Source organism: Salinivirga sp. (assembly GCF_055145285.1).
The window spans coordinates 1-57,671 of record NZ_JBSRDC010000046.1; the positions used below are offsets into that span (position 1 = coordinate 1).

47 protein-coding genes (1 of these 47 running past the window's edge) are annotated in these 57,671 nt (G+C 38.4%); 14 read left to right on the forward strand and 33 right to left on the reverse strand.

Annotated elements, in window-relative coordinates; genetic code table 11:
• Window positions 1-351: 351 nt before the first annotated feature.
• From ACTB0Y_RS08860 to ACTB0Y_RS08885, 6 genes are all read right to left on the reverse strand, one after another.
• The gene (locus ACTB0Y_RS08860) at window positions 352-4,281 is read right to left on the reverse strand and encodes a PAS domain-containing protein (RefSeq protein WP_463206456.1); all 3,930 of its coding nucleotides are present in this window, start codon (window positions 4,279-4,281) and stop codon (window positions 352-354) included.
• Window positions 4,281-4,976 (reverse strand): LytR/AlgR family response regulator transcription factor, encoded by a 696-nt coding sequence (locus ACTB0Y_RS08865; protein ID WP_463206457.1) that lies wholly within the window; start codon window positions 4,974-4,976, stop codon window positions 4,281-4,283. The genes ACTB0Y_RS08860 and ACTB0Y_RS08865 overlap by 1 nt, the downstream gene beginning before the upstream one ends.
• Before the next feature lie 267 nt (window positions 4,977-5,243).
• Window positions 5,244-6,260, reverse strand: coding sequence for a branched-chain amino acid aminotransferase (locus tag ACTB0Y_RS08870; protein WP_463206458.1), 1,017 nt, complete (start codon window positions 6,258-6,260; stop codon window positions 5,244-5,246).
• A 97-nt stretch (window positions 6,261-6,357) separates the two neighbouring features.
• Entirely contained in the window at window positions 6,358-7,200 is an 843-nt protein-coding gene (locus tag ACTB0Y_RS08875; protein WP_463206459.1) for a universal stress protein, read from the reverse strand.
• Between the two features lie 48 nt (window positions 7,201-7,248).
• Window positions 7,249-8,994 (reverse strand): adenylate/guanylate cyclase domain-containing protein, encoded by a 1,746-nt coding sequence (locus tag ACTB0Y_RS08880; protein ID WP_463206460.1) that lies wholly within the window; start codon window positions 8,992-8,994, stop codon window positions 7,249-7,251.
• Window positions 8,995-9,142: 148 nt separating this feature from the next.
• Window positions 9,143-10,327: a phosphoglycerate kinase gene (locus ACTB0Y_RS08885; protein ID WP_463206461.1), complete on the reverse strand. Its 1,185-nt coding sequence runs from the start codon at window positions 10,325-10,327 to the stop codon at window positions 9,143-9,145.
• 174 nt (window positions 10,328-10,501) lie between these two features.
• On the opposite strand from ACTB0Y_RS08885, the gene ACTB0Y_RS08890 reads away from it, so the two are divergent.
• The 10 genes from ACTB0Y_RS08890 (at window position 10,502) to ACTB0Y_RS08935 (ending at window position 20,644) form a co-directional block, all read left to right on the forward strand.
• Complete coding sequence (locus ACTB0Y_RS08890; RefSeq protein WP_463206462.1) at window positions 10,502-11,635, forward strand: DNA polymerase III subunit; 1,134 nt, start codon at window positions 10,502-10,504, stop codon at window positions 11,633-11,635.
• Between the two features lie 167 nt (window positions 11,636-11,802).
• Complete coding sequence (locus ACTB0Y_RS08895) at window positions 11,803-12,957, forward strand: PSP1 domain-containing protein (protein ID WP_463206463.1); 1,155 nt, start codon at window positions 11,803-11,805, stop codon at window positions 12,955-12,957.
• Window positions 12,944-13,408, forward strand: coding sequence for a gliding motility lipoprotein GldH (locus ACTB0Y_RS08900; RefSeq protein WP_463206464.1), 465 nt, complete (start codon window positions 12,944-12,946; stop codon window positions 13,406-13,408). Before ACTB0Y_RS08895 ends, ACTB0Y_RS08900 begins: the two co-directional genes overlap by 14 nt.
• 2 nt (window positions 13,409-13,410) lie before the next feature.
• A complete protein-coding gene (gene trmB, locus ACTB0Y_RS08905; RefSeq protein ID WP_463206465.1) occupies window positions 13,411-14,127 on the forward strand; it encodes a tRNA (guanosine(46)-N7)-methyltransferase TrmB in 717 nt (238 codons plus the stop codon).
• Complete coding sequence (locus ACTB0Y_RS08910) at window positions 14,111-14,428, forward strand: MGMT family protein (RefSeq protein WP_463206466.1); 318 nt, start codon at window positions 14,111-14,113, stop codon at window positions 14,426-14,428. Before trmB ends, ACTB0Y_RS08910 begins: the two co-directional genes overlap by 17 nt.
• A 12-nt stretch (window positions 14,429-14,440) precedes the next feature.
• On the forward strand, window positions 14,441-15,541 hold the full coding sequence (locus ACTB0Y_RS08915; RefSeq protein ID WP_463206467.1) for an Mrp/NBP35 family ATP-binding protein: 1,101 nt from the start codon (window positions 14,441-14,443) through the stop codon (window positions 15,539-15,541).
• A 42-nt stretch (window positions 15,542-15,583) separates the two neighbouring features.
• Window positions 15,584-18,244 (forward strand): type IX secretion system periplasmic lipoprotein PorW/SprE, encoded by a 2,661-nt coding sequence (gene porW, locus ACTB0Y_RS08920; RefSeq protein ID WP_463206468.1) that lies wholly within the window; start codon window positions 15,584-15,586, stop codon window positions 18,242-18,244.
• Between the two features lie 39 nt (window positions 18,245-18,283).
• Entirely contained in the window at window positions 18,284-19,834 is a 1,551-nt protein-coding gene (gene porX, locus ACTB0Y_RS08925; RefSeq protein WP_463206469.1) for a T9SS response regulator signal transducer PorX, read from the forward strand.
• Entirely contained in the window at window positions 19,831-20,259 is a 429-nt protein-coding gene (tsaE, locus tag ACTB0Y_RS08930) for a tRNA (adenosine(37)-N6)-threonylcarbamoyltransferase complex ATPase subunit type 1 TsaE (RefSeq protein ID WP_463206470.1), read from the forward strand. Before porX ends, tsaE begins: the two co-directional genes overlap by 4 nt.
• Complete coding sequence (locus ACTB0Y_RS08935) at window positions 20,252-20,644, forward strand: hypothetical protein (RefSeq protein WP_463206471.1); 393 nt, start codon at window positions 20,252-20,254, stop codon at window positions 20,642-20,644. The genes tsaE and ACTB0Y_RS08935 overlap by 8 nt, the downstream gene beginning before the upstream one ends.
• Before the next feature lie 7 nt (window positions 20,645-20,651).
• On the opposite strand, the gene ACTB0Y_RS08940 is transcribed toward ACTB0Y_RS08935, so the two are convergent.
• From ACTB0Y_RS08940 to ACTB0Y_RS08980, 9 genes are all read right to left on the reverse strand, one after another.
• Window positions 20,652-21,134: a YpsA SLOG family protein gene (locus ACTB0Y_RS08940; RefSeq protein WP_463206472.1), complete on the reverse strand. Its 483-nt coding sequence runs from the start codon at window positions 21,132-21,134 to the stop codon at window positions 20,652-20,654.
• Window positions 21,135-21,146: 12 nt separating this feature from the next.
• Window positions 21,147-23,288: a ribonuclease R gene (rnr, locus tag ACTB0Y_RS08945; RefSeq protein WP_463206473.1), complete on the reverse strand. Its 2,142-nt coding sequence runs from the start codon at window positions 23,286-23,288 to the stop codon at window positions 21,147-21,149.
• Between the two features lie 171 nt (window positions 23,289-23,459).
• Window positions 23,460-24,074, reverse strand: a complete 615-nt coding sequence (locus tag ACTB0Y_RS08950) for a hypothetical protein (protein ID WP_463206474.1) — start codon at window positions 24,072-24,074, stop codon at window positions 23,460-23,462.
• Window positions 24,075-25,526, reverse strand: coding sequence for an RNA polymerase factor sigma-54 (rpoN, locus tag ACTB0Y_RS08955; protein ID WP_463206475.1), 1,452 nt, complete (start codon window positions 25,524-25,526; stop codon window positions 24,075-24,077).
• 59 nt (window positions 25,527-25,585) lie between these two features.
• A complete protein-coding gene (asnS, locus tag ACTB0Y_RS08960; RefSeq protein ID WP_463206476.1) occupies window positions 25,586-27,025 on the reverse strand; it encodes an asparagine--tRNA ligase in 1,440 nt (479 codons plus the stop codon).
• A gap of 29 nt (window positions 27,026-27,054) precedes the next feature.
• Complete coding sequence (gene cysS, locus ACTB0Y_RS08965) at window positions 27,055-28,533, reverse strand: cysteine--tRNA ligase (protein WP_463206477.1); 1,479 nt, start codon at window positions 28,531-28,533, stop codon at window positions 27,055-27,057.
• A gap of 138 nt (window positions 28,534-28,671) precedes the next feature.
• Window positions 28,672-29,532, reverse strand: a complete 861-nt coding sequence (locus tag ACTB0Y_RS08970; RefSeq protein ID WP_463206478.1) for a toxin-antitoxin system YwqK family antitoxin — start codon at window positions 29,530-29,532, stop codon at window positions 28,672-28,674.
• Between the two features lie 328 nt (window positions 29,533-29,860).
• Window positions 29,861-30,886: a UDP-3-O-(3-hydroxymyristoyl)glucosamine N-acyltransferase gene (lpxD, locus tag ACTB0Y_RS08975; RefSeq protein WP_463206503.1), complete on the reverse strand. Its 1,026-nt coding sequence runs from the start codon at window positions 30,884-30,886 to the stop codon at window positions 29,861-29,863.
• Between the two features lie 74 nt (window positions 30,887-30,960).
• A complete protein-coding gene (locus ACTB0Y_RS08980; protein ID WP_463206504.1) occupies window positions 30,961-32,175 on the reverse strand; it encodes an HD domain-containing protein in 1,215 nt (404 codons plus the stop codon).
• A gap of 159 nt (window positions 32,176-32,334) precedes the next feature.
• On the opposite strand from ACTB0Y_RS08980, the gene rimP reads away from it, so the two are divergent.
• The 3 genes from rimP to infB are packed head-to-tail and all read left to right on the forward strand — an operon-like array spanning window position 32,335 to window position 36,997.
• Window positions 32,335-32,799, forward strand: a complete 465-nt coding sequence (gene rimP / locus ACTB0Y_RS08985; protein ID WP_463206479.1) for a ribosome assembly cofactor RimP — start codon at window positions 32,335-32,337, stop codon at window positions 32,797-32,799.
• Window positions 32,800-32,811: 12 nt separating this feature from the next.
• Entirely contained in the window at window positions 32,812-34,047 is a 1,236-nt protein-coding gene (gene nusA / locus ACTB0Y_RS08990) for a transcription termination factor NusA (RefSeq protein ID WP_463206480.1), read from the forward strand.
• 58 nt (window positions 34,048-34,105) lie between these two features.
• Complete coding sequence (gene infB, locus ACTB0Y_RS08995; protein ID WP_463206481.1) at window positions 34,106-36,997, forward strand: translation initiation factor IF-2; 2,892 nt, start codon at window positions 34,106-34,108, stop codon at window positions 36,995-36,997.
• 92 nt (window positions 36,998-37,089) lie between these two features.
• Here the strand turns inward: infB and queA are convergent, their stop codons facing one another.
• Genes queA through ACTB0Y_RS09020 form a run of 5 tightly spaced genes read right to left on the reverse strand, consistent with a single transcriptional unit; the run spans window position 37,090 to window position 40,808 of the window.
• Window positions 37,090-38,139: a tRNA preQ1(34) S-adenosylmethionine ribosyltransferase-isomerase QueA gene (queA, locus tag ACTB0Y_RS09000; protein ID WP_463206482.1), complete on the reverse strand. Its 1,050-nt coding sequence runs from the start codon at window positions 38,137-38,139 to the stop codon at window positions 37,090-37,092.
• Window positions 38,136-38,864: a tRNA pseudouridine(55) synthase TruB gene (gene truB / locus ACTB0Y_RS09005; RefSeq protein WP_463206483.1), complete on the reverse strand. Its 729-nt coding sequence runs from the start codon at window positions 38,862-38,864 to the stop codon at window positions 38,136-38,138. Before truB ends, queA begins: the two co-directional genes overlap by 4 nt.
• Before the next feature lie 2 nt (window positions 38,865-38,866).
• Window positions 38,867-39,652 (reverse strand): undecaprenyl-diphosphate phosphatase, encoded by a 786-nt coding sequence (locus ACTB0Y_RS09010; RefSeq protein ID WP_463206484.1) that lies wholly within the window; start codon window positions 39,650-39,652, stop codon window positions 38,867-38,869.
• A gap of 11 nt (window positions 39,653-39,663) precedes the next feature.
• A complete protein-coding gene (locus ACTB0Y_RS09015) occupies window positions 39,664-39,918 on the reverse strand; it encodes a DUF3098 domain-containing protein (protein WP_463206485.1) in 255 nt (84 codons plus the stop codon).
• Between the two features lie 11 nt (window positions 39,919-39,929).
• Window positions 39,930-40,808 (reverse strand): cell division protein FtsX, encoded by an 879-nt coding sequence (locus ACTB0Y_RS09020; RefSeq protein WP_463206486.1) that lies wholly within the window; start codon window positions 40,806-40,808, stop codon window positions 39,930-39,932.
• 317 nt (window positions 40,809-41,125) lie between these two features.
• Here ACTB0Y_RS09020 and ACTB0Y_RS09025 point away from each other — a divergent pair, with 317 nt between their 5' ends.
• Complete coding sequence (locus ACTB0Y_RS09025; RefSeq protein ID WP_463206487.1) at window positions 41,126-42,583, forward strand: sensor histidine kinase; 1,458 nt, start codon at window positions 41,126-41,128, stop codon at window positions 42,581-42,583.
• A gap of 175 nt (window positions 42,584-42,758) precedes the next feature.
• Here the strand turns inward: ACTB0Y_RS09025 and ACTB0Y_RS09030 are convergent, their stop codons facing one another.
• The 13 genes from ACTB0Y_RS09030 to ACTB0Y_RS09090 form a co-directional block, all read right to left on the reverse strand.
• Window positions 42,759-43,331: an HDIG domain-containing metalloprotein gene (locus ACTB0Y_RS09030; RefSeq protein ID WP_463206488.1), complete on the reverse strand. Its 573-nt coding sequence runs from the start codon at window positions 43,329-43,331 to the stop codon at window positions 42,759-42,761.
• Between the two features lie 2,665 nt (window positions 43,332-45,996).
• The gene (locus ACTB0Y_RS09035; RefSeq protein ID WP_463206489.1) at window positions 45,997-46,890 is read right to left on the reverse strand and encodes a sulfotransferase domain-containing protein; all 894 of its coding nucleotides are present in this window, start codon (window positions 46,888-46,890) and stop codon (window positions 45,997-45,999) included.
• Between the two features lie 8 nt (window positions 46,891-46,898).
• Window positions 46,899-47,903, reverse strand: a complete 1,005-nt coding sequence (locus tag ACTB0Y_RS09040; RefSeq protein WP_463206490.1) for a glycosyltransferase family 2 protein — start codon at window positions 47,901-47,903, stop codon at window positions 46,899-46,901.
• The gene (locus ACTB0Y_RS09045; RefSeq protein ID WP_463206491.1) at window positions 47,893-48,870 is read right to left on the reverse strand and encodes a hypothetical protein; all 978 of its coding nucleotides are present in this window, start codon (window positions 48,868-48,870) and stop codon (window positions 47,893-47,895) included. Before ACTB0Y_RS09045 ends, ACTB0Y_RS09040 begins: the two co-directional genes overlap by 11 nt.
• Window positions 48,867-49,778: a beta-1,6-N-acetylglucosaminyltransferase gene (locus ACTB0Y_RS09050; protein WP_463206492.1), complete on the reverse strand. Its 912-nt coding sequence runs from the start codon at window positions 49,776-49,778 to the stop codon at window positions 48,867-48,869. Before ACTB0Y_RS09050 ends, ACTB0Y_RS09045 begins: the two co-directional genes overlap by 4 nt.
• Window positions 49,775-50,680, reverse strand: a complete 906-nt coding sequence (locus ACTB0Y_RS09055; protein ID WP_463206505.1) for a sulfotransferase family protein — start codon at window positions 50,678-50,680, stop codon at window positions 49,775-49,777. The genes ACTB0Y_RS09050 and ACTB0Y_RS09055 overlap by 4 nt, the downstream gene beginning before the upstream one ends.
• A gap of 148 nt (window positions 50,681-50,828) precedes the next feature.
• Window positions 50,829-51,734 carry a glycosyltransferase family 2 protein gene (locus tag ACTB0Y_RS09060; RefSeq protein WP_463206493.1) on the reverse strand — a complete coding sequence of 302 codons (906 nt, stop codon included), beginning with the start codon at window positions 51,732-51,734 and terminating at the stop codon, window positions 50,829-50,831.
• Window positions 51,724-52,653, reverse strand: a complete 930-nt coding sequence (locus ACTB0Y_RS09065; protein ID WP_463206494.1) for a glycosyltransferase — start codon at window positions 52,651-52,653, stop codon at window positions 51,724-51,726. The genes ACTB0Y_RS09060 and ACTB0Y_RS09065 overlap by 11 nt, the downstream gene beginning before the upstream one ends.
• 289 nt (window positions 52,654-52,942) lie before the next feature.
• Window positions 52,943-53,668, reverse strand: a complete 726-nt coding sequence (locus ACTB0Y_RS09070) for a class I SAM-dependent methyltransferase (RefSeq protein WP_463206495.1) — start codon at window positions 53,666-53,668, stop codon at window positions 52,943-52,945.
• An 11-nt stretch (window positions 53,669-53,679) separates the two neighbouring features.
• Window positions 53,680-54,489 (reverse strand): glycosyltransferase domain-containing protein, encoded by an 810-nt coding sequence (locus ACTB0Y_RS09075; RefSeq protein WP_463206496.1) that lies wholly within the window; start codon window positions 54,487-54,489, stop codon window positions 53,680-53,682.
• Window positions 54,489-55,982 carry a lipopolysaccharide biosynthesis protein gene (locus ACTB0Y_RS09080; RefSeq protein WP_463206497.1) on the reverse strand — a complete coding sequence of 498 codons (1,494 nt, stop codon included), beginning with the start codon at window positions 55,980-55,982 and terminating at the stop codon, window positions 54,489-54,491. Before ACTB0Y_RS09080 ends, ACTB0Y_RS09075 begins: the two co-directional genes overlap by 1 nt.
• A gap of 3 nt (window positions 55,983-55,985) precedes the next feature.
• Entirely contained in the window at window positions 55,986-57,098 is a 1,113-nt protein-coding gene (locus ACTB0Y_RS09085) for a glycosyltransferase (protein ID WP_463206498.1), read from the reverse strand.
• Window positions 57,086-57,671, reverse strand: partial view of a class I SAM-dependent methyltransferase gene (locus tag ACTB0Y_RS09090; RefSeq protein ID WP_463206499.1) — the 3' portion only. It continues 212 nt past the right edge of the window; 586 of the gene's 798 nt are visible here — the last part of the coding sequence; its start codon lies beyond the right edge, outside the window — the gene reads right to left on this strand; the stop codon is at window positions 57,086-57,088. The genes ACTB0Y_RS09085 and ACTB0Y_RS09090 overlap by 13 nt, the downstream gene beginning before the upstream one ends.

A 57,671-nucleotide genomic window follows, 5' to 3' on the forward strand; every position in this document is an offset into this window, starting at 1 on the left:
GTTTATAATTTTGATTTCAATGGTCATATAGAGCTCGCCACAAAAAATACAATAAGTAACATGCTATTTTATAGTTGTTTAATAATAAAATACGTTCGAAACTAAGTTTTAGTCGTGGCTCGGTTCGAAAAGTTCAAGTTCAGTGCCTGTCCCGAGAATCAGGAGCTAGACCTTTCCAAAAAAAAGCCTGTTTTCAGAAAGGGCGTAACCATCGGCCGCCTAAGGCTTGCCGACAGCGCAGCGCAGAAACTTTAGCTCATAGCCTGTCCCGATTATTCCATCGGGAAGCACATTTTAGATTATTATGAATGCGAATAAATTGGACTTTTCGGGCAAGCACTATTTAGTTTATTACTCACGATTTGGAAGGGTAACGATAAATGTGCTCCCTTTTCCGGGCTCACTCTGCACCTTAATGGTGCCACCATTCATTTCTACAAAATCTTTGGAAAGAATTAGTCCTAAACCTGTTCCTCGCTCTTTATCAGTTCCCAGAGTAGAAAAATGCGTTTCTGTGCGGAAAAGTTTTTCCTGTACTTCTGGCTTTATGCCAATACCGGAATCTTTCACAAAAAGCTTTACGCCATCTTTCGATTCCTCAAAATACAAGTCTATTTTTCCTCCTGAGGGAGTAAACTTCAAAGCATTGAACATGAGATTTCTGACTACCGTTTTTATCATGTGCTCGTCAAAATAGGCATAAATGGGTTCTTCATAGTTTACATTTACTTCTATTTTTTTTCGTTCGGCAAGCGGCAAAAGCAACTCAGCCATTTCTTCGACTACAGCGGTAATATCGTCGAAATCGGGATAATACTTTATTCGACCTTGCTGATGACGGGCCCAATCCAACAGGTTCTCCAGTAGATTATAGGAATTTTGGGCACTCCGTTGCAGTTTACTCACATAATTCAGTAGCGTGGTTTTATCAGAAGTAGCAATATTTTGCATAATTATATTGGTCATATTGACAAAATTCCCAAACGGGCTTCGCAAGTCGTGTCCTATGATACTAAAAAACTTATCTTTTGTAGCATTTAATGTTTTAAGCTGGTCGCGTTGTTTTTCAATTTGGACTTCTGCATTTTTCAGGGCAGTAATATCACTATCAATGGCTATAATCTGAACAATGTTGCCATCATTGTCGCGGATTGGAGTTAAGGTAGTTTGTGCCCATATTTTTTTGCCATCACGGGTAGTGTTTTGGGATTCATAGGTTATAGAACTTTTATTTTCTGGCCAACTTCTGATATCCTGTCTTATTTTTTCATTGGAACTCATATTAAAAACATTCCCGCGCTTTTCCCGCAAATCTTTAAGTGTAAATCCATACAGCCTGGTAAAACCTTCGTTAACCCACAATAAGGAGCCCTTTTTATCTGTTAAAATCACTGCATTATCTGTTTCCCTTGCAATGATGGAAAGCCGTTGAAGCTCCTGATTTTTCTCGGCGAGTTCCTTGCTTTTTCGCTCCAACTCTTCTTTCTGAAAACGCACTTCTTCCTCCGCGTTTTTTAGCTGAGTAATGTTTGTATCAATGGCAATAAACTGCTCGGGTTCCCCCGAATCATTAAACACAGGTGTAAATGTGGTATGAATCCACAACCCTTCATGCCCTTTTGATAAAGTAAAATATTCATATTGAACAGATTTCTTCTCCTTTAAGGCTTCTTCATATGCCTTTTGAATATGTGGATATTCACTGTTTTCGAACAAAAAATTACCTCTTTCAGCCATAAAGTCTTCGCAGGTATATCCATAAAGTTTTTCGAAGGCCTCGTTACAATAATCAAGCTTGCCGTCTTTATTGAAAATGGCCACAGCATTTCCTGCTTTTTCAGCCACAATGGAGAGTTCCTTTAATTTTTTATTATTTTCTTTCAATATATCGGCCACCTGCATTACTTCCTCATTTCTATCTAAAAGTTGCTGCGTGCGCTCTTGTATTATACGCTCCAGCTTTTCTTTCGATTTTCGCAATTGCTTTGTTCTGTAACGTATGGCCAGCAGCATCACAAAACCCCAAACCAACACATAAAATATATATGCATAAGTAGTGCGATAAATTGGTGGGCTAATTGTAACAATTAGTAACTTCCGCTTAACTGATTCACCAAAAGTATTGCGGGCACGTGCAAAAAGTGTGTACCTACCTGGTGGTAAATTAGTATAGCTTTTTGTAAACTGCTGACTCCATGGCTCATACTGTTCTTCAAACCCTTTCAGAAAGAAGCTGATTTCGTTACCGGTGTGGTTGTAATAATAAGGTATGCTTGCTGTAACTGAAATACTATTTTGTCCATAATCAAGCTCAGTCTGCAATGGTTCACTTTGCTGATAAACCTGCCTCCATTCGCCATTTCCATATTTGATGGCGCTGAAATAAATGGAAAATTTACGTGATATAGGTCGTTGCTCGTGAAACAGATAATGGTACAAACCGTTCTCCGTACCAATCCACACTTCACTGCTGTCAATCAATGCAGCATGCGTTACACTATATGGCAATCGCATTAATGTGGTACTATCAATATCGAATCCTTTTTTAGTAGCAAAATAGATGGTTTTTTCTCTAATACTTGTAAATCCTTCAATGCTTTTGTAAATGGTATCTGTTTTTTCATGCTCCTTTAAAAGAGGGATAAACTGGTCAAGAGTAAAGTCATAAGTATATAGCTGCGGGTAGGCAGAATAAAGCAATTGTTCTTTGGTTTTTTGAAACTGAAGGGCTCGTAGAGATTTTATACCATTTGTAGTATCTTTTAAATCAAGAACCGGAGCCACCTGGTATTCCAATAATTCTTTTAACTGAGTTTTACCCAGCCTGTAAAATCCCTTATAACTGGCAGCAATCCAGAGGTTTCCCTTTTCATCTTGCGCTATATCACGGACTTGTTGTTTTATGCTTCCAAATTCATGTACTAAGTTCCAACTGCTGCCATTTTTCTTTAACAATAGCAAACCGGTTCTGGTCCCAACAAACATATAATCAGGATAGTCCGGATAAACATACATCGAATATATATCAGGATATTCAAAGACCCGGGTAGCTTTTGAATGCTCAACCTTGAATACCCCCTCAGCTGTAGATACCAGTAATTTGGCCTTGTTTCGATCCTTAATTTCAAGCATATTCCAGGCCTGCATATTGATATTTTCTACCTTCTGGAAACTTCTTTCATGCATTGGCGCTTGTGGATCGAGCCAAAATAATCCAAAACCAGTGGCTACGTATATCTTTTTATTAAATTTCTCAATGGCAGAAACAGTACCTTTTATACCTGATTTATAATCATAATGGGTAATGGGTAAACCCAATTCTATTAGGCTTAAGCCCATATCCTGCGCAAGCCATACAGCACCATTTTCAGTGCATGTGAAATCATAAACTGCATCGGTTAGCAACTGATTATCTGTACTAAAATGATATTTTAAATTACCTTGTAAATCAATTATAAAAAATCCGGCATGGGTGGTTGCAATACCTATTAAATTAGGGCAAACCAATTTGGCCTGATATACTGTACTCACTTTCAACAAATCATCCACAGCAGTAGTGAATGGTTTAATCTGTTCAATACGATTAGCTTCCTGATTGAAAATCACCTTAAAAAGTCCGTGGTGTTTTGTTGCCACAATATGCGAAGAATCTTGCTTGAAAATGGCATGCACTTGCCGTTGTTCAAAGAATTCGCTATTTTCAACCTTCATAAGGCTATCTTTTTTATATCGGAACAACCCTCCTCCGATTTGTTGCACTATACAATGATTTTGAACCTTAAAAGCCAGATAAAAATATTGATGATTACCAGGAATAACCTGTATGCGATTATCATAATACGAAAACACGTAATTATCTGTTAAAAACAAAGTCGTATCTGCAAGGGAAACTGTGCTCCAGACATCAGTAAATTCGATATCCTGACCTAAAATGGAATCTAAAGAATGATATTCACGATGCCTTGTGGTGTCTGGTGATATATAACCAAAATCCCCTATTGACCCAACATATAGGGTGCCGTCATCTGCAAAACTAAATGAGCGAATTGTGCTTTGTTGTGGTGTTTGTATTAAGTCCCATTGATTACCATTATAAGTCATTATTCCATCCTGATTGGCAACCCAAACTACATTGTTTGAATCGGTTACGATGGCCCAATTTTGTGTTTGACCCGGATAGTCGGCTGGCAAAAAATTGTGTACAAACAGGCGCCCCTGTCCCAAAACACTGAAGGTACTGATGATAAAAAAGAATATGAGGGAAGTTTTAATATTAACCATCAAATAAGCCGGTTCAATTTATTTTGTACTTCTTCTTTATAATTTCTGCCCACAGGAAGTTCTTTTTCTCCCACATCAATTAAAGATGAAGTGAAAGACTGTATCTTGTCCAGAGCAACAATTATGGAGCGGTGAATGCGCATAAAACGGTCGGAGGGTAGTTTTGCTTCAAAATCTGATAAATGCTGATGGGTAATTACTTTTTTCTCCGTGGTAACGATGCGTACATAATCCCTAAGGCTTTCGATATAAATTATATTGCTCATTTCTACTCTCACCATCCGCTTATTTTCATTCACATAGAAATAGTCTTCATCAAATTCAATGGATTTTTCGTCTGAACGAATTTTACCAACGGCTTTTAAAAACCGCTCGAAGGTTACGGGTTTTAATATAAAATCATCAACATCTAGGTCAAACCCCTCTACAGCATAATCTTTATTGGCAGAACAGATAATAACATGTGGTTTACGCTCAACGGTCTTCAAAAAATCGATACCACTCAGCCCGGGCATTTCAATGTCGAGAAAAAGGAGGTCTATTTTTTCCTGTATTAGAACCTCATGGGCTTCAATTGCATTCTCGCAGTTAGCCGTTAACTCCAAATATGGCACTTGACTTATATAACTTGCCATGACTTCTCTGGCGACTTCTTCATCATCTACGATTAAGCATTTAAACTTAGTATCTGTCATTACTTTATGCTTCTTTATGGTAAAAATAATAATTATCCTAAAAGAGCGGAAGAAAACATCACACAAAGATACCGGATTAAAAAAACAACCATAAGAAAATAAGTAAATGAGAACTATTTTTTGGTATTTCGAAAATAGTTTGTACTTTTAATGTTGAGTAACAAACGGGTAGTAGCTTTTTCATAAGCGGAAGAAGGGCTGTTCCAATTCTGGAGCAGCCTTATTTTTTTGCATAAAAAAGGCCGGTTACCCGGCCCCTTATATTTTTTAAACAATAGTTACCCAGTTATGTGGATCTGGCTTATCGCCATACTGAATAGCCCGAAGCTCATCGTATAATTTTTGGCTGACGGGTCCTACATTTCCATCTTTGGAATACACGTACGCTTTACCCGTTTCCCGGTCTACAATTTTGCCAATTGGCGAAATAACAGCTGCTGTACCACAAGCACCGCACTCTTCAAATGTTTCAAGTTCTTCTACAGGTATTGGCCTGCGTTCAGCTTTAAGTCCCATGTCCTCGGCCAGCTGAATCAAACTTTTATTGGTAATGGAAGGTAAAATAGAAGACGATTTTGGTGTAATGTAAGTGTTTTCTTTTATTCCGAAGAAATTTGCCGGACCACACTCATCTATATATGCTTTCTCTTTAGCATCGAGATAAAGTGCTGCTGCATAACCTTCATCGTGTGCACGTTCACCAGACTTTAATGATGCTGCGTAGTTGCCGCCTACTTTTAATGTTCCTGTACCTAATGGTGCAGCACGGTCGGCATCGCGTACAATTTGTACACTTACCGGCTTGAACCCCTCTTTAAAATAGGGACCTACCGGCATTACAAAAATGGCAAATATATACTCATTCGAAGGTTTTACGCCAACCTGAGCGCCAGAACCGAATAATACAGGACGTATATACAAAGATGCTTCTGTTTCGCGTGGTGGCACATAATCTTTATTCAACTCAATTACTTTAAAAAGCATTTCCTTGAACAACTTTTCAGGCACTTTAGCCATCATAATTCCTTCGGAGGAATTAGTGAGACGCTTAAAATTTTCATCCCAGCGGAATACTCTTATTTTGCCATCTTTACCCCGAAAAGCCTTCATGCCCTCGAAAGCCTGCTGGCCATAATGCAACCCTGAAGCTGCCATGCTCACTTCTAATGTGTCTTTCTCGCTTACTTCAATATCGCTCCACTGGCCATTTTTGAAGTAGGCTCGCACATTGTAATCAGTTTTATAATATCCGAATCCTAATTTACTCCAATCTATATTTTTCATAATAACAATAGTTAAGTTGTTTACACTTGTCACAAATGTAAACAATTCAACCGGATTTTACAATGAAAGAATTGTGTTACGCAATATAAAAAGAGGTCTAAATAAAACTGGAATACTTCGACAAATCTGCCCTTGGTGGAATACACATCACAGGGATATCAAAGGATTCCTGGTTCTTACCGCTAAGCCATTTTAAGTAATATTTAGCGGTCATCATAATCATGTCAGCTTCAATTACACTGGCAAAGTTAAATATTGCGTTTTTGAAAGACTCTTTTTTCTTAGCTGTTTTTACACCATAAATAATATTTTGCTTATCAAGCATTTTCTTGGTGAAATAAACATTATTGGCAAGATCTTTCTTTCTGAAATCATCTGTTAGAAATGGCTTCATCAGGTTTATATTACACTGATAATAATTCGACATGTAAATAATCCAGGCTAATGATTCCCGATACCTGCGATCATCGTCAATTGGAACAACAATTTCTTTATAGTAATCATGAGCAGGTGGTGTTTCAACAATAATGAAAGGAATAAATGCGCCTTTTAAAATCCGTAAAAAATCTCTTACACTCAAAGTGTTTTTATTACCCTCCACGGCCCTGAACATCACCATCAGGTTTGCGTTCACTGTGTAGATAATTTCCTTCGCAATTTGTTTGGCTTTTCCCTGTCTGACAAAAGCTCTACATTCAAGATCAAAGTCTTTACTGATTTCTTCGGCCCGGGATATCAATTTGGTTTCGATGTTCTTCAGCTCATCTTCTTTGAGCTTTTTACTATAGTTGCCAAAAATTCCGCCTCTGACGTTGTTTAGATATAAAAGGGCAATACCGTTGTTAACAACTTTGGCTAACTGCACTGCGTGTTTGAGTGCAATTTCTGAACCTTCAGAAAAATCCCAGGGTACAACAATGTATTTCTTTTTTGGACTCATAGAATTGGGCATTTCAATGGGTAAATCTACGAAATTTTTTCAATATAACTATTTTTTTAATTGTTTCCGAATGTTTTCCAACTGCTTTTTTTTATTAACATCACGTAAGCGCTTAGCAGTGTCCGTAAAGTATTGATGTGACTCAATAAATTTTATTTGTATTTGGTTCCATTTATCGTAATTATCATCTATGAATTTAAACTCCACAAGCTCCTTAAACAGCGTCTCTGAAACGGGTATAAAGTCTGCGCGACCAAGATAGTCCAGATCTGCATCACAAATGATCATTTCAAGTTTATTTTTAGGCTCTGGTGGCAATTTTGTAGCATAGATCAGATCGGCTACAGCTTCTATTTGCTCCTGACTGTAATGAAAACGTGGCAGCATTTCCCTGGCTAATTGTATGCCAAGCAATTCATGGTCTTTGTACCCTCGTGTAAAGCCTGCATCATGAAACAAAGCTGCTGTTTTCACCAAAAGCATGTCGTGCTCCGACACACCCTCCTGCCTGCCAACAAGTTCGACCTGAGTAACAACATCAATGGTGTGTTTTATATTATGATACGTTAAATTATCGGGTAGCTGGTGTTCAAGCAAGTCCATAACCTCTTCTTCCATATCATCGAAACGGATAAATGCCAGCTTGGTGTAAAAGTCCTCACTCGGAATAGAGCCTTGCTTTTTGACAGATAAATGCGGACGAAAGCCTTCAATAAAATACATATCCACATCACCGCGGTATTTAACCGGCATTTTACCATGATAATTACAAATAAAGTAATCGCGTATGAGCTCATAGGTATTCCCGCTAATATTTGTTCTACCTATTTCCCCCGAAGATTCCATGCGGCTTGCAATATTAACGGTTTCTCCCCATATGTCGTAGGCTTGCTTTTTAAAACCATCTTTACCTGCAAACACAGGACCTGTATGTATTCCAATACGCAAACCCCATATTCTGTTTTCTGAATCCGGATATTTTGTTTTCAGTTCCTCTATATACGTTTGCATCTCGAGTGCAGCCAAAACCACCTCTATTGGATTTGTCCGGTTCTTTTTTGGTATTCCGCCAGCACACATATAAGTGTCGCCAACAGTTTTTATTTTTTGAATATTGTATTTCTTGACTGTCTGATCAAATCTATAGAAAAACTTATCCAGGTCATCTACGAGTTTATCCGGATTGTCTTTTGAGGTCAACTTACTAAATCCGGAAACATCGGAAAATAAGACGGTAACCATTTTGTACCGTTTTGATTTCCCATGCACTTTTAGTTCCTCTGCTTCTTCTTTTGGCAAACGTTCTGCTAATTTGGCTTCATAAGATTGCCTTTGCTCTATCATTCTCTCGGTTGTTTTTTGGAGGCGCAATTCCAAATCTAATCGCTCAACCGAAAACCGATATTTAAAATACCTTACAATAAACCAGATAAGACTTAGCAAAAACAACGAAGCGCTAATCCAGAACCAAACAGATATTACCGGTTGTGTTTTTACCACTAACCTAGCTTCTTCAATGGTGCCGTCAGGGTGCTTAATGTATAAAATATGATCTTCATTGATAGAAGCATAAAAAGTAGCTACATTGGATTCATTACGCTGCCATTGGCTATTATCGCTGAAACGATATTGTGATTTTTCAGGTATCTGTACCTTTAGCAATAAGCTGTCGGTTTTAATAATTTTTACCTGATTGGAATGATGCTTTTCGATCACAACCTTATATTTATCAGCAGCTTGCAACGAAAACACAGAAAAAATAAGAATAAATATGGGGGTAAGTCGTGTTTTCACTTTTTTGTGATCAATTTAAAGTTAAGATTATTAAATCCCAAATTTATTTAATATTCATAATAAATTAGTCCTGCATTTTTGTATAAAAACAAAAAAAGGATCGTGATAAATAGCTCACGACCCTTAAACCAACAAAAATTTTTAAAAATTAATCTATTGCTGCAATTCCCGGCAACTTTTTACCTTCAATATATTCAAGCATGGCGCCGCCACCGGTTGAAACATAACTAACCTCATTGGCCAGCCCTGATTTATTAAGTGCAGAAACCGAGTCTCCTCCGCCCACAAGTGAATACGAGCCTTTATCAGTAGCATCGGCAATCATTTGTGCAATACCAAATGTACCTTTAGCAAATTTCTCCATTTCGAAAACTCCTACAGGTCCGTTCCACAATATGGTTTTTGATTTTGAAATAATATCACCAAGTTTTGTAAGTGTTTCAGGACCAATATCCATACCCATCCAACCATCGTCAACAGCATCGGCTGGTGTTACTTTGGTTTTTGCATCAGCTTTAAAGGCGTCGCCATTAACAGAATCAACAGGTAATATTATTTCGGTGTCATTCTTTGCTGCAGCTTCCATCACTTTTTTGGCTGTATCAAGATATTCCTCTTCTACCATCGAACTACCAACTTTTCCGCCCTGTGCTTTAATAAAAGTATATGCCATGGCTCCTCCAATAACAAGTTTATCAACATTGCTAAGCAGCTGCTCAATGACAATAATTTTACTCGAAACTTTTGCGCCGCCAATAATGGCTGTATATCCTTTTTTTGGAGCATTCAATGCTTTGTCGAGGTGCTGAATCTCGTTAGTCATTACTTTACCAAACATTTTATTGGAACCAAAAAGTGCAGCAATAATTGAAGTGGATGCATGAGCACGGTGAGCAGTAGCAAAGGCATCATTTATATATACATCGGCTCCTTCGGCAAGTTTTTTGGCAAACTCGGCATCACCTTTTGTCTCTTCCGGATAGAACCGCAAGTTCTCAAGTAAAAGAATTTCTCCGGGAGCAAGTTCTTTTTTAGCATTAACAGCCTTCTCACCAATACAATCAGAAACAAAAATTACATCCTTTCCGGTTAATTTTTCCAGCGCAGGCACTACGTGTTTCAAAGAATATTTCTCCTCCTGACCTTTTGGACGGCCAAGGTGAGACATCAATACTACACTGCCTCCACCTTTAAGCACTTCCTTAATAGTAGGCATAGTAGCTTTTATGCGCGAATCATCTGTCACTTCAAACTGATCGTTTAGTGGAACATTGAAATCTACCCTGATAAGGGCTTTTTTGTTTTTAAAATTATAAGCGGTAATGTCCTGCATAATTAATTAGGTTTATTATTGGGTTATGATAATCAAATTTACAAAATTTCTAACTTTACCAGCGCGAAATAAAATCAATTTGCAATTAAAATTAATACATAATTCGTGCAGAAAAGGCATGAAAGAACGGTTTTTTTTTACGCACACGTTTACGGAAAGCAAAAAAATGTTGATATGAAATTTAGTGAAGTACTGGGACAAGAGCAGGTAAAAAAGCAATTAACAGGTATGGCCGCATCAGGCCGTATAAGCCACAACCTATTATTTGCCGGACCCAAAGGAAGTGGCAAATTACCCCTGGCCATTGCATTTGCACAATTTTTATTATGCGAAAACCCCTCTGAAACCGATTCCTGTGGCGTATGCAGTTCCTGTAAACGTATTGCTAATTTGGAACACCCAGACCTCCACCTTGTATACCCGGTAATCAAGAAAAAATCCACAGACAAGCCTAAAAGCGAAGACTTTATAGGATTATTCCGGGAACTCTACAAATCGCAACCTTACTTTTCCTATATCGACTGGGTCGTAAAACTTAATGCAGAAAATAAGCAAGCTGGAATTTTTGTCAGCGAAAATGATGCTCTGATGCACCAACTCAGCTTAAAAAGCTATGGTGGAAAATACAAGGTGTTCATTTTTTGGATGATGGAGAAGGTCAACATGGAAACAGCCAACAAATTACTTAAGGCGCTTGAGGAACCACCGGAGAACACCATATTTCTACTCATCAGCGATCGCACGGAACTCATTCTGCCCACCATTATCAGTCGCGCACAACTTATTCGCTCACAAATTTTACAACCTGACGAAATTGCAGATGGCCTCAAGAAACAACACCAACTATCGGACAAAGAGGCACAAAAACTGGCCGTATTTGCCGATGGCAGTTTCAACAAAGCCATTTCGCTCGTAGCAAACACTGAAGAGCTGGGTAAAAACCTCGAACGTTTTGCCGATTACTTTCGGATGAGTTACGCATTTAATATTGAAGAAATCAATAAGATTGTCAACAATTTTAAAACCATATCGCGCGACAATATTGTAGAATTTCTGCAGTATTGCCTGTTTTTAGTTCGAAATAATATGGCGCTGAACATGCAACTCGAAGATATGGTGCATATGACTGAAGAAGAACGCAAATTTTCAATCAACTTTTCAAAGATGATTAGTCCGGATAAAGCAGTCCTGCTTTCACGCGACATTGAACAAGCCATTTTTCATATCACGCGAAATGTGAATACAAAGCTTGTAATGTTCGATTTGGCCATAAAAATTCATGAAAACCTCAAAAGCAGTAAAAAATAACAACCTGGCTTAATACAAACCTTTTTGAACAAGGATAAACAAGCTGGCCTGCGACTATTTATACAAGAAAATTGGCAATGAACTCTACTAAAGCCATTAAAATTAGTATTTTTGTAAGTTGAGAAACGCATACGGTAAAGAAAGCCGTATTACAAAAATAGTTTGACATGAGTAGCAGAGTTGAAAACATATGCGGGTGTTACGAGAACAGAGCTCATGCCAACAGGGAGTGCTTATCAGGGTGTGGATCAAAACTAAACGTACACAATTGGATGTACAGAATGGTTCAGCCCAGCGCCATTAACGATGTAGTAGAAGTTCGTTTTAAAAATACAAGAAAAGGATTTCATAAAAACGTGAACCAACTCAACCTCAGGGTTGGCGATATCGTGGCAGTTGAAGCATCACCGGGGCATGACATTGGAATAATTACCCTTACAGGAGAGCTCGTACGCGAGCAAATGAAAAAATATAAAGTTCCGGCCGGAGCTGAACTCAAAAAAGTTTACCGAAAAGCCAAACAAGCCGACATCGATAAATGGAAAGAAGCGAAAGACCTTGAGCACGAAACCATGATTGAATCGCGAAAAATTACACGCGATTTAAGATTAAACATGAAAATTGGCGATGTTGAGTATCAGGGCGACCGCACAAAGGCAATATTCTATTACATAGCCGAAGAGCGGGTAGATTTTCGCCAACTCATTAAAGTGCTGGCTGAAAGATTCCGTATAAGAGTAGAGATGAAACAAATTGGCGCACGCCAGGAAGCGGGCCTTATCGGAGGAATCGGGTCTTGTGGACGTGAGCTCTGTTGTTCTACATGGATTAGCGATTTTGTATCTGTTACAACCAACGCTGCCAGAGTACAACAATTAAGCCTGAACCCGCAAAAACTGGCAGGCCAGTGCGGAAAACTTAAATGCTGCCTTAATTTCGAGCTTGACAGCTATATTGATGCCCAAAAAGATTTTCCACCAAGCGACAAAGAAATTAAATCCAAGCTGGGCACGGCTTATCATCAAAAAACCGATGTTTTCCGTCGCATTATGTATTATTTGGCAGTAGCAGAAACAAGCACAACATTCATAGCTTTGACACCAGAACGAGTCAAAGAAATTATACAGGCAAACAAAAAAGGTGTTGAAGTTGAAACATGGAAAGAACAAACCATAGATATCAACACCACGGGTAACAAAGCAGAACTGGACTACACCAATTCCGTAGGTACAGAAAGTCTAACCCGTTTCGATAGCAACCAAAAGAAAAACCCAAAGCGACGCAAAAAACGCCGTAATCCTCGTAGAAATGAAAAACGTTAGCATTTTTTTATTATTGGTTCTGTTTTCATTATCAGGATGTGACAGAAACAGTATTTATGATCAATACCGAAGCATGCCTGAAGAAGAATGGCATATGGATTCGCTGAAAAAATACGAATTTACCATAAAAGACTCTATGGCCATTTACAGCATGTACCTCAACATACGCAATACAGGCCAATACAGTTTTTCTAACCTGATTGTTTTTGTCGATACAGACATGCCCGGACAACAACACATAAGAGATACCGTTAACTGTATTCTGGCTGACGCAAAAGGCAAATGGCTTGGCTCCGGATTCGGAAGCATCTGGACGAGTAAAATTCCATACAAAACAAGGGTCCGTTTTCCAAGATCAGGAGAATATGAGCTTATTTTACAACATGGCATGCGTAAAGAAAAACTTGAAGGAATTACAGACATAGGCGTAAGAATTGAAAAACTGAACTAACGGTGGGAAAAAGCAAGCTGGCGAAATTCGAAGAAAACAAATCCTTTACACATGTAATTGAGCCATCACTGGATGCATACCTGAACAAAGACCACGAGCTCAAAGGCAATTGGCACAAAGAAATATTCAAAAACAAGAACCCCATAGTTTTGGAATTGGGATGCGGAAAAGGTGAGTACGCGGTGAATATGGCAGAAAAACATCCTGAAAAAAACTTTCTCGGTATTGATATTAAAGGAGCACGAATATGGAAAGGCGCTAAAAACAGCAATCAAAGGGGCATAACAAATGTTTTTTTCTTAAGAACCAGAATTGAATTTTTACCGCATTTCTTTGCAGATAATGAGGTCTCTGAAATATGGATTACATTTCCTGATCCACAACGAAAAAAACGAAGAAGAAAAAAACGTTTAACGCACACTTCGTTTTTAAAAATGTATCAGAAAATATTAAACAAAGAGGGAGAAATACATCTGAAAACAGACAGTATTTTTTTATATCGCTACACAAAAGAAATATTGGAAAGCAATAATCAACAAATACTGGCAAGTACCAAAAACTTATACCATGGTAAACATTATAAAGATGAGTTAACCATAAAAACGCATTACGAAGCATTGTATTTAGAAGGAAACCCAACCATAACCTATTTAAAGTTTCAATTGGACAAGCATACACAATTGACAGAACCAGAAACAGAAGATGAAGCATTTCTATGAAAAAGTATATGAAATTGCGCGGCAAGTGCCCGCGGGAAAAGTCACCACCTATGGATTGATTGCACGCCACCTGGGCAGCCCTCAGTCGGCCAGAATGGTGGGCTGGGCCCTTAATGCCAGAAAGACATGGTTAGATGGTATACCAGCACATCGCGTGGTAAACAGAAAAGGGTTACTCACAGGCAACAAATACTTCCCTGGCAACAGCATGGCCGAATTATTACAAAACGAAGGCATAGAAATTGCTAACAACCAAATTATAAATTTAGATAATTACCTTTGGGACCCTTCCCAATTTTAAAACCAACAAATTATGGCATTAACAACCAAACAAATTTTTACTGTATTACGCACAGTAAAACATCCAAAAGAAAATAAAGACATCATATCTCTGGGCATGGTCCAGGAACTGGAAGTTGAAGGAAAGAAAGTAAACTTCACCCTCGTATTCCCTATTGACACTGACCCCAACATTGAAACCATTCGCAAAGCATGTGTTCAGGCACTGGAAAAAGAATTGGGTGATGAAATTGAAATAAGGGGAAATATTAACATCAAAGCCCTGCAAAAAGAAGAAGACAATTCAGCAATGGGTAAAGTTAAAAATATTGTTGCTGTCGCTTCGGGTAAAGGCGGTGTTGGTAAATCAACAGTTGCCGTAAACCTGGCTGTGGCCCTTGCCAACACCGGAGCCAAAGTAGCCTTGTTAGATGCAGACATCTATGGTCCATCGATCCCCAAAATGCTTGATATCGAAAATGAAAGGCCTCAAGTGATTAAAGAAAACGGCCAGGAAATGATTATTCCCGTTGAGAAATACGGAATTAAAACACTCTCCATTGGATTTTTTGTAAACCCCGACGACGCATTAATCTGGAGAGGAGCTATGGCCACAAGCGCTATCAAACAATTGTTACTTCAAGCCAAGTGGGGCGAAATTGATTACATGGTAGTTGACCTCCCACCCGGCACTGGTGATATTCACCTGACAATAGTACAAACAGTGCCGCTAAATGGAGGAATTATGGTTTCTACACCACAAGAAGTAGCCATAGCCGATGTAAAAAAAGCCATGAGTATGTTCCATCAAAAAACCATTAATGTGCCGGTGCTCGGTGTGGTAGAAAACATGGCCTGGTTTACACCAGAAGAATTACCCGACAACAAATACTACCTGTTTGGTAAAGACGGAGCGAAACGTTTTGCCAACGAAAACGGGCTAACACTGTTAGGCCAGATTCCTATTGTACAAGGGGTAATGGAAAGTGGCGAAAAAGGCATACCTGCCGCAGCTGATGCCGACAGCATTTTGGGAAAACAATTCTCAGAACTGGCTAATAATGTGGTGGAAGCAGTAAAAATTCGCAATGATGAGTTGCCACCAACTGAACCCGTACAAATTACCAGAAAATAATTGTACTAATTTTACGTTCAAAACCACAAAACATACAAACTTTTGAAACGCAGAATTCGCAATATAACCATTATAGCAGTCCTCATTGGAGGGCTGCTATATTCTTGCTCTACTGAAAAAAACACGGCCATAAGAAGGGTTTATCATAACATTACAGCCTATTTTAATGCTTTGTACAATGCCCAGGATGCATATAAGTCAGGTCAGAAAAGGTTAATGAATGAGCCCAACGACAATTATGCCCGTATGCTGAATATTTTTTACTATTCAAATGAGGGTGCTGCTACAGCTATAAATAGCGATATGGGCAGGGTGCAGGAAAAAGCATCGAAAGTGATAAAAAAACACTCCATTACAGCAAGACCGGAAAAAAGAAAAAGAAAAAACCGCGAATTCAACGACTTACCAGAATATTGCAAACATGTAGATGATGCCTACCTTTTAAAAGGCAAAGCTGAACTTTACAAGCACGAATATTTCCAGGCCATTGAAACATTCCGTTTCATCATACGCGAATACTCCATGATGCCCATCAAATACGATGGTCAACTATGGCTTGCAAGAACCTACCTGGAAATGGACAAATACGACCGTGCAAAAGAACTTATTGAACTGATGCAGGGGGATAATCAATTCCCTAAAAAACTGAAAAAACAACTTTTCCTCACAGTAGCAGAATATCACAAAAAACAATATCAGCTGCAGGAAGCTGCTAAACAGCTTGAAAAAGCCATCCCACTAACAAAAAACAAAACAAAAAAATACCGCTACCATTACATTCTTGCTCAAATTTATCAGGAACTCGAAAAAAACGATAAAGCCAATGAAAATTATGCCATCGTGATGCGCAAAAACCCCATTTATGAAATGGTTTTTAATGCGCGCATCAATATGGCACAATTATACCGCACCACACAGGGATCAGCTGAAGATTTGCAAAAAGAGCTGAAAAAAATGCTCACGGATGAAAAAAACAAAGAATTTCAGGACCAAATATACTTTGCGCTGGGTTCGATAGAAGAAAATAAAGGCAACATATCCGAAGCCTTAAAATATTACCGCAAATCTGCCGCGGTTTCTGTGCAAAACAACTATCAAAAAACCGAATCTTACCTGGCGGTTGCCGAAATTTATTTTGAACAACCCGACTATAAAAACGCGCAACTATATTACGACAGTGCAATGGGATTTATTGACAAAACCCGTCGTAATTACAATGAAATCTACAATAAATCAAGAAACCTTAATGAGCTTGTAACGCACATTACAACAATCGAACATCAGGATAGCCTGCAGCGCGTAGCTGCCATGAGTGAATCAAAACGCATGGCGCTGATTGATCAGATTATTCAGAACCTGATTGAAGAAGAAAAACGCCAAATGGAAGAAGAACGCATGAACAGGCTGGCCATGCAAAACCAACAACAAAACAAACGTACTACACAAGGTGGAGGTTGGTATTTTTATAATCCCACCGCTGTAAGTATGGGAGAAAGCGCATTTATACAAAAGTGGGGAAAAAGAAAACTTGAAGACCATTGGCGCCGAAGCAACAAAAGCCAGATGACAAGCGAACCACTGGCTGAAGATGCTCAAGGCGAAGACTCAACTAAAGTTACCGACAATAAAAAACGCGAATATTATCTGCAAGACCTGCCCTTAACCGATAGCGCACTGGCAGTATCTGATTCTTTAATACAACATGCTTTTTACGAACTCGGAAATGTATACCGAATAAAACTCGAAAATTTACCCAAAGCAACCGACACATACGAGGAGCTACTGAGCCGCTTCCCCGGTTTTGATAAAATAACTACAGTATACTATCGCATGTACAAAATGTATGAAGAAATGCGCGAAAGCGAAAAAGCCGAGCGATACCGTAACATCATCATACAGCAGTACCCAAAATCGCTTTATGCCCGATTAATGACGAACCCGGATTATATTAAAAAAATACAGGAAAAAGAGCAACAGGTAAAATTCTTTTATCGTACTACCTGGCGATTATTTAAAAACGGAGACTACCAACAGGTAATTAATAATTTTAGAAGAGCAGATACGGCTTTTACTGATCATCAATTATACAGCAAATTTGCACTTTTAAATACCATAGCCAAAGGCCAAATGGCCGATTCTACGACGTTTGTTGCTTATCTGAAAGATTATGTAAAACAATTCCCCAAAGGCAATGAAACGCCTTATGCCAAAGACCTTGTGCGTTATATGACCACAGACCAGACCAAACCACAAGGGGTAGAGCAAAAAGAACAAAAAACCATTGCTGAAGAAACCAAAAAAGAAATTCAGGTTGACTTTAAAATGCAGGAACGCGTTCCACACTATTATGTAAGTATCATAGACACAAGAAATGCAAGTGCAAACCTGGTAAAATTCAATATTTCCAATTTCAATATCGATTATTACAGTATACTCGACTTTAAAGTTAAAGACTTTGTTTTCTCTGCCGACTTCAAAGCCATAACCGTTGAGCCATTTACGACCTGGTACAACGCAATGAACTACTTCGAATCTATAGATTACGTTAAAGAAGTATACGAAGACATCTCTAAAAATAATTACATTCATTTTGTCATCTCCGAAGAAAACTACAAAAAGCTCTTTGAAACAAAAGCCATCAACCAGTATTTGGAATTCTTCAAAGAAAATTATGTGAAAAGACGCGAGCAGGCCAATGAATAAACAATATTTCGTAGAAATTACGTTATCAAAAGAAAAACCATGCGCACAATTAAAATTCTTTGGGTCGATGATGAAATAGAATTGCTCAAACCACACATCCTTTTTCTTGAAAAGAAAGGCTATCACGTCACAACTGCCAATAATGGCGAAGATGGCATTAAAACATTACAAGAAAGCCCATTCGACATTGTATTTCTGGATGAAAACATGCCGGGGGTGTCTGGCTTAGAGGCCCTTCAGCGCATGAAAGAGTTACGAAACGAAGTGCCAATAGTTATGATCACCAAAAGCGAAGAAGAACAAATTATGGAGGAAGCTATTGGCAGCAAAATACAAGATTATCTCATAAAACCAGTTAATCCCAATCAAATATTACTATCGCTCAAAAAAAACATTGACCATACAAGACTGGTAAGCGAAAAAACCACTTCTTCATACCAAACGGCTTTTAGCCAAATCGGGATGCAAATAAATGACTGCAGAACCTTTCAGGATTGGGCCAAAGTGTATGAAAAAATTGTGTATTGGGAAACAGAACTCCAGCAAAACGGCGTAGAAGGCATGGAAGAAGTGGTGCAAATGCAAAAATCTTCGGCCAATACTGAGTTTTATAAATTCATCAAAAAAAACTATCAAAACTGGTTTCATGGCGACGAGGACAGACCGCTTATGGTGCACCAAATAATGAAACAGCGCGTGCTGCCTATGGCCGATAAAGAAAAAATACTACTCATTGTAATAGATAACCTACGATTAGATCAGTACCGCATGCTGAAGCCATTATTCTCGCAAATTTACGACATTGAGCACGAAGAAATAATTTCAAGTATACTGCCCACGGCAACGCAATACGCCAGAAATGCATTGTTTGCCGGCCTGATGCCCTCCGAAATTGAAAAAATCTATCCTGATATGTGGCTCAACGATGAAGAGGAAGGAGGGAAAAACCAACACGAAGAGGAGCTACTTGCAAACACCTTAAGGCGCTTCGGCAAGAATTATAAATGGTTTTACGAAAAAATAACTAATCAGTCGCATGGACGAAAGGTTCTTGAAAAAGCAAAACGCATAGAAGAGCATCAGCTCTCGGTATTGATATATAATTTTGTGGATATGCTTTCGCATGCCCGCACCGAAATGGATTTTATAAAAGAACTGGCTAACGACGAAGCTGCCTACAGGTCATTAACCATCTCCTGGTTTGAACACTCAAATCTCTACGAAGTACTTAAACACGCCAGTGAAAAAGGAATAAAGGTAGTAATTACCACGGACCATGGATCAGTACGTATCAACAACCCTGTAAAAGTTATAGGCGACCGGAAAACCACAACAAACTTGCGTTATAAGCATGGACGCAACCTAAATTACAATCATAAAGAAGTATTTGAAATTACTAAACCAAAAGATGTTTATTTACCCACACCGCATATAAGTTCAAGATATATTTTTGCCAAAGAACAGGACTTTTTTGCATATCCAAACAACTACAATCACTACGTGAAATATTATAAAGACACCTTTCAGCATGGAGGTGTATCTTTGGAAGAACTTTTGATACCATTTGCCGTATTAAAGCCAAAATCATGAATAAAGAATTTCGCATAAAAAATATTGGAGACCTAAAGGCAGTGGCCGATGAGTTGCTTCAGAACAATGAAACTCCGGATGTTTGGGCATTTTATGGCGAAATGGGTGCAGGCAAAACCACTTTTATTAAGCAAATATGCCAGGAGTTAAATGTGGTACAACAGGTCACCAGCCCAACCTTTAACCTAATAAACGAATACGAAACCACAAGTGGTAAGCGGGTTTATCATTTCGATTTTTACAGGCTAAATGAGTTCGAAGAAGCCATGAATATAGGCACTATGGAATATTTCGATTCAGGCGAACTTTGTCTGCTTGAATGGCCGGAAAAAGTGGAACCAATTTTGCCGGATAAAATTAGAAATATTTATATTCGAATAATTGATAAAGATCAAAGAATTATTAAAATAAGTGACAATGAGTGAATCGTCGCGCAGACCATTCAGCGAACTAATAACCGAATTAATCGCACTTTACCACGAACTTCGGAAGGAAGGTGAGTTTAACCACCCCGATATAGAAATTGACGGGAACGTGGATTTTCTGTTAAATCATTTTGATTCTATTCGGGACAACATGGACGAAAAAGCTTTCGAAAATATGGGAGAACCTGTAAGAGATTTGCTTGAAAACCTTTTGACAGAGCTACGCCGGGAAGTAAAAAACACACCAGCATCACCACAGGAAGAGCCACAACCGCAAAAAACATCAGAAAGCGAACTCAATTCAATTGACAAAAAACTTCAGCAAGAAGACCTTAGTGTAGAAGAAATAAATAAACTTTTGGACCAGCGCGCTAAGTTATCCTGAGCATCTTTTATCCCTCACTTGTAAAAAATTCCACCAACCACTCATAACATAACTTTTCAAGGCTTGGTGCAACTGATCTTGGTGGCCCGGCAATGTTAAGTACTTCCACATCGTGTTTCATCAACCATTCCTTTAGTTTGAGGTCTTTTTCAGGATCTTCTATAGCCAGCGGTAATAATGGTTTGTTATAGTGATTGGCCGCCTTAATGGTTAGCTGAGTCCCTACATCAGTAATGAGCTCTTTCGAACTAATGACAAGTGTGGCATCTGCATCGCGTACATTCCACGCCGTTCGCTGCGACCGGGCCACATCAGGTCCTAAAGAGCCGCATGATTCTGGGGTGGGTGCTAAATCAAAGTCCATAACAGCACCTGTTTCATCACGACCATCCGGCGGACACCATCCACCATAGGGCATTTGAGCATCTACAGCTGCACGCAATGCGCCCTGATCCACTCCGGTTTGTCCTCCTGAAACTATTTTTTGCAAATTCTTCATTTTCTACTCCTCCCGAATAAGTTCAAAATCAAGTTGTTTCTTTAACAAATTAGCTCCGGCAACTTGTATGCGTATTTCATCTCCCAATTGATATTTTCGTTTATGCTGATTACCAGTAATGGCCATCTCTTCTTCATCAAAAATATAATAATCATCGTCGAGCGACTGCAAAGAAACCAGTCCCTCACAACCATTCTCGCTTATCTCCACATACATACCCCAATGGGTAACACCCGAAATTACGCCGTCAAACTCCTCTCCCATATGATCGCGCATAAATTCTACCTGCTTGTATTTGATGGAAGCACGCTCAGCAGCCACAGCCTTTTGTTCCATATCTGAAGAATGGTCGCAGCGATCTTCCAACTTCTGAGCCGGGTATGATTTGGCACCATCCATATAATCGGCCAACAGGCGGTGCACCATCATGTCGGGATAGCGCCGAATGGGCGACGTAAAATGTGTATAATATTCGAATGCCAGTCCATAGTGTCCAATATTAAACGTAGAATAAACGGCTTTGGCCATAGAGCGCACAGACAACACCTCTATAAGATGCCTGTACGGTTTATCTTTGGCGTCCTCAATCATATTATTTAATGATTTGGCCATTTTGGTTTTGCCGTCGGTTTCTATATGATAGCCAAACCGTTTTACAAAACGCGATAAATGCTGAAGTTTTTCAGGGTTGGGTTTATCATGAATACGATATACAAATGCTTTTTTACGACCAGTTGATAAAACATTAATATGGTTGGCTACAGTGCGATTTGCCAGCAACATAAACTCCTCAATAAGTTGATTGGCTTCTTTGCTCGATTTGAAATATACACCCGTCGGGGTTCCATCTTCTTTAAGATGAAATTTAACCTCTTTTCGTTCAAAATTAATTGAACCTTCTTTATAGCGTCGTTTGCGGAGTATCTGTCCCAAATCATTTAGCTTCACCATTTCATTGGCCAATTTTCCTTCTCCGGTATCAATCATTTCCTGTGCATCTTCATATGCCAACCTGTGATCAGAATTGATGATAGTACGATCAATGTAATATTTCAGTACATTAGCATCATCATCCATTTCAAAAACCACAGCAAAGCATAATTTATCTTCATTTGGACGCAGGGAACATACTCCATTACTCAGCCGCTCTGGCAACATGGGTACTACCCGGTCTACCAAATAAACCGAAGTGGCACGATCATACGCCTCCTTGTCCAGCACACTGGCAGGGGTAATGTAGTGAGTAACATCGGCAATATGCACACCTATTTCCCAATTATTGTTCTTCAGCCGTTTTATGGAAATGGCATCATCAAAATCTTTGGCATCTGCCGGGTCAATTGTAAAGGTTAGTACATCCCGAAAATCGGTGCGTTTTTTTATTTCTGCAGCGTCAATGGTTTCAGAAATTTTTTCAGCATGTTCAAGTACCTTCTCAGGAAACCTTAAGGGCAAATCGAATTCGGCAAGAATAGCATGCATTTCTGCATTATTTTCACCTGCCTGCCCAAGCACTTCTACAATCTTACCTACCGGATTTTTTGCTTCAGCGGGCCATTCTCTAATTGTGGCCACCACCTTATCGTTATCACGTGCATCTCCAATGGATGATGGCGGGATAAAAATATCGTAGGGCATTTGGGGGCTGTCAGGAATCAAAAAAGCATAATGTTTAGACACTTTTAAAATGCCCACAAACTGCTCTTTGCCTCTTTCCACAATTTCTATCACTTCTCCTTCACTCATCTTCTGCTTTCGTGCGTAGATAAACACCTTTACAATATCGTTATGCAGGGCATGATTTAAATTGCCCTGCGATATCATAATTTCCTCTCCCACATCTTCGCTAATAAGCGTTGCCGGCCGCTTTCGATTTAGATGAATACGGCCTGTAATATAGGCTCCTGCTTTATTAAGTTTATAACTTCCCCTGCTCGACATTTTAACCATACCCTCATTGGTTAATTCCTCAAGGGCTTTATTAACCAGCATGCGTTTGTCCTGTCCGGAAATTCTAAGAGCTTTGCTCACCTGCTTGTAATTAAAACTTTTCCCAGGGTTATCCTCTAAGAACTGGACAATTTTATTTTTTAGCTGTCGCTTATTTAGCGATTTACCTTTTTTCTTTTTCTTACTTTTTGCCATGTATCAGCGTTTATTTGCCACAAATTACTAAAAAAATCAGTGAATTATACCCGTTCACCATATTAAATCGTGTTTCAGAAAAAAATTAGAATTAAAAAAACACACGATATCTGTTTATCATGTTCGGTTTTAATTCGCACTGAAAAGCGTTATATATGTTGTGAAGAACAATTAAATTGGATAAAGATAAATTGTAGAAAGCATCACTATAAAACCAAGCAAAAACCCTCCGGCGACCTGTTTAATGGTATGGGCTCCCAAATAAAGCCTGGCTGTACCAACAAGTCCCATTGCTACAACGGCCTGTATAAAAAACTGGGGATTATTGGCATGATATAAATCGGAAAGGGCCAATATCATACCAATCATTCCGCCTAAACCCGCTATATGAGCAGATATTTTCCATTTTACTGTAATGATGGATATTAAAAATACAATCAGGAAAGCTCCAAAAATATAGGATGCAATAAAGCCCGGTGCATTCAGCCGATGCAAAGTAAACCACGAAAAGAAATAAAAAATTGCTGTTACAAGAAATGGCACAAAACGCTCTTGTGTTTCCGTCATTTCAAGAGATTTAATCACTTTACGAAGTAAAAACAATGACAGCATAATTACAGGTAACAGGAATGTACTGACAAAAACTATCAGGTAGGTTACGTCCCGTCCTTGTTCGGGCATCATACTCATGTAATACGATGAGGTGAAAATAACGAATACACCCATTGTAGGCATCAGTACCGGATGAAATATGATAGATATGGCTTTGGCTAGTAACTTATACATTTATACTTCCTTTCTCAAACGAGCTACGGGAATATCGAGTTGTTCCCGGTATTTGGCCACTGTACGCCGTGCAATTCTATACCCTTTGTCTTTCAAAATATTTGTCAGTTTCTCGTCAGTCAGTGGCTTACTTTTACTCTCTTTGGTAATACAATCCTTCAAAATATTTTTTATTTCCCGGGTCGACACCTCTTCTCCATCCTCTGTTTGCATGCCTTCAGAGAAGAATGATTTAAGTGGAAATATACCAAAGTCGGTTTGGATATACTTACTGTTGGCCACGCGGGAAATGGTAGAGATATCGAGCCCGGTTTCTTCTGCTATATCTTTCAGAATCATTGGTTTGAGCTTGCGCTCATCTCCATCCTGGAAATATTCATACTGATATTCCAGAATTGCATTCATTGTGAGCAAAAGTGTAGCCTGCCTTTGCTGAATGGCGTCGATGAACCAACGGGCTGAATCCAGTTTTTGTTTCACAAAAGTTATAGCTTCTTTATCTTGCTTGGTGCGACTTTTTTTATCCTTGGCAAAGGCCTTGAGCATATCGGCATAAGTTTGGCTTACATGCAATTCAGGAACATTACGGGAGTTAAGAGTTAACTCAAGCTTTCCGTTATTATTATCAAGTAAAAAATCAGGGATAATAGCATGCACATTGGCTGAAGAAGGGTCGCTAAATGCTCCGCCGGGTTTGGGGTTCAAATGTAAAACTTCGTCCAAAGCCTCTTTGAGCTGGTCTCTGGTAATATTGAGCCGCTTAATTATTTTCTCGTAATGTTTTTTGGTAAACTCTATGAAGTGATGGCGCAAAATTTTCTCGGCATGTACTATCGACTCTTTATCAAAGTCTTTGCGCTCAATTTGCAGAAGCAGGCATTCCTGCAAATCTCTTGCCCCAACACCAGGTGGGTCGAGTTCCTGTATTCTTTTTAGTAGTTTATACAAATCGTCTTCCCTGGTGCGAATTCCCTGCGAGAACGCCAAATCATCAACTATGCTTTTCAGATTGCGTCTCAAGTATCCATCATCGTCTATATTGCCAATGATATATTCTGCCAGTAGGCGTTTATCTTCATCAAGGCTTACTTTCAAACTAAGCTGATTGCGCAAAAACTCATGAAACGATGCCCCTTCGGAATAGGGTATCTCTTTGTGCTCATCGTCTTTTGAATAATTGGAAGCCTGAAGCCTGTAATTTGGTATTTCATCGTCTTCTATGTAATCGTCCATAGAAAATTCATCCCCACTATCATCATCCTGGTAATCATCATCCTGCTGGTAGTCATCCTCATAATTTTCATCGCCTTCTTCGAGTGCAGGATTTTCTTCTATTTCTTTTTTAACCCGTTGCTCAAGCTGCAACGTAGGAACCTCCAACAGTTTAATAAGCTGAATCTGTTGCGGAGATAACTTTTGCAATAATTTTTGCTGTAGACTTTGCTTAAGCATGGGTTTTCTTTTATTCTATTTAACGCTTATCTTTTGATTTGGTTTGTAGCTAAAAATAATTAAAATTCTGCATTTTTCGGGAAACGGGGGAAAGGAATTACATCCCTGATATTGGTCATTCCGGTGACAAACAGCATAAGTCGCTCAAAACCAAGACCGAAGCCAGCATGTGGCACGGTACCATATTTTCGTGTATCGATAAACCACCACATGGTTTCTTCAGGAATATTCATTTCCTTGATCCGCTTCATTAATTTATCGTAGTTTTCTTCGCGCTGCGAACCGCCAATTATTTCACCAATTTGTGGGAAAAGCACATCCATGGCGGCAACCGTTTCGCCATCATCATTCTGCTTCATATAAAAAGCTTTAATACCCTTTGGATAATCGGTAATAATCACTGGTTTCTGAAAATGTTTTTCTACCAGATAGCGCTCATGTTCTGACTGAATGTCAGCGCCCCAATCTTCGATGACATAACTGAATTTTTTCTTTTTGTTGGGTTTGGAGTTTTTCAGAATATTAATGGCATCTGTATAAGTAATGCGTTCAAAATTATCCTCCAGCACAAACTTAAGTTTGTCAATAAGTGGCATTGACCGTTCATTTTGCGGCTTTTGCTTTTCTTCATTTGTCAAACGTTGCTGCAGAAACTCCAAATCTTCCTTACAATTATCCAGAGCATAACGTACAAGGTATTTCAGCATTTCCTCTGCCAAATCCATGTTGTCGTGTATATCTGCAAAGGCTACTTCAGGCTCAATCATCCAAAATTCAGCGAGGTGACGGCTGGTATTACTGTTTTCGGCTCTGAAAGTGGGTCCGAAAGTATAAACCTGCGAGAGGGCCAGGGCAGCCAGCTCTGCTTCAAGCTGACCAGAAACGGTTAAGTTTGTTGCCTTACCGAAAAAATCTTTGGAAAAATCAATCTCTCCCTTATCTGTTCTGGGTGGATTCTTCAAATCTAGTGTAGTAATTTGAAACATCTCTCCGGCACCTTCGGCGTCACTTCCGGTAACAATTGGTGAATGTATATTGTAGAATCCGCGATCGTTGAAAAATTTGTGTATGGCAAAAATCATATGGTGACGCACCCTCGTAATTGCGCCGAACAGGTTTGTACGAAAACGCAAATGTGCGTTTTCTCTTAAAAACTCCAGTGTATGCCGTTTGGCTTGAATAGGAAAATGGTCCGGATCGGCTTCTCCAAACACCTCAACGGCGTGGGCCTGTATCTCATTAATTTGCCCTTTACCCTGCGATTCCACAAGCTCTCCAGTTACTTTGAGTGATGCTCCACTATGAATTCTTTCAGTAGTTTCAGCCGGAATTTTTTCTGCATCGGCCACGATCTGCATATTTTTCAAACACGAACCATCGTTTAATGCAATAAAAGATACATTTTTACTTCCTCTGATGGTTTTTACCCATCCCATTACGGTTACTTCTTTCCCAAACTCATTTGACTCTATGAGTTCACTTATGCGGATTCGCTTCATATTCTATTATTTTTCGTTATTTCTTTTCTTTATTCTATTATTTCCCACTCAAAGCCGTCTTTTTTGTCTTTTACAACCACTCCAATTTCTTTAAGCTGATCGCGTATTTTATCGGCTGTAGCATAATCTTTATTGGCCTTGGCTTCGCTACGCAAATTAAGTAGTAAATTTAGAACTTCTTCAAACTTTTCATCAACAGTTCCCTGTGCATTATCTGTTTCATTGGTAAGGCCCAGTACATTAAACACAAATTCGTTGATAAATTTTTGCAATTTATCAAGATCGACTTTTGTGGCGGTTTGATGTCCATCGTGTATTGCATTAATCCATTTAACGCCTTCGAACAAATGAGCCAATGCAACCGGAGTATTCAAATCATCCTGCATGGCACCCCAGGTATCGTTTATAAGCTTACCTGCATCAATTGTGGATTCGTTGGCGGGTTTGAGTCTGGGCAATAAGTCTATTGCTTTCATCAAACGCTCAAAGCCTTTTTGAGCAGCCAGTAATGCTTCATTGCTAAAGTCAAGCGTGCTGCGATAATGAGCCTGAAGCATAAAAAACCGCACGGTCATAGGTGAATAGGCTTGGTACAGAAGTTCATGTTTTCCGGTAAAAAGCTCATTCAGGGTAATAAAATTACCAAGCGATTTGCCCATTTTTTGGCCATTAATGGTAATCAGGTTGTTGTGCATCCAGTAATTCACTGATTCTTTTCCGTACGCTCCCACACTTTGGGCTATCTCGGCTTCGTGATGGGGAAATTTCAAATCGGACCCGCCGCCGTGTATGTCAAACCTTTCACCGAGGTACTTGGTGCTCATCGCTGTACATTCCATGTGCCAGCCGGGAACACCATCGCTCCAGGGTGCTGCCCATTGCATCAAATGCGTCTGGTCTGCTTTCTTCCACAAGGCAAAATCGGCACTGCTTCGTTTCTCTGACTGGCCTTCAAGCTCCCGGGTATTTTCAAGCATATCTTCAAGTTTGCGCCCTGAGAGTTTACCATAATCATGGTCTTTTGCATATTTCTCTACATCGAAATAAACCGAGCCTTCTGCCTCATAACCATATCCTTGTTCAACAATTTTTTTTACAGCATCTATTTGTTCCATAATATGACCAGTGGCACGGGGCTCTATGCTTGGTGGTAGTGTATTGAGTTGTTCCATATTTTTATGGTAACCCACAGTATACTGTTGCACAATTTCCATGGGTTCTAACTTTTCAAGACGTGCCTTTTTCTCAATCTTATCTTCACCCTCATCAGCGTCATCTACAAGGTGTCCAACATCTGTAATATTACGCACATAACGAACTTTATAACCTAAATACCGGAGATAACGAAACAGTAAATCGAAAGTAATGGCCGGACGGGCATGTCCCAGGTGAGCCTCTCCATAAACTGTGGGGCCACAAACATACATACCCACATAACCGGGAATTACGGGTTTAAAAACTTCTTTTTTTCTGCTCAGTGTATTGTAAATTGTAAAATCCTGCGACATAGTTGCCTATTTGATTATTTTGGATTAAACCACAAAATTATAAAGCTTCCGCAATATTTGCATGAATATTACGGGATAATTTCAATTAGGTTGAATTAGAATGGGTTTGTGGATTAATATTTTGCCAATTTATTCGTTTTAATTGGCAGATGAATTTTCAGTTGAAGTTGTATCTTGCTTTGTGTAATCAATAATCCTCACCACTTTTTTATCTTCAAGTATTTTGGTCATATACCTTTGACCATTGACATCGTAAAAATGCCATTTGCCGTTATACAATTCACCATCTTTAAAATATCCGCGCTGCAGAAGCAACCCTGTAGGACCAATTTTTCGATATTGTCCGGTAAAAAGTAATTTTTTCGATTTTTTCTTCACAATTTCACCACCCGGTTTCTCACCTTTCTCAAAACTTTTGCTTTCTGTTTTTTGGTAATTTCCCTCTACAAAAATTTTCTCCGACTTTACAGTGCCATCTTTAAAATATTCACGAAGTGTTCCAGTTTTCTTGCCATCTTTCCAGGTTCCATTAATCATCAGATCACCTGTTTCGTAATAATAATTTTGCTCACCAATGCGCTCTCCTTCATTGTTATAGGTAAACTCATAAGAAAGATTCCCATTTTCATGATAATACCGATATGCTCCAACCCAGTGTTTTAGCACCCAATTTCCGTCTTCCCGGATATTACCACTCTCATAATAAAAACGAGCCGGGCCAATAGTTTTCCCGTGTTGATAGGTAACTTCATGTTTACGAGTTCCGCTTTCGTAATATTTAATCCACAATCCTTCACGTTTGTTATTCACAAATTCACCCTTCATTTTTATTTTTGTGCGGGCATCATCGTAAAAGTAAATCCACTTACCTTGCTTACGCATTTGCGGATCAACACGGTTTACGGTATCTTCATTATACAACTCATATACCTGTGCATTGCTTTGGAAACAAGCTACAATAAAAAGTAGCAGAAAAGAGATATGAATAAACCTGTACATAGGCGGTTGGTTGTTCAATTATTTAGTCTTTGCAAGAAAACAACAAATACTGCATCGGTCTGGTTTTTGAAACAATATTCCCGGGAATTGAGACTTATTGGTTTCAATAACCTGCACCACCCTTCGGTCGCCGGAGGCTTGCCGCAGATGTTACGCTAAAGGATCAGGCGGCACGCGGTCAAAGGCTTCCGATTTCATCGGAACAGGCCTTGCTCCGCTGTCCGCGTTCGCTGAAGCTATAGCGGAAGCGAAAGCGATGCGAAGGCGATGCTTTGTATTTATCCTTTTTTTATCAAAAACTGAAAATTCCATAGTTTTCTTGCTGGCACTATTTAGTATCGAGTTTTTTCTCTATGTCGTTCAATCTACGCCAAAGATCTGGCAAATTTTTATATACAGCCATTGACTTCCTTTCGCGCAAATAACTTATTGCAGGGGAGCCAAGTACTGTTTCATTTTCTTTAATATTGCCACTAATACCGGCCTGTGCGCCTGCTTTTACGTTATCGCCAATAGTAATATGTCCGGCTAATCCGACCTGGCCGCCAAACATACAATCCTTACCTATTTTCGTAGAACCGCTAATACCCACCTGCGAAGCCATAACAGTGTGGTGACCTATTTCCACATTATGAGCAACCTGAATGAGGTTGTCGAGCTTCACGCCCTCCCGGATAATGGTTGAACCCATTGTAGCTCTATCAATACAGGTATTTGCGCCAATTTCCACATGATCTTCAAGAATTACGTTTCCAATTTGTGGTACCTTTTGGTAGTTTTCGCCTTTTTTGGGGGCAAACCCAAAGCCATCAGCTCCTATAACAGCACCAGCATGAATTGTAACCTGCTTACCAATAACACAATCGTGGTATATTTTAACTCCAGGATAAATTATTGTGCCCTCGCCAATGGTTACATTATCTCCGATATATGCTTGTGCATGGATTTGCACGCGATCTCCAACCTTTGAGTTTTTTCCAATTACGGCAAAAGCATCAATAAAAACCTTGTCGCCTACCTTTGCAGTATCATCAATTTTACTCATTGAATCAACACCCTCCGGCACGGGCTTAGCCTGTTCATACATACTCAGCAATGTCGCAAATGCATGATAAGCATCCGGTACTTTTATGAGTGTGGCTTTGATGGGCTTTTCCGGCTTAAAATTCTCATTAACAATTACTATACTGGCATCAGTATCATAAATATGAGTTGTATATTTAGGGTTAGATAAAAAACTTAACGTGCCGGGTTTGCCCTGTTCAATTGGTGCTACATTGCTGACTTTCACATTGCTGTCTCCTTCAACGTTACCCTGAAGCGCTTCTGCAATTTGAGCTGCTGTAAATTCCATCATTGGATTAATCTTTTATTTAGCTATGGTTTCAATTACCTCTCTCTGTTGTCTTCACAACAAAAGTAATAAAATTAGGCCAATTCCCGCGGGAAGCACAGGAAGTATTTTTTCACGGTTTGAGACAAAATTTCATGGTCGAACATGTCTGACACATCAGCCAAATCTGACGTTGAGCCATCTTTGTTTAAAACTTTAATTATTCCACTATCGGGTTTATATGCATTGTTGGTTAATATGTCAGAAACCACAAAATACGAGGCTTCTTCGGGTGCAAGTTGAAATATTTTTGAAACCTGTTCTTTTAACATATCAACTTCCGCATCACTAAAAGGTTTGCTTTGAAGTCTGATTTTAAACAAATTGCGCTGCATATACATCGAACACAAACGACTGAGCACCGGATCATCGTCATGCTGCCATATTTTTAATGATACCGTCATATCATCGTCATCGAGCATGGCAAAATTTTCAAGCATTTCTTCACTTAGGTCAAAGTGTTGCTTTGCCAAAAAATAACTAAAAGCCGGCGGGCCCCACAATTTTTTACCTTTCATGGTAAGTTCACGGGCCCGTTTAATAATATTACGAAGCAACATTTCAGACGAAACCACTGTTTTATGCAAATAAACCTGCCAGTACATCAACCGGCGGGCTACCAAAAATTTCTCCACCGAATAAATACCCTTTATATCAACTACTAACTCATCATCAATTACATTGAGCATTTTTATAATACGATCGGTACTGATGACTCCCTCAGAAACTCCGGTAAAAAAACTATCACGCTTCAAATAATCGAGCCGGTCAGCATCGAGTTGTGAACTCACCAACGCATGTAAAAATTTATGTTTATAGGAACCGGTAAATATTTCTATAGCTTTATCCAGGCCGCCATTATATTTACGATTAAAAAAACGCATATATGCCAAAGAAAGCTCTTCGTGCCGTAAATTGGGCACAATGAGGTCCTCCAGTGCATGTGAAAAAGGGCCATGGCCGATGTCGTGCAACAATATAGCAGTTAAAACAGCTTCTGACTCCTCGTCAGTAATATTCACGCCTTTATCTCTGAGCACAGACAAAGCGGTATTGGTAAGATGAAAACTTCCCAGTGTATGCAAAAATCGTGTATGTGTAGCACCCGGATAAACAAGGTAACTCATTCCAAGCTGCCTGATACGCCTGAGTCTCTGGAAATAAGAATGGTGTATTATTTCGTAGAGTCGGCCGTCTGGTATATTAATAAAACCATATACAGGGTCATTTAATATTTTTCGGTTTCGAATAATTCCCATAAGATTGGACTTTTAAAATTGAAGATATAAAGTTAAAATCATTAATTTTCAGACAAATATTTTTTTTGTTTTTATTTATTTGTATTTTTGCATCGTAAAAACGGAAGAAAAAAGTTTTGGGGGGCAATTGTCCCCTAATTTTTTACCATTATGTTAGACAAGAACAACATCACGAAGATTGTAAATGAAGCCATTGAGGGCAGCGATAGTTTTTTGGTGGATATAAAAGCAACCAATGACAACAAAATCTTCGTATACATAGACAGGTTCGACGGAATGCCTGTTGATGAATGCGCCAGGGTCTCAAGGTTTATAGAATCTAAACTCGACCGCGACGTAGAGGATTTCGAATTACAGGTATCTTCACCCGGGCTCGACCAGCCGTTTAAGGTTATTGAGCAATATGAAAAATATAAGGGGCAGGAAGTCAGGGTAATTTTAAAAGACGGTACCACATTTGAGGGTAAAACTACTCAGGTTCAAGAAAATGAAATTACCATAGAGCATGAAGAGACCTATAAAGAACCCGGCAAAAAGAAAAAAACAAAAAAAATAAATAAAGAGGTTTTATCATTGGATAATATAGCCTCAGCGAAAACAATCATTCGTTTTTAAAATATTAAAATCATGCAAAACGTAAATTTGATTGATACTTTTCTGGAATTTAAAGAGCTCAAGAATATTGACAGGGCTACCATGATGCGTGTTTTGGAGGATGTTTTTCGTAATGTTTTACGTAAACATTATGGTGGCGATGAACACTTCGACATCATTATCAACATTGATAAAGGTGACTTCGAAATCTGGCGCAACCGCGACGTTGTTGCAGACGATGAATTCGAAGATGAATACACCCAAATTAAACTATCTGATGCCAAAACAATTGATGAAGATTACGAAATAGGAGAAGAAGTGACCGACGAGGTTACTATAGAAGATTTTGGACGCAGAGCTATACTTTCTATACGCCAAAATTTAACCTCCCGTATTCTGGAACTGGAAAAAGAACATATTTTTGGAAAGTACAAAGACCGCATAGGAGAAATCATTACCGGAGAAGTTTATCAGGTTTGGAAACGCGAAATCCTTATTATAGATGATGAGGGCAATGAGCTTATTCTACCAAAAGAAGAGCAAATCCCATCAGATTACTTCCGCAAAGGCGATAGTGTGCGTGCTGTTGTAATTAAGGTGGAATTTAAAAACAACAACCCATTCATTATTCTTTCGCGCACAGCTCCCGAGTTTCTGGAACGACTATTTGAACTGGAGGTACCCGAAATTTTTGATGGACTCATCACTATTAAGAAAATTGTGCGTATGCCCGGCGAACGAGCCAAAGTTGCCGTCGAATCATACGACGATCGCATCGATCCGGTAGGAGCCTGTGTGGGGATGAAAGGTGCCAGAATACACGGTATTGTGCGCGAGCTGAGAAACGAAAATATCGATGTAATTAATTATACCAATAATTTGCAACTATATATCTCCAGATCACTGAGTCCGGCAAAGATATCGAGCATTAAGATTGATGAAGACAATAAAAAAGCTGATGTTTACCTGATGCCAGACCAGGTTTCATTAGCCATAGGTAAAAGCGGTAGCAATATCAAGTTGGCAAGCCTGCTTACAGGTTATGAAATTGATGTTTACCGTGAATTGGCAGAGGACGACGAAGATGTGGATCTGGAAGAATTCTCAGATGAAATTGATGGTTGGGTCATTGACACACTGAAAGGTATAGGTTGCGACACAGCCAAATCGGTACTCGAAATACCAAAAGAAGAACTCTTGTCAAGAACCGACCTCGAAGAGGAATCGGTTGATGATGTTCTCAAGATATTAAAGTCTGAATTCGAATAATTTTGGAGAATTATTAATAATTCCTATTATATTCGCAAAATAAAGTTAAGGACAATATATGACACAAGGCAAAAAGTCGATACGTTTAAGTAAAGTTGCCAAGGAATTAAATGTGGGGATTTCGACCATTATCGATTTCTTTAAAAAGAGAGATCTTGATATTCAGGCCAATCCTAACACAAAAATAAGTCCGGAGGTATATGATATGCTGGTGGCTGAATACAGCCAGGACGGAAAGATGAAAAAAGAATCAGAGAAACTGAGTCTTGGAACACATCGGTCCAACCCGGAAGTGGTGACTATCGACAAAAAAGACGAAGATGCAGATGACGATGAAGAAGATGGTGATGAGGTTATGATTAAAGACCTAAGCTCAGGTAAAACCGCATCGGCCGAGAAAACCGAAGAAGAGAAAGAAAAAGAAAAACCAGAGGCAAAACCCAGTCCTGAAAAGCAGGAAAAGCCAACAAAAGAAGAGCCTGAGAGTAAGGAAGAAGAAAAACAAGGTACGCAACCTAAAGTTGTTGGGAAAATTGACCTCGGGAACGTAAAAAAGACACGTCCACAGAAAAAGGCAGAAGAAAAACCTGCTGCCAAAAAGGAACAAGGCAAAGCCAAATCTGACAAAGCAAAACCGGCCCAGCCCAAACCCAAAGAAACGCCTAAGGCTGAAACAAAAAAGCAAAAAGAAACGCCTCAGCCAAAAAAAGCCAAACCAACACCCAAGTCTGCCGCACAGGAAAAACCGCAAAAGGAGCCTGAGAAAAAAGCAACTCCCAAAAAGCAAGAAAAAGATAGCGACTTTATAGCCTCCAAAGTTGAAAAGCTTTCCGGGCCCACGGTAGTTGGCAAAATCGACTTGCCTAAAGAACAGCCTAAAACCCATGATGACCCACGCAAAAAGAAAAAGCGCAGGAAACGCATCCGTAAAGATAAAGTTGATGTAAATAAAGAGCGCAACGATAATAAACAGCGTCAAAAGCAACATACTGAGAAAAAAGATTTTCCAAAGAAAAAAAGGAAGAAAAAACCCAGCAGACCGGAGGTTAATGACGAGGATGTACAAAAACAAATTAAAGAAACCCTCTCACGCTTAACCTCAAAAAGTAAAAGCAAAGGGGCAAAATACCGTCGCGATAAGCGTGACGCCGTTCAACGTAAGCAAGAAGAAGAGACACATCAACAAGAGCAGGATAAGAATATCCTTAAGGTTACTGAATTTGTTTCGGTAAATGAGCTTGCCAACATGATGGATGTACCAGCCACGAATGTTATTTCAACCTGTATGAATCTAGGGCTGTTTGTTTCCATTAACCAGCGCCTCGATGCTGAAACCATGTCGCTTGTTGCAGATGAATTTAACTACAAAGTAGAATTCGTTAGCGCCGAAGTCCTTGACGCTATTGAAACAGAGGAAGAGGACGCCCCGGAAGAACTGGTGCCACATCCGCCAATTGTCACAGTAATGGGTCACGTAGACCATGGAAAAACATCATTACTGGACCACATACGTAAAGAAAATGTAATTGCCGGTGAAGCCGGAGGAATTACACAGCATATTGGTGCCTACAATGTAAAACTGGACGATGGCAAACGAATTACATTCCTTGACACGCCGGGTCACGAAGCATTTACAGCAATGCGTGCCCGCGGAGCCCAAATTACAGATGTAGCCATTATCATTATTGCTGCTGACGACAGCATTATGCCCCAAACAAAAGAGGCCATAAACCATGCTCAGGCTGCAGGAGTACCGATTGTATTTGCAATTAATAAAATTGATAAACCGGGTGCAAGCGCCGAAAAAATTAAAGAAGAACTCTCCCGAATGAATCTTTTGGTTGAAGAGTGGGGTGGAAAATACCAATCGCAAGATATTTCAGCCAAAAACGGAGTTAATATCGAGGAACTATTAGAAAAAGTTCTACTCGAAGCCGAATTACTCGACCTTAAAGCCAACCCGGACAAAAAAGCAACCGGAACCGTTATAGAAAGCTCACTCGACAGAGGTCGTGGATATGTAGCAACTGTGCTTGTACAAGCTGGAACCCTCAAAATCGGGGACATTATTTTGGCAGGATCCTACTATGGCCACATAAAAGCCATGTACAACGAACGTGGTTCACGAATAGAAGAAGCAGGGCCGGCCGTTCCGGTCCAAATCCTTGGTTTGAACGGAGCCCCGCAGGCAGGAGATAAGTTCAACATCATGGAAAGTGATGCTGATGCCAAAGACATTGCCAATAAACGTGAGCAATTACAACGCGAACAAGGACTACGCGCACAAAAACACATTACCCTTGATGAAATTGGCCGACGTATTGCTATAGGAAACTTCCAGGAACTCAATATCATTGTAAAAGGTGACGTGGATGGTTCTATTGAAGCGCTTGCCGACTCAATGATTAAACTTTCTACCGAAGAAATTCAGGTAAATGTAATTCACAAAGGTGTTGGACAGATTTCAGAATCAGATATTCTGCTTGCTGCAGCATCAAACGCCATAATCGTAGGATTCCAGGTACGTCCGTCATTGGCTGCTCGTAAACTGGCTGAAAAAGAGGAAATCGACATTCGTCTGTACTCAGTAATTTACGATGCCATAAACGAGATTAGAGCCGCCATGGAAGGTATGCTTTCGCCAGACATTAAAGAGGAAATAACTGGTACAGCAGAAATCCTTAACGTATTTAAAATAACCAAAGTAGGAAAAGTAGCCGGTTGTATAGTGCGAGAAGGCAAAATACGCCGCAATTCCAGAATGCGACTGATTCGCGAAGGCATTGTGGTTTACACCGGAGAACTTGGTTCACTGAAACGTTTCAAAGACGACGTTAAAGAGGTAGCATCCGGATACGAATGCGGCCTGAATATCGAGAATTTTAACGATATTAAAGTGGGCGACATGGTTGAGTCGTTTATCGAAGTTGAAGTGAAGAAAAAGCTATAAAATAAGCTCATATAAAAAAAAACCTGGCGCATTAGCGTCAGGTTTTTTTAGCTTATAAAGCTAAATAGGCTTTGCTGTAAAGCATAAATATTTTACAAAATCAGCATAGCATCACCATAAGTACCGAACCGGTATTTCTCCTTAATGGCCGTCTGATATGCATCTTTAATCAGGTCATATCCTCCAAAGGCACTTACCATCATTAGTAATGTTGATAATGGTAAATGAAAATTGGAAATCATACTGTCGGCCACACTAAATTCATAGGGCGGAAAAATAAATTTATTGGTCCAGCCGTCGAATGGTTTTACCATACCATTTGTAGAAACAGAACTTTCGAGTGTTCGCATCACCGTGGTTCCAACTGCACAAATCTTACTCTTACGCTCACGCGCACTATTAACGATATTAGCTGCATCTTCTGTGATTAGAATCTGTTCCGAATCCATTTTATGTTTTGTCAGGTCTTCGACCTCAACGGTTCTGAAATTACCTAAACCCACATGGAGGGTTATAAAACCAAAATTAACGCCCAATATCTCCAGGCGCTTCATCAACTCGCGGCTAAAATGCATACCCGCAGTAGGAGCAGCAACAGCGCCTTCGTGTTTTGCATAAATAGTTTGATACCGTTCCCGGTCTTCTTCTTTTACATCACGTTTAATAAACTTTGGAAGTGGTGTTTCACCATGAGCGTAAAGGGTTTTCTTAAATTCCTCGTAAGGCCCGTCGAACAAAAAACGCAAGGTTCGTCCACGGCTGGTGGTATTATCAATAACCTCTGCTACCAGGGAATTATTCTCACCAAAATATAGTTTATTTCCAATACGAATTTTACGAGCTGGATCTACTAACACGTCCCATAACCGCTGTTCGCGATTTAACTCACGCAGCAAAAAGACCTCGATTTTTGCACCTGTTTTTTCCTTATTGCCATACAAGCGGGCAGGAAAAACCTTGGTATTATTAAAAATCATGGCATCATCCTCTTTGAAATAAGTGAGCAAATCTTTAAAAACTTTATGCTCAATTTTACCTGTATCGCGGTGAATAACCATCAAACGGGATTCATCACGATTATAGGCAGGATGCAGAGCTATTAGCTCTTCTGGTAGTTTGTAATTAAACTGCGACAACTTCATAACTCACCAACTTTATATTTGTTTAATCTATTAATTTTATCAATATATTGATCCAGCGTCCAGGCGTCTTTCAATGTGAATTGCCCTATGGCTGTTCTGGTTAATCCTTGTAAATAAGCACCACTATTGAGTTTTTGGCCAAGGTCGTGGGCAAATGACCTAATGTAAGTACCTTTGCTGCAATTAATACGTACTTTAAGGTGTTTTGGTTCAAAATACTGCAAATCAATTTCGTGAAAAAACACTTTTTTTGATTTCAATGTCACATCAATATTCTTTCTTGCATATTCATAAGCCGGCTTTCCATTGACTTTTTTGGCTGAAAAAGCCGGCGGCATTTGCATTTGTTCTCCTTTAAACCCCTTGAGGGTTTCAATGACCAAATCCTCTGTAATATGTTCCACCGGATACTCCTGCTCGATTTCTGTTTCCAGATCATAAGAAGGAGTGGTTGCACCGAGATCAATTGCGGCCAGGTATTCTTTGGGTGCATCTTGTATGGCTTCAATCATTTTTGTGGCTCTGCCAATACAAACTATGAGCAAACCATCTGCCAAAGGATCGAGCGTACCCGCATGCCCTACTTTTATTTTTTTTATTTGCAGGGCACGTGTCAGGTGCCACCTGATTTTGTTTACCACATCAAAAGAGGTCCATTGAAGCGGCTTATTAATTAAAACCACCCGCCCTGATTGGTATGTTTCACGAATTGTTTCCAGTTCCATATTTACCCCACAATAATTGCTATACTTCCAACAAACACACAATACACTGCAAACCAAATAATTTGGCCTTGTCTCACAATATTAATCATCCAACGACACGCCAGCCAACCGGATAAAAATGCAGCTATAAATCCAACCAGCAAAGGCAATGTATCTATTTCATTATTCGCGGTCATTTCTCCACTTACCAAATCGAGCAAATTTTCACCAAGTATGGGTATCAATACCATAAGAAAAGAAAACCGGGCAATACGTTTTTTATCTACGCCCAACAACAATCCGGTGGAGATAGTAGCACCCGAACGGCTTATACCTGGCAAAACGGCCATTGCCTGGGCCAAACCAATTATAAAGGCGTTTCCGGCTTTTATTTCCCGTTTTCCAGTTCGCCAAAAATGGGCAAAGGTAAGCAGTGCGGCTGTTACAAATAGCATTGATCCTACAAAAACCAAATTTTCTCCACCAAAAAACTGCTCTACATAATCTTTAAAAAACAATCCGATAATGGCGACAGGAATCATTGAGACGACAATGTAAAACACATATTGCGTCTCTTTATTCCACTGAAATTTAAAGGTTCCGGTAATTATTTCCACCAGGTCACGCCTGAAAACCACAATGGTGCTCAAAACTGTAGCTCCGTGTACAGCCACGGTAAACATTAAGCTCTCGTTGGCCTGTACGCCTAATACATGTTTTCCGATTTCGAGATGCCCACTGCTTGAGACAGGCAAAAACTCAGTAAGACCCTGGATCAACCCCAGAATCAACGCTTCAATCCACTCCATTTTTTCTACCTCTATTGATCCGCTGTCTTTTTGGGTTTACGCATTATGGCCCACATAATATAGATAAATCCGGCCAGCACAACTATTGGTGCAAGGGTAATGCGGCGAAAAGAAAAGATTTCGCGACTAAATTCGGCTGGATTGTCAGATCCACCACCCATCATTAGTAAAAAACCAATAATGACAACTCCAAACCCGATAAGCAAATGTTTGTAGCTCTCTTTTGGGATGGCAAATGTAAGTTTGTTTGATTTTTTTTCGGCCATTGTATATGGATTTAAAAATATAGTTTATCGGTACTGATTCGTAAATACTTATTCACTGCAAATAAGGTTGAAAAGAATGAGATAATAATCCCTACAACAATAATTCCACTTGTTAAAATTCCCATCACAAATGGGTCTGTAAAAACGCTTATTTCAGGGAATTCATTCCCTACAAGGTATATTACCGCAAACAACATTGCATTGGCAAACAGCCCACTATAAACACCGTGCAAGGCACTGGTGCGGAGAAAAGGCCCTCGTATAAAGTAGCTCGTAGCACCCACCAACCGCATAGTATTGATAATAAAACGTTTTGAATACACAGATAATCGTATAGTGTTGTTGATTAAAACAATGGAAATAAACAGCAACAATGCCGCAAATCCGAGGAGTATGAAACTAATTTTGCGAATATTCTCGTTCATAAGATGCACCAGCGACTTCTGATACCAAACCTCCTTAATTTGTGGAAACTTCAGCAATTGACGCTCTATCTTACGTATGCTGTCGTTATTGGCATACCTGGCAATTAAATTCACATCTATAGAAACGGGTAAAGGGTTGTATCCAATAAAATCGATAAAATCTTCACCCAAATCTTCCTGCAACTCTTGTGCAGCCTCGGCTTTACTAATGTGTGTGGTAGATTTTACAAAATCACGTGATTCAATAACTTTTTGCAACCGAAGCACATCGGGCTCTTTTACTTCATCTTTTAAAATAATGCTAAACCCAATATTCTCACGCACATAGTCTGACAATTTTTGAGCATTAAGCAATAAAAGCCCCATTATACCCAACATGAAAAGCACGAGGGTAATGGAAACTACCGTGGTGATATATGAAGTTCTTAACCGTCTTTTAGATGATCTTTCCTCTCTGGGCTTCATGGTTTTGGTTTACCTATTAATTTTAAACATGCCAATGGGCATGATAAGCTAAAGTTTACAAAAATACACGTAAAGTCCAAAAATACCAACCAAATAGCATGTATTTTCAATGAACTAATTATTTAACACTTACATGATAATTGACTGACCATATTTGCTCAATTACAGTATTTTTGCCTACAATAACTGCCTCATTTTTAACTTAAACCTTAAAAACCCCTTAATAATACGTGGACATTTACTCATCGCAATGCATATATTGTAGGCGGCTAGCAGTTATGAACCTTGCTGTTTTCCACGAAACCAAATGTGAACCTATGGCACAAAATGAAAATTTAGATTCTCTGTTTGCCAGGCTCTCTTTTGAGGCTCTGTTCCTTTCCAAAAAAGGAATTTGTATTGCCCAAAATCAGGCTGCCAGGGATCTTTTTGGGTATACGGATGATGAAGCCATTGGGCGGCCGGGAACAGATTGGATACATCCGGACGACAGGAAGCTTGTGGCCAAAAAAATGCAGGAAGATTTTGCACAACCATACAAAGTACTGGCCATGCGAAAAGATGGAAGTACATTGCCTTGCGAAATTCAGGCAAAAAACATTGAGCATAATGGTCAAAAAATAAGGGTAACAGCGTTAAGGGATATTACAAAACAACAAATTATAGAAGATAAACTCAATGAAAAAATCAGGGAATTGGATGTAATTACACACTCGATACCCAACTCAATATGGAAGGCTAAAATTACAAACGATGGCGAAATAACGGAAACCTATATTTCAGGTTCGGCCGATCAGTTACTAAATTTGCCGTCGGGCACCATAAACAATGACTGGAAAAAATATTTAAGCTATTTATTACCTGAATATAATGCATTGATAAAGGAGACCATACAAGCCGGCGTAGAAAACCCCGGTAAAACACTCACCGTGCGCTATAAAGTAAAAAAAGGTGATGGCACAATTGCCTGGTTTTCTTCCAGTGGCAAAGCAGAACAACGGGATAATGATATGTTTGCCTACGGTTTCACCTATGACATTACTTCTGAAAAAGAAAAAGAAGATAAGTTACAGGATCTCATGGCCACAAAAGACAAGTTTTTCAGTATTATATCGCACGATTTACGTAATCCATTTACAGCCTTTATGGGCTTTAGCGAATTAATGCTCCGCCAGGTCGAAAAAGGTCAATACAACAACATTGAAAAGTATGCCCGCGCCATTTATTCCACTGCTCGTAGTGGAGGTGAACTGCTTTCGAACTTACTGGATTGGTCGCGCTCACAAAGAGGCAAAATTAGCTTCAAACCTGAAAAAATTAATATACATGATTTGTTCCACGCTGTATTGATGTTTTTCGAAGAACCAGTAAAAAGTAAAGAAATAAAAATTGAATCTACCATTGCATCGGATATATCACTTGTAGCCGACTACAACATGCTTAACACAATTCTACGAAACCTGGTCAGCAATGCCATTAAGTTCAGCTATCGCCAAAGCTCTATTACAATCTCTATTACGCAAAACATCGACATGGTTATTCTAAAAGTACAAGATCAGGGAACAGGCATTGAGCCCGAAGCTCAGGCGAAACTTTTCCAAATAGACACCAATCAGTCCAACCCAGGTACCGAAGAAGAAAAAGGCACCGGCCTTGGGCTAATTCTGTGCAAAGAATTTGTTGACCGCCATAATGGAGAAATCGAGGTTGAAAGCGAGCCCGGAAAAGGCAGCATCTTTGTAGTTAAACTCCCTGCCGAGCAGCCAAAATCATAGAAAATTGCCCAACCGAAGCGACCTTAACTATCGGTTTCGGAAAATCAGCGACGCATTGTGCTGAGCTTGTCGAAGTTGTTGCTGAGCTTGTCGAAGTATCGCGTGGAACGTCTCTCAGGCCAGCATTGGCCACAACAATTGCAGCAGTGAAATTTTCAACGCAGGTAAGGACAACTTATGCCAAACGCCCGTCCAGCTCCAACTGATCAGCAATTTTGGCCATACCTTCGATGGTGAGGGTAATAATCTGGCTCAACTCCATGTCCAACATTTCGGAACCACGTTCGATGATGGAACGGTCTATTTTGGCGGCAAAACGTTTATCTTTCCACTTTTTCTTTACGGATTTGGCCTTCATGTCCAAAATACTTTTCGAGGGTCGCACCAATGCCGAAGTTGTAACCAATCCGGTAAGTTCATCAATGGCGTAAAGCGTCTTTTCCAGCAGAGTTTCCGGTTTCACATCGGTGCAGATTTGCCAGCCGTGACTCATTACAGCACGAATGTAGTCTTCGGGCCAGCTGTTTTCTTCCAGGATTTTTTTGGTCATGGTACAATGCTGCTCCGGGTATTGCTCATAATCCAGGTCGTGAATAAGACCAATGACGCCCCATTTTTCTTCATCTTCGTTAAAATGCCGGGCAAAATGCCGCATGGTGGCTTCCACAGCCAGCGCATGTTTAATAAGGCCGGGATTCTGGTTATACTTCTGTAAAAGTTCAAATGCTTGTTGACGGGTGGGTTGCATGTTGCTCTTTTAATTTTTGGTTAGAAAACAAAGTTAACGTTTTCCGGGCTATTCTTCAATCCTTAATGATTCTAAAAATTTAAGGCCTTTGAGTGGCAAGTGGGATCAATTGCGGACATTAAAGCAACCGTTCTCTTCGATTCGCGCTCCCCCAAAGAGCTACTCAGTGAACTACTGTAATATTATAAATTTAGAATTATGTCACTCCAATGGTCATTGAGGTTGAGCGAATCGAATGGCCAATGAGTAGCAAGTGGGATAGATTGAGCGTATCGAAATGGCCGTTTTTTCTCGCAACGAACGCAACGATTCCCTTTCAAACGCGATGTACTAACTTCCCAACCAATTAACCAATTAACCAATCCACCCAATCAACTACACACACCCGCCAACTTTATAAACAACTAAATCCACGAAAAGCACGAAAAAAACCTAACCAGTAAGAAGTATGAAGCAGGAATTCAAAACAATATAGCTAAATGCATGTAGCGATTCTTTTTCGAACGCAACGCACAAATTTCCCAACCAATTAACTAATTCCTCCAATCAACTACACACTCCCACAAACCTTAGAAACAACGAAATACTCGAAAAGCACGAAAAAAATACCTAACCAGTAAGAAATTAAGAACCATGAAGAGGGCATTAAAAACCATACAGCAATATAACAATATAGCAAAACACTCGCAGCGATTCTCTTTCGAACGCAACGTACAAAACTCCCAACCAATTAACTAATTAACCAATCAACTCAAATACCTGCTACCCGCCAAAACTCTCGCCAACTTTTTATCGAAGTAACCTGAAACTTGAAACATGAAACATTGAACCTGAAACATGAAAAAGACCTCTCGCAGAGTCCCGCAGAGTACACCGCAGACCTGTCTGCCGAAGCATCGCCGAAGGCAGAGCCTCGCTAAGAACCTCCGCGAAACTCAGCGCAAAACTTCGCGAAACTCAGCGAAAAATAAATCCAAGAATTCCACGAATGGACACGAAGAAATATAGCCATTAAACAATTAAGAAAAATTAAGCAGCGTATCTGTTACCTACGCCAAACAATATAACCATATAGCAATATGACAATAACATACCCATCAACCCAATTACTCAATCTACTCCACTTTGAACGGCGCCCGTTAAAAATTCCGGCAAGCCATTGCCCGAAGCAACCAAAAATAATTTCACGCCACGGACGCAACGATTATCGCAACGAACGCAACGATAAAAAAACCTCTCGCAGAGTCCCGCAAAGTACACCGCAAAGTCTCGCTAAGAAACTCAGCGAAACTCAGCGAGAAAAAATACGTACCAAGCATTCAGAGTTGTCATTGCGTAGGAATGAAGAAGCGATCTGTTCCAATTAACCGCAGCGGAAGTTTGATAGAGATTCCTTCGCTGGCGCTCGGAATGACGCATCACTGATTTGGGGTGTGTACAATTTCAAGTGTACATGTAAAGTTGTAGATTATAATCATGATACAGAATGAAAAAAACTCCGCGAAACTCAGCGAGAAATAAATCCACGAATTACACGAATGTACACGAAGAAGCTTTTAACTATTAAGCAATTAAGAAGTACATTTGCTATCTAAGCCACAATATAACCATATAGCAATATGACACACCAATCAACTCAATTACTTAATCCACTCATTTAACCCAATCACTTAATTAACTCAATCAACCCAATTACCTGCTACCCGCCAAAATCCTGGCAAACTTTTATCGAAGTAACCTGAAACCTGAAACCTGAAACCTGAAACATGAAGCCCGAAAAAAACTCTGCGCAACTCAGCGAGAAATAAATCCACGAATTACACGAATGGACACGAAGTAGCTTTTAACCTTTAAGTAATTAAGAAAAATTAAGAAGCGTATCTGCTACCTACGCCAAACAATATAACCATATAGCAATATACCCCACCAATCAACCCAATCACTTAATCCACTCAATTAACCCAATCACTTAATTAACTCAATACCCAATTACCTGCTACCCGCCAAAAACCAGAAAAGCCTTTGCCCGAACCAACCTGAAACCTGAAACCTGAAACCTGAACCATTAAGAAATGAAGACAAATGAAGAAGCGCATCTGTTACCTTCGCCAAACAATATAACCTTATAGCAATATGACAATATAACATACCCATCAACCCTATACACCCAACCTATAAACATCCAAACCGACAAACCCAATAACCTAATCACTCAATCCACTTCATCAACTCAATTAACTCACTCACAAACAACGAAAACCACGAAAGGCACGAAAAAAACTAACCATTAAGAAATGAAGACAAATGAAGCAGTGCACCCCCGCACACACTTGTACACCATCAACTCAATTCACTTAATCAACTTAATCACTTAATTACTCATTTACTCAATCACTCAATAACTCAAACAATTTACCTCCTCGCTACATCGCTATTGCTCTTACTATCTTTTGGCCAATTTCGGAATTAGCGGTGCGTTGCGTATAAACAATGGCTATTCAAAACATTTGGCTTTTCAATAAAGTGCTGACCATCTGCAACTTGAAGCTGCAAGGTGTTTTGCAAAGGTAATACAGCTCCCTTCTAATGGCTCAAAAGATGCTGATTTGCCGAAGGTGGGACGAGGGAGAGTAGGAGGAAACAGGGAGAAGAAGAAAGCCAGCAATTATGATTCTTTATACCAATGGCTTAAATTGAGCCCGGTTTCTTTTTCCAATTCTTGAATCATTGGGTAAAAATGGTCATCGAGAATTTTCTTATGTTCTGGTTTTAATGGTTCGTAGGTTTGTTTGCTTTTATTAAACTCTATCATTGAATTTCCAATACGCGTAAACCATTTGTAAGGCAAAAGCCACTTGGCAGCCTTTTTTACAAGATTGTTGTTATTCCGCAAACTTGTAAGTATAGCAGAAATTTTAGATGATTTGGCTTTTCCTGTTTTATTATGAACAACCTCTGTATTGGGTGTAAAATTACTATCAACACCTATCCATTCGAAAATATCCTTACATACCTCAACCGGTTGCTGTTTTAACTTGTCAAAAGTTATAATTTTAACCTGTTGGCGGGGAAAATATTTCCATATTATGTTCAAATGTTTATGATATTGGCTTAATCCGATAAAAAGGCGGTAAAGCCTACTTCTATTTTTACCTAGTCTGACATCTTTTATTAACTCATCAAAGTTTTTTTTCAACCAGCCATTAGCCAATTCCATGTTAAAGGCAGAATATGTGCGTGCTGTGGGATTTCTTATTATAAAAACAAGCTTACAATCGGGATTATGTTCATAAAGCCGCTTTATGGCAGTTTCATTATAGGACATTCCAACTGCCTTCGCTGCTACTTTTTTGTACGTTTCAATATTCCCTTCGGTAAAGTATTGGTTAAATATTTCCTTATACTCCTTTTCATATATATTATCAGTAATGAAATAAGGAAATTCAGTACTTAAATGCCCAAGTATCTGCGGATGCTCATTTAAATAGTTCTTTAAAGAGGTGGTGCCTGCTTTTTGAGCACCGATTATCATAATGTCAACTTTTCTAAATTCTTTCATAGTATACACTATAGTTTTTTTCGTGCTAAATAATGGGCTCTTAAGTGCATTAAAATCTGAATAAAATATACAAATTTGTTTAAATAAGCCGGATGATTACGAAATAAAAAAAGCCTGAGACGGCGATTATGTCTTTGGGTGATAGCTTGAAGTATATTTTTATTAACATGAAAATTAGTTACAGAGCTTTCAATAATTACATTAAGCATATCAGTAATATCCGACATACTCAAAACCTGGAATACACCCGATGGATTAAAAGTCAAAAGCGCAGCAAAATTTTCTCTGATCTCAATTTGTAATGTTTTGTTTATATGCTTTTGTAAATTCCTGGTAAAATTATCCAACTGCAACTGTACATTTTGCGATGAAACGCTCTCGCTATTATACCGATACAACAAGAGTACTTCGGGTAGTATTTCAATTTTATAACCTTTGCGTAAAATGCGTGTCCATAACTCATAATCTTCGTTATGCAGAGCGTTTGGTTCAGTTGAATACTTGTTCTCCTTTAAGACAGCACGTTTGGCCAAAACCGTTGGGTGAATAAATGGGTTAATAAAAAAGGTGTAAAAGAATGTGTACGGATATGTCGTATAAACTGTACGCATTCCCTTGGTTATTTTACCTGTTTCTGAAACAAAATCGGCAAAGGTGCTGACCATATCCACACTGTTTTGTTGCATGTACGCCACCTGTTTTTCGATGCGCTCCGGCAACGAAACATCATCTGCATCCATGCGGGCAATGTATTCTCCATTGGCCAAATCAATACCTTTATTGAGGGTGCGGATTAGTTTTAAGTTGGTTTGGTTGTGGATTACCCGTATGCGGTTGTCTTTTTTCACGTAGTTTTCGAGTATTTCCGGGGTTTTATCGGTGGAGCCATCATTTATGCAGAGAATTTCCAAATTCCGGTATGTTTGGTTGATAATAGAATCTAACGCCTCGGGCAGGAAATGAGCGGCGTTGTAGCAGGGTAATATGACGGAGACGAGCGGGTTATTTGGCATTTTTGAAGAATTTTACCTTTAAATAATGCTTAAAATCAGGATGAAGAGGGTACAACAAATTTGCAAGCAATAACCAACCCAATGATTGGATACCACTTGTAGCACGAAACCTGAAAAAATAATATTCACCCAAAGCTTTTCGCCTGGCTTTTCCGGTTGTCAACGGGTATTTCTTTTTATGCTTTTCCAAAAATTCTTGCACCCTGGAATTGAAATTCATATCATACCCATTAAATTGAAAAGGCGAAATGGTTTTTATAGGATAAAAGCTGAGTTTTTTATCAATCATGTTTTGTTCATAGTCAGAAATGCCATTTTTGAATTTTTTTTGCTCCACCGGGGTTACATGGGGCGGAAAATGAATCAATAGGTCGTTTGATGCTTCGCGGATACCATTAAACGGATACTCCTGAAGGCCGGCATTAACAAATCTTAATGTATGCTCAGTGTGTCCATAACGTTTAATTTTTGCAAAACAATCGTGAAAACCACCCACCGCTTCAATACCTTTTTTTGTGAAAAAATTGAAATAGCCGCCACCAGTCATCTTAGAAACTACATTAAAAGTTGACGTTTGCATAGTATTTTTTGTCTTATGCGTATCAGCATGCAGACTAAAATGATTCAAATGCTCAAAGCCAGTTTGTTCGGATGCTTTAATATATTTATTAAATATGGCAGAATTAATCAATTCGATATCATCCTCAATAAAAAAATAATAATCATAACCCGGGAATTGTTTCAAAACACGGTTTTTTGATAAGCCTACACCTTCGCGCTCATTAGAATAAAGCAACGGGGTTTGGTATTCTTTGCAAAACTGAAGATAATCATCACTTGTACCATCTAAACTCAATAAAAAGTCAAAGTTTTCATTTTGGTTGCAAAAATCAATATAATCCCAAATGTACTTCTTTACTTCTGAGAGGCGATTACAGGTGGTTATGGTGATTAAGGTCTTTCTCATTGCAATAACTCTTCATCTATTCTATTGATGATAGTTGTATCTAGTTTTTCATCAAATTTTCTTGCAAAGAACTTATCAGACTGTTTTATTTGGTTAAAATCGCCATTAATTAAAACTTTAGGATTTCCACTGCCGTCATTTTTCCATTTCATAAAATGTAAACTATCATTTATAATTTTCCCATTATAAGCAGTGCCGCACAATATGGATGGAAAATATACTTCACAAGTATGCCTTGTATGTTTATGATATTTATGGTATTCAGGATGAGTTTCGAGGAAATTTATTAAATACTTAACGGCATCGTGCGCCAAAACCCACCAGTCGATACCATAATAAAAAGTAACATTAGAGGGCTTTTTTCTTTTCCCTTTTGCCATGGCGATTAAACCAAATAACATATTTAACATTTTCCCTTTTTTTGAAAATGTATTATGATATTTTTTGGGCAGGTGAGTAAATAATTTGGAACCAATGCGAAACGTATAGCAGTTTATGCGATCTAAACCACCATTGCCTAATTTATTATAAGGGAGTTTGTGATGCTCTATGAAGCTAACACCTTTATTTTGTTGAAGAAATTCTAACAGACTATTTATTGGCTTCACGGGATAAGACTGCCCGCTTAACATCACATAATGTGTAAATTCTCTTTTGGCAAAGAAGGCTACTTTCAATAGTTCTAATCGGGCATTTGTCTGCGATCTGGTTGCCCAGTAGACATTGCGCGATTTTACAAAATGGACATTTTGAACTTGTGTTTCCTTTATGGCCTTCTCAAATTGGTTATGATTACCTTTTTTGTCTATATGAACATAAAATTCAGCATGATGATTCGCTAGTTTTTTTATCAATCTTGCTAACTGCTCTGGGTTTTTATGTGATAGTATTAAATATGCTAGGCTCATTTAGACAGCTTTAAATAGTTATCATAGATATTGATGCCAAAAGAATTACATATCTTAAATATTTCTGCCTTTTCCGACTCAGTGAGGGCTAGCTTCCATTTGTCTAATTGTTTCCTAATATCTTGATGAAGGTCTTTACTGGCTCGACTTGATGGCTTTAACAAGTTTTTATTCTTTCTACTTTCTTTTATTGGCAACCCAATCCATTTGGCGATGCGGTCGATTTGCGTAGGTGAATTTTGCACCAAGTCTTCGTAGCTTACAGTAAGCCACTTTTCATTATTTTCATGTTCCAGTAGATACACATTTTCAACACACCATCGAAAAGTTAAAGCCTCTGTCTTTGAGTTGATTGACTCCAAAAGAGGAATATGTTGTTTCTTAAAAAGTGAATTCTTCTTCAACTGTTCCTTTTCTGTTTCAACAGTTAAACCATCCATTAAATCTTTGTGTTTTTTTTGTGAAAGTATTACACTTGCCGGATGCCTAACAATGTAAATGGGTTTTAATCCAGGGTAATGCTTAATGAGCCAGGGTAATAACAAATTTGCATGGCAAAATTTTATAATCTGTCGTTTACTAAAAACTAATTTAAAAATATCAAACTTCAATAAGTTATCTATCGAAATCATTTTGCCATTAAATAAGCAGTTAAAAGTATGCTCAAGCTCAGGCCAATTCTTTTCTTCTGGCACATACTGGCGGGTTTTCAACCTGATTTTCTGAAATTGCGAATGATGCGTTTCTCTTAATGGCTCAAAGACAACATGACCAAAATAAAGTTTTGATAAAATTTCTGCCAACCAAGTTGTGCCGCTCCTGCACGAACCCGCAATAATTATATTTTTATGAGGGTTGAATTTTCTAAACTTAGAGATACTATTTACTAATTGCTTAATCATCACATAAAAAGTTCTTTATTTGCTTTTATCTTTTCTATATCCCAATCCCACCAGTGCATTTCTTCAATTTTATGTATTCTTTCTTCCGAAAAACGGTATTTGATTACTTTTGCAGGATTGCCTACAAAAATAAAAAAACAACCATTTACTATTCATTCTCCTTTCCTACAACAAAAATAACCCATATTATTTTTGAGGTTATATTCTTCCGGGGATTTTTTATTTCTTCTATACTGGCTAAAAGCCACTTTAAAAGGCCGAGGATTATTAAATAAAACCGGTTGTGGTGAATGCGAAGTGTTTTGTAACGGTGTTGGATTTGAATTACTGTTTTGTCTTTATTAAATTCACTGCCGCCGCCCATATGATATATCTTTGCTTTGGGGTAATATAAAACTCTTTTATTTAAATTATAGCGCACATAATAACACCATTGCACATCCTCACCATACATAAAATAAGCGTCATGGAGCTTCTGTTGAGGAAATTGCTTTAGAAGTGACTTTTCGAACATAAAAAAAGTACCCCAAACCTTATCAGTATAAAGGCTATTTTCATGATCAAAATAGGTTCCCTGCAACAACCGTCCCCTTTTTTCTTTTGACATGAGTTTATGCAAACGCAACAATTCAACAAGTGTTAAGCATATACTTTCTTTTCGGTTGCATTGCTTCTGAACCGTTCCATCATAGTTGAGGAGTTGACCAGATATTATGCCAAGATCAGGTTCACTTTTTAGCTTTTTGTATGCAATGCTTATGGCATCGTTAATTAACTCCGTGTCGCTATTCAGCAACAAAATTGTATTTCCGGTTGCTTTTTGTATGCCCAAATTATTACCACCGGCAAAACCCAGATTTGTATCACTTTTTATGAAAATTATATCAGGAAATAGTTCTTCAAATGTTTTACTGATTTTTTCAGTAGAGCCATTATCCACTACAATTATTTCGTACGAGACATCGTGTGTTTTTTCAATAACAGAGACTATGCATTTGCATGTGAGCTCATACGTATTGTAGTTGATAATAATGACAGAAACATCAGGATTCATGGTTTTCAGATAATTCGATTAACCGCTTGGCAAAATGTGTATAATTTTTTTCATAATCAAATTTCACAGCATAAACGTTTTTTATATTTTCTGGCGGATATATAGTTTTTCTGTTTTCAAGAATATGGGCAATTGCCTCACTATACGTTTCATCACTGGCACTTATATCAACAAGCTTCCCTGTTTCCCGGGTAACTATTTCAGACAGAGCAGTAATATTATATGAAACTATCGGGATTCCATAACTAATAACCTCCATCATGGAAATAGGTAACCCTTCAGACTGGCTTGTTGAGATAAACAAGTCGACTTCGTTTGCACTATAAAATTTTAGTACCTCCTCATTTGGAACCTGTCCCTTAAATTCATACGTGATATTTGAAGGCACTTCTTGTGCCTGGTTTTTTGCTTTTTCCAAAGCAGGGCCATCCCCAAAATGAACCCAATGGATTGGTAAAGAAAGGTGTGATAATATCTCGGGGATTTTATGAATTTGTTTTAACGATATAGTGCGAGCCGCCGAAACGACTAAATATTTTCCTTCTGTTTTTCTTTTGGTTTTCTCGATTGGTTTTTTTACTCCCAAATAATGCCGCACCAGTTTATGATGATATTTAGGATGTATTTTATTTTTCAAATAATCCAGCCCAAAATCACTAATAGGAAACACTTTATCTAAATACTTCATTTTAAAGGCACGAAAAGGCACGCGACCCTGTTTCCAGCGCTCATCATACAAATCAAAGCCATGGATACGACAAAATGCATGGTTAATAACTCCTCGCTTTTTCAATATGGCCAGCGCCAGTGTGCTGTCTTCGAACCAGTAATCGTAAAAAATGGCATTTTGCAGGTTGCTTTCTTTAACAAACTGCTCAATTCTTTTTGCCTTGTAGATATTTTTCAAAAGAATATTCATATACGTCTTTAAACCCTTCAGATAAAATATTATATCTCTTGAAAACAAAACGGGTAGGAGAATTTGTACAATCAGCCGAAATGAATGAAAGAATGCGGAAAACATATTTTTTTGATCCAATTCAGTTAAAGACTTTTTTAATATTACATTTTGAGGAAGCTGAGCAGTCCCTACTTTTATAGTTGAAGGCAAATAATACGTTTTATCAAAATTCATTGATAACACTTCAAACTCACTTTTCAGGGTAGTTTCATAAGGGTAGCTTGAAGAGAAAAACACACAAGTAATTCTATTTTTTGAATTTTTTATATTCATATTGAATTTTCTCGAGTGCCTTTTTAATAAATGATTTCTTTTTTTCAATATTATGAAATTCAGCCTGGTAAGATTCATTCCTAAAAATCATAAACTGATAATCTCCCTCATAATTCCAAACAGCATATTTTTCCAGATAATGGATGTATAAACCGGTATTTTTCAAATTGTTTACAATTTTATCTAAATGTAGAGAGAGGTCAATAATTTGCATCTCCATTCCTTTCGTTTTGCAATAATCTTGAAAATATGGGTTAGGTATGTTAATGCCTACAAATCCATTCGGTTTTAATAGTTTATGGATTTTTTGAAATAGGGCTTTATGTTTTTCTATGGGAATATGCTCCAATACATCAGCCATTACAATTACATCATATTGTTTCTGCGGCACCCATTCTGTAACATCAACTGCAATAAAACTGACATTTTTTGATTTTAAAAACTGTGTTTTTGCGATTTCAATACTTTTAGGACTAATATCAACTGCAGTGAGGCTGCCTTTTTTAATTTTTTTAATAAGAAGCCTGGAAAGTGTACCTATTCCGCAACCAATTTCTAAAACATTGTGATGGTTTTGAAGTCCTTTTTTAGTTAAATGGTTTATTATAGCCTTATGTCTTTCATTTATTCCTGCCTTTAATTGTCGGTTGGAAAAGTCATCGTAAAAGCTTTTTACGCTATTCTCAGGAGTATATTTCATATAATAATGATTTATGGATTAAAAGGCTTCTTTCCAAAAAATACTAAATTGAATTTCTCGTGTATTTTTAGAACATAATTTCTGATTGTAAAGTAATAGATTAATGATAATTTATAAACTAATAATTGGTGGGTTGTAGCAATTTTTATGTTTCTTGTAACATTATGAGCCTGGTTAAACTCAAAAAAGGGGCTCATCCGCAATTTACCAGCTAAATACTTATAATCAACACCTAATCGGTAAAGCACATAGGGCAATGAAATCTGATCTCTCGTAGAAAACTCATTTATTTCATGCCACCATGTTTTGTTTAAATCTATAATTTGAGGATTCGATAAGTTACGATATATAAAACCTGTTTCAAACAACCCCGTTTTTTTAGGAAATTTAATCTCCTTCATTTTTTTAATTTGGCGATTTATGATATCACTATATTCAAAAGCATATCTTTTGCAATTAGTAGCCTCAGCATAAGCACATTTACGTATGTGATGATGATAACCAATGAAATCAGCACTGCCTAATAATGCTTTTAATTCGCTTATCATATTAAGTTTAATCTTAATAGAGCCATCATGAAAAAAAACATGATCATAGTCTTTAAAAACTACGTGAGCCATTATTTTATAATATCTGGCTGTTTTTTGCGCAGAATTGAATAAGATAGGCTTTACAATAGGTTTATAAAAAGATGTTTCGATATCAGCATTATCAGTAATAATAAAAAAATCAATCCCCTTAGGTGGCTCAACACTATGGTCCTCTTTTAATGTATCATAGCCACCAAAAATACATGTATATATTGCAATTTTCTGATTCATTATTCTCCATACTTTCTAAAATACCACTTCAACAAAGGTAGTTTTTTTATCACGGGAATTTGGTTAGCAAAGTCGAAAAAGGCATCCAATCGTAATAGCATAAAGGCTGTAACATATATAACAAATCCGAACAAACTCAAAACAAACAATTGTAGTATATAGGGTAAGCCTACTATAAATGGTGCATAGCTGCATAGTTTAACAAGGAAGGCCATGCCTGTAGAACATAAAAAAGTTGGCCCGAGATAAGCAAAAAACACACTGGTTTTAATATCATATAACTTGAATAAAAAGCCAAGCGCAACTATTCCGACAAGTATTGTAAAAAATGTGTAAAAATAGACCATCCCCATTAAACCATTAATTTGATAGCCTAAATAAAACATAACTACTAAAAGTGGAGTTTTAACAAGGTTAAGGTATAATCCAATTTGAGGTTTCCCTTTTGCATTGTATCCTGTACCAACAAAAGTAATAATGCTTTGAGCTGCCCCAACTAAAGCAAGTATTTGTAAAATGGGGACTGTACCAGCCCAATTTTCACCGTAAATACCAATTATAAAGGGTTCAGCTACTGCTGAAATACCAAACATAATAGGAAAACTGGCAAAAGCCACTACACGAAACATCCGTAACAATAACATTTGGCTTCGCTTATTATCATTTTGCGCTTCACTGAGAGCTGGATATAAAACTCGCCTAAATGAATTAGAAATGTTTTTTATTGGCAAAAGCATAGTTTGATAGGCTTTATTATATAAACCTAAACTTGCATCTCCCGATAATTTCCCTATCATGAAAGTGTCTATATTTCGCTCAATATAACCCAAAGGAGCTTGCAAAAAAACAAATATGCCAAATCTAAAAAGTTTTTTAAATGATTGTCTGGAAAAAACAAAAACCGGTTTCCAATCAGATATTACCCATAATGCAACAGCTTTACTCAAATTTTGCATAATTCCACCCCAAACCAATGCCATAACTCCATAACCTGCAAAAGCCAATGGAATGGCGACCGCGTACATAACCAAATTAGCACTTAACCCAATAATGGCAAGATTTTTAAACATAAACTGTTTCGTCAAAATAGTATTCTGCACACTACTTAACGCATTGAACAGAAAGTTAACAGCCAAATATTTAGTAAGTATATTTAAATCCGGATTGTCATAGATACGACCGATGGTAGCTGAACCAAAAAAAAACAGACAGAATAAGATGATTCCTGTAAATGTATTAAACCAAAATACAGTTGAATAATCCCTGGTATTCACATTCTGGTTTTGTATTAAAGCTTCATTAAAGCCAAATTGCTGTAAAAAACCAGCAAAACCAATAAAAACCATCACCATGGCCATCATGCCAAAATCTTCGGGCATCAACAGCCGAGCCAATATAATGCCCAGCAAAAAACCGATGATTTGGTTACCGCTGTTTTGAAGAAAGCTCCATAGGCCGCCAGATCGTATTTTATCGTTTGAGGTGTAGGCCATAAGTTAGTTAACTATAGCTTTTATAGCTTTTTCAATAATTTCAAAATGATGCGTATAATTCTCCTTTATATGCTGTTTTGCATTTTCTCCCATACGCATGGCGAGTGCTTTATCCTCCAACAACTCTATCATACGTTGGCTCATGGTGTCAATATCATACTCGTTGGCTAAATAACCGGTTTGGCCATCTATAACGGACTCTTTAATGCCACTATGTCGGGTGCTGACAACCGGCAAACCTGATGCTGCGGCTTCTACAATGGCAACGGGCGAGCCTTCCTGATCACCGTCTTCAGGAGTTACAGAGTGTTGCACAAACATATACGCTTCATCCATTTGTTGTTTAACTTCCTCAGGTGTCAAAACACCTAGAAAAGTAACGTTGTTTTCTATTTTCAATGCTTTCACCAGACTTATACAAGCCTCTAAAAGCTCTTTACCTGACCCAGCCATGCGTAATTGTGCCTGTGGAAACTTTTCCAAAACTTTTTTAAAAGCCAAAATGGTTAAATGTGGTGCTTTTTTGTTCGTAAAGCGGCCAACAGCAAATATATTTTGTTTTTGAAAATCCGGATTATTATTGAAAAAAATCTCGTTAGGTTTGTAAGGGTTTATAATAAACTTTTCAGAAGAGCATCCCAATTTAACCAAATTATCAGCCAATGTTTGTGATGCTAAAAAAATACCCGCAGCTTCTTTAGAGAGTTGAATGTATTTTTTTTTATTTTCTTCAAGTCGGCTTTTTTTTGAAGCATCCTGTCCGTGAAAAAAAATGAATAAAGGAATTCCAGTCTTTTGTGCAATTGGTAATATTGCGACACCGGTAGGGCCGTACTCTGCCAAAATTGCATTGATGTTGTTTTTTTTGAACGACTTAATTAAGGCTTTTGAAATAATTTCTTCAAATGTCTTTTTAAACAACTTTCTTGAGATATACCGGAAACTTCTTATAAAAAAATTTGATGAGAGGATCTTTTTAGCGTTACAATATTCGGGTAACCATCCTCCATCATATAAAAAATTATTGAATTGCAGTTTCTCAACATGTGCCTTAATAAACGTTTCAGAATAGGCGTTTCGATTGGGACTTAATATGGCTAAATTTATTTGATCCATTTTATAAGCTTTTTTAATCTTGTTCTAAGTTGAATAATATCTCGCAAATTCTTATTTTCTCCTTCTCTCGTAATAAAAGCATATTTCTTTAAGTTATTTTTTACTCTTTTTTTTCGGCCTTCCTTAGGCTCTAATTCAAAACTATTATTTTTGAAGTTGGTAAATTTACCTTTCGTGATTAAAGCATGAAAATAATCTTTATCCCTGCCTAAGTTTTGGTATTCAAAATAGTATAATTCGCCACCAATTACATCGGCTAACTTTTTAAGGTCTTCTTCAGTCACATCTTCATCCACAGGCTGTAAACCTTCGGGCTTATGCTTTCTTAAATAATCCTGATGATAAACAGAAGGGCAGGACAAAAAAACAGCCGAATTATCATTTAGTAATTCAGCTAAGCTTTTATTAAATTTCCCCCGGTCTGCCATAGGAATATGTTCATACACATCGATTAATGCAATATAATCGAAGGTATTCTGAATCTGAAAGTCATCAGAGGTTACGTCAGCTACTTTATAGGTTATATGTGAATTGGCAAACAGTTTTTGAGCAACAGCAATGGAATTATCACTT

Bases quoted from the DNA above. Each gene is read 5' to 3' on its own strand.
- ACTB0Y_RS09080 (WP_463206497.1), bottom strand. From the start codon at position 55,982: ATGGCCTACACCTCAAACGATAAAATACGATCTGGCGGCCTATGGAGC.
- ACTB0Y_RS08890 (WP_463206462.1), top strand. From the start codon at position 10,502: ATGAAATTTAGTGAAGTACTGGGACAAGAGCAGGTAAAAAAGCAATTA.
- asnS (WP_463206476.1), bottom strand. From the start codon at position 27,025: ATGAAGCGAATCCGCATAAGTGAACTCATAGAGTCAAATGAGTTTGGG.
- tsaE (WP_463206470.1), top strand. From the start codon at position 19,831: ATGAATAAAGAATTTCGCATAAAAAATATTGGAGACCTAAAGGCAGTG.
- ACTB0Y_RS08935 (WP_463206471.1), top strand. From the start codon at position 20,252: ATGAGTGAATCGTCGCGCAGACCATTCAGCGAACTAATAACCGAATTA.
- ACTB0Y_RS08885 (WP_463206461.1), bottom strand. From the start codon at position 10,327: ATGCAGGACATTACCGCTTATAATTTTAAAAACAAAAAAGCCCTTATC.
- ACTB0Y_RS09055 (WP_463206505.1), bottom strand. From the start codon at position 50,680: ATGATTAAGCAATTAGTAAATAGTATCTCTAAGTTTAGAAAATTCAAC.
- rpoN (WP_463206475.1), bottom strand. From the start codon at position 25,526: ATGCTTAAGCAAAGTCTACAGCAAAAATTATTGCAAAAGTTATCTCCG.
- queA (WP_463206482.1), bottom strand. From the start codon at position 38,139: ATGAAGTTGTCGCAGTTTAATTACAAACTACCAGAAGAGCTAATAGCT.
- ACTB0Y_RS08895 (WP_463206463.1), top strand. From the start codon at position 11,803: ATGAGTAGCAGAGTTGAAAACATATGCGGGTGTTACGAGAACAGAGCT.
- ACTB0Y_RS08950 (WP_463206474.1), bottom strand. From the start codon at position 24,074: ATGTATAAGTTACTAGCCAAAGCCATATCTATCATATTTCATCCGGTA.
- porX (WP_463206469.1), top strand. From the start codon at position 18,284: ATGCGCACAATTAAAATTCTTTGGGTCGATGATGAAATAGAATTGCTC.
- ACTB0Y_RS08860 (WP_463206456.1), bottom strand. From the start codon at position 4,281: ATGGTTAATATTAAAACTTCCCTCATATTCTTTTTTATCATCAGTACC.
- ACTB0Y_RS09030 (WP_463206488.1), bottom strand. From the start codon at position 43,331: ATGCAACCCACCCGTCAACAAGCATTTGAACTTTTACAGAAGTATAAC.
- cysS (WP_463206477.1), bottom strand. From the start codon at position 28,533: ATGTCGCAGGATTTTACAATTTACAATACACTGAGCAGAAAAAAAGAA.
- ACTB0Y_RS09060 (WP_463206493.1), bottom strand. From the start codon at position 51,734: ATGAATCCTGATGTTTCTGTCATTATTATCAACTACAATACGTATGAG.
- ACTB0Y_RS09025 (WP_463206487.1), top strand. From the start codon at position 41,126: ATGGCACAAAATGAAAATTTAGATTCTCTGTTTGCCAGGCTCTCTTTT.
- ACTB0Y_RS08970 (WP_463206478.1), bottom strand. From the start codon at position 29,532: ATGTACAGGTTTATTCATATCTCTTTTCTGCTACTTTTTATTGTAGCT.
- lpxD (WP_463206503.1), bottom strand. From the start codon at position 30,886: ATGGAATTTACAGCAGCTCAAATTGCAGAAGCGCTTCAGGGTAACGTT.
- truB (WP_463206483.1), bottom strand. From the start codon at position 38,864: ATGGAACTGGAAACAATTCGTGAAACATACCAATCAGGGCGGGTGGTT.
- ACTB0Y_RS08910 (WP_463206466.1), top strand. From the start codon at position 14,111: ATGAAGCATTTCTATGAAAAAGTATATGAAATTGCGCGGCAAGTGCCC.
- ACTB0Y_RS08915 (WP_463206467.1), top strand. From the start codon at position 14,441: ATGGCATTAACAACCAAACAAATTTTTACTGTATTACGCACAGTAAAA.
- ACTB0Y_RS09075 (WP_463206496.1), bottom strand. From the start codon at position 54,489: ATGAATCAGAAAATTGCAATATATACATGTATTTTTGGTGGCTATGAT.
- ACTB0Y_RS08865 (WP_463206457.1), bottom strand. From the start codon at position 4,976: ATGACAGATACTAAGTTTAAATGCTTAATCGTAGATGATGAAGAAGTC.
- rnr (WP_463206473.1), bottom strand. From the start codon at position 23,288: ATGGCAAAAAGTAAGAAAAAGAAAAAAGGTAAATCGCTAAATAAGCGA.
- ACTB0Y_RS09070 (WP_463206495.1), bottom strand. From the start codon at position 53,668: ATGAAATATACTCCTGAGAATAGCGTAAAAAGCTTTTACGATGACTTT.
- ACTB0Y_RS08870 (WP_463206458.1), bottom strand. From the start codon at position 6,260: ATGAAAAATATAGATTGGAGTAAATTAGGATTCGGATATTATAAAACT.
- ACTB0Y_RS09010 (WP_463206484.1), bottom strand. From the start codon at position 39,652: ATGGAGTGGATTGAAGCGTTGATTCTGGGGTTGATCCAGGGTCTTACT.
- rimP (WP_463206479.1), top strand. From the start codon at position 32,335: ATGTTAGACAAGAACAACATCACGAAGATTGTAAATGAAGCCATTGAG.
- ACTB0Y_RS09045 (WP_463206491.1), bottom strand. From the start codon at position 48,870: ATGAGAAAGACCTTAATCACCATAACCACCTGTAATCGCCTCTCAGAA.
- infB (WP_463206481.1), top strand. From the start codon at position 34,106: ATGACACAAGGCAAAAAGTCGATACGTTTAAGTAAAGTTGCCAAGGAA.
- ACTB0Y_RS09035 (WP_463206489.1), bottom strand. From the start codon at position 46,890: ATGAAAGAATTTAGAAAAGTTGACATTATGATAATCGGTGCTCAAAAA.
- ACTB0Y_RS09015 (WP_463206485.1), bottom strand. From the start codon at position 39,918: ATGGCCGAAAAAAAATCAAACAAACTTACATTTGCCATCCCAAAAGAG.
- ACTB0Y_RS09040 (WP_463206490.1), bottom strand. From the start codon at position 47,903: ATGCCAAATAACCCGCTCGTCTCCGTCATATTACCCTGCTACAACGCC.
- ACTB0Y_RS08900 (WP_463206464.1), top strand. From the start codon at position 12,944: ATGAAAAACGTTAGCATTTTTTTATTATTGGTTCTGTTTTCATTATCA.
- ACTB0Y_RS09020 (WP_463206486.1), bottom strand. From the start codon at position 40,808: ATGAAGCCCAGAGAGGAAAGATCATCTAAAAGACGGTTAAGAACTTCA.
- ACTB0Y_RS08875 (WP_463206459.1), bottom strand. From the start codon at position 7,200: ATGAGTCCAAAAAAGAAATACATTGTTGTACCCTGGGATTTTTCTGAA.
- ACTB0Y_RS09050 (WP_463206492.1), bottom strand. From the start codon at position 49,778: ATGAGCCTAGCATATTTAATACTATCACATAAAAACCCAGAGCAGTTA.
- ACTB0Y_RS09065 (WP_463206494.1), bottom strand. From the start codon at position 52,653: ATGAATATTCTTTTGAAAAATATCTACAAGGCAAAAAGAATTGAGCAG.
- nusA (WP_463206480.1), top strand. From the start codon at position 32,812: ATGCAAAACGTAAATTTGATTGATACTTTTCTGGAATTTAAAGAGCTC.
- ACTB0Y_RS09085 (WP_463206498.1), bottom strand. From the start codon at position 57,098: ATGGATCAAATAAATTTAGCCATATTAAGTCCCAATCGAAACGCCTAT.